The 57,425-nt window shown below is 50.9% G+C and carries 55 protein-coding genes (1 of these 55 cut by a window edge); 5 read left to right on the forward strand and 50 right to left on the reverse strand.

The window, feature by feature from the left end; genetic code table 11:
• The 18 genes from lspA to DG046_RS09800 form a co-directional block, all read right to left on the reverse strand.
• A protein-coding gene (lspA, locus tag DG046_RS04930) for a signal peptidase II (RefSeq protein WP_108831443.1) crosses the window boundary here: on the reverse strand, positions 1-345 show its 5' portion. Its footprint begins 120 nt before the window's first position; the window shows 345 of its 465 coding nt (coding positions 1-345); its start codon is at positions 343-345; its stop codon lies beyond the left edge, outside the window.
• Between the two features lie 7 nt (positions 346-352).
• Positions 353-1,129, reverse strand: a complete 777-nt coding sequence (locus DG046_RS04935; RefSeq protein ID WP_108831444.1) for a YlmH family RNA-binding protein — start codon at positions 1,127-1,129, stop codon at positions 353-355.
• Positions 1,123-1,593 (reverse strand): cell division protein SepF, encoded by a 471-nt coding sequence (locus DG046_RS04940; RefSeq protein WP_108831445.1) that lies wholly within the window; start codon positions 1,591-1,593, stop codon positions 1,123-1,125. Before DG046_RS04940 ends, DG046_RS04935 begins: the two co-directional genes overlap by 7 nt.
• 10 nt (positions 1,594-1,603) lie before the next feature.
• Positions 1,604-2,293 (reverse strand): YggS family pyridoxal phosphate-dependent enzyme, encoded by a 690-nt coding sequence (locus tag DG046_RS04945; RefSeq protein ID WP_108831446.1) that lies wholly within the window; start codon positions 2,291-2,293, stop codon positions 1,604-1,606.
• A 15-nt stretch (positions 2,294-2,308) separates the two neighbouring features.
• Entirely contained in the window at positions 2,309-3,601 is a 1,293-nt protein-coding gene (locus tag DG046_RS04950; RefSeq protein WP_108831447.1) for a biotin/lipoyl attachment domain-containing protein, read from the reverse strand.
• Positions 3,598-4,602: an NAD(P)H-dependent glycerol-3-phosphate dehydrogenase gene (locus DG046_RS04955; RefSeq protein ID WP_108831448.1), complete on the reverse strand. Its 1,005-nt coding sequence runs from the start codon at positions 4,600-4,602 to the stop codon at positions 3,598-3,600. Before DG046_RS04955 ends, DG046_RS04950 begins: the two co-directional genes overlap by 4 nt.
• Before the next feature lie 4 nt (positions 4,603-4,606).
• The gene (gene plsY, locus DG046_RS04960) at positions 4,607-5,191 is read right to left on the reverse strand and encodes a glycerol-3-phosphate 1-O-acyltransferase PlsY (protein WP_108831449.1); all 585 of its coding nucleotides are present in this window, start codon (positions 5,189-5,191) and stop codon (positions 4,607-4,609) included.
• Complete coding sequence (der, locus tag DG046_RS04965) at positions 5,188-6,495, reverse strand: ribosome biogenesis GTPase Der (RefSeq protein ID WP_108831450.1); 1,308 nt, start codon at positions 6,493-6,495, stop codon at positions 5,188-5,190. The genes plsY and der overlap by 4 nt, the downstream gene beginning before the upstream one ends.
• The gene (locus DG046_RS04970) at positions 6,488-7,831 is read right to left on the reverse strand and encodes a DUF512 domain-containing protein (protein WP_108831451.1); all 1,344 of its coding nucleotides are present in this window, start codon (positions 7,829-7,831) and stop codon (positions 6,488-6,490) included. Before DG046_RS04970 ends, der begins: the two co-directional genes overlap by 8 nt.
• A 51-nt stretch (positions 7,832-7,882) precedes the next feature.
• Entirely contained in the window at positions 7,883-9,115 is a 1,233-nt protein-coding gene (locus tag DG046_RS04975) for a serine hydroxymethyltransferase (RefSeq protein ID WP_108831452.1), read from the reverse strand.
• Positions 9,116-9,134: 19 nt separating this feature from the next.
• On the reverse strand, positions 9,135-9,713 hold the full coding sequence (locus DG046_RS04980; RefSeq protein ID WP_159082067.1) for a DUF6648 family protein: 579 nt from the start codon (positions 9,711-9,713) through the stop codon (positions 9,135-9,137).
• Between the two features lie 95 nt (positions 9,714-9,808).
• Complete coding sequence (locus DG046_RS04985; protein ID WP_108831454.1) at positions 9,809-10,234, reverse strand: hypothetical protein; 426 nt, start codon at positions 10,232-10,234, stop codon at positions 9,809-9,811.
• A gap of 16 nt (positions 10,235-10,250) precedes the next feature.
• Positions 10,251-11,195: a tRNA modification radical SAM protein MnmL/YtqA gene (gene mnmL, locus DG046_RS04990; RefSeq protein ID WP_108831455.1), complete on the reverse strand. Its 945-nt coding sequence runs from the start codon at positions 11,193-11,195 to the stop codon at positions 10,251-10,253.
• Positions 11,164-11,481, reverse strand: coding sequence for a DUF1292 domain-containing protein (locus DG046_RS04995; RefSeq protein WP_108831456.1), 318 nt, complete (start codon positions 11,479-11,481; stop codon positions 11,164-11,166). The genes mnmL and DG046_RS04995 overlap by 32 nt, the downstream gene beginning before the upstream one ends.
• 2 nt (positions 11,482-11,483) lie before the next feature.
• Positions 11,484-12,923 carry an aminoacyl-histidine dipeptidase gene (locus DG046_RS05000; RefSeq protein WP_108831457.1) on the reverse strand — a complete coding sequence of 480 codons (1,440 nt, stop codon included), beginning with the start codon at positions 12,921-12,923 and terminating at the stop codon, positions 11,484-11,486.
• A gap of 52 nt (positions 12,924-12,975) precedes the next feature.
• On the reverse strand, positions 12,976-13,470 hold the full coding sequence (gene msrA, locus DG046_RS05005; RefSeq protein ID WP_108831458.1) for a peptide-methionine (S)-S-oxide reductase MsrA: 495 nt from the start codon (positions 13,468-13,470) through the stop codon (positions 12,976-12,978).
• A gap of 8 nt (positions 13,471-13,478) precedes the next feature.
• A complete protein-coding gene (locus DG046_RS05010) occupies positions 13,479-14,816 on the reverse strand; it encodes a GTP pyrophosphokinase (RefSeq protein ID WP_108831459.1) in 1,338 nt (445 codons plus the stop codon).
• A 143-nt stretch (positions 14,817-14,959) separates the two neighbouring features.
• Positions 14,960-15,709, reverse strand: coding sequence for a peptidylprolyl isomerase (locus DG046_RS09800; RefSeq protein WP_234411460.1), 750 nt, complete (start codon positions 15,707-15,709; stop codon positions 14,960-14,962).
• Positions 15,710-16,013: 304 nt separating this feature from the next.
• Here DG046_RS09800 and glmS point away from each other — a divergent pair, with 304 nt between their 5' ends.
• On the forward strand, positions 16,014-17,834 hold the full coding sequence (glmS, locus tag DG046_RS05020; RefSeq protein ID WP_108831460.1) for a glutamine--fructose-6-phosphate transaminase (isomerizing): 1,821 nt from the start codon (positions 16,014-16,016) through the stop codon (positions 17,832-17,834).
• An 86-nt stretch (positions 17,835-17,920) separates the two neighbouring features.
• Here the strand turns inward: glmS and DG046_RS05025 are convergent, their stop codons facing one another.
• The 15 genes from DG046_RS05025 to DG046_RS09940 form a co-directional block, all read right to left on the reverse strand.
• Complete coding sequence (locus DG046_RS05025) at positions 17,921-20,404, reverse strand: ABC transporter permease (protein WP_108831461.1); 2,484 nt, start codon at positions 20,402-20,404, stop codon at positions 17,921-17,923.
• On the reverse strand, positions 20,405-21,076 hold the full coding sequence (locus tag DG046_RS05030; RefSeq protein ID WP_108831462.1) for an ABC transporter ATP-binding protein: 672 nt from the start codon (positions 21,074-21,076) through the stop codon (positions 20,405-20,407).
• Positions 21,077-21,149: 73 nt separating this feature from the next.
• Positions 21,150-22,115, reverse strand: a complete 966-nt coding sequence (locus DG046_RS05035) for a sensor histidine kinase (RefSeq protein WP_108831463.1) — start codon at positions 22,113-22,115, stop codon at positions 21,150-21,152.
• The gene (locus DG046_RS05040) at positions 22,108-22,770 is read right to left on the reverse strand and encodes a response regulator transcription factor (protein WP_108831464.1); all 663 of its coding nucleotides are present in this window, start codon (positions 22,768-22,770) and stop codon (positions 22,108-22,110) included. Before DG046_RS05040 ends, DG046_RS05035 begins: the two co-directional genes overlap by 8 nt.
• A 13-nt stretch (positions 22,771-22,783) precedes the next feature.
• Positions 22,784-24,256 carry a cobyric acid synthase gene (locus tag DG046_RS05045; protein ID WP_199909586.1) on the reverse strand — a complete coding sequence of 491 codons (1,473 nt, stop codon included), beginning with the start codon at positions 24,254-24,256 and terminating at the stop codon, positions 22,784-22,786.
• Complete coding sequence (locus DG046_RS05050; RefSeq protein WP_108831466.1) at positions 24,244-25,566, reverse strand: cobyrinate a,c-diamide synthase; 1,323 nt, start codon at positions 25,564-25,566, stop codon at positions 24,244-24,246. The genes DG046_RS05045 and DG046_RS05050 overlap by 13 nt, the downstream gene beginning before the upstream one ends.
• A complete protein-coding gene (gene sfsA, locus DG046_RS05055; RefSeq protein ID WP_108831467.1) occupies positions 25,563-26,762 on the reverse strand; it encodes a DNA/RNA nuclease SfsA in 1,200 nt (399 codons plus the stop codon). The genes DG046_RS05050 and sfsA overlap by 4 nt, the downstream gene beginning before the upstream one ends.
• Positions 26,759-27,370: a DedA family protein gene (locus tag DG046_RS05060; RefSeq protein WP_108831468.1), complete on the reverse strand. Its 612-nt coding sequence runs from the start codon at positions 27,368-27,370 to the stop codon at positions 26,759-26,761. The genes sfsA and DG046_RS05060 overlap by 4 nt, the downstream gene beginning before the upstream one ends.
• A 15-nt stretch (positions 27,371-27,385) precedes the next feature.
• A complete protein-coding gene (gene gatB, locus DG046_RS05065; RefSeq protein WP_108831469.1) occupies positions 27,386-28,813 on the reverse strand; it encodes an Asp-tRNA(Asn)/Glu-tRNA(Gln) amidotransferase subunit GatB in 1,428 nt (475 codons plus the stop codon).
• A complete protein-coding gene (gene gatA / locus DG046_RS05070) occupies positions 28,813-30,243 on the reverse strand; it encodes an Asp-tRNA(Asn)/Glu-tRNA(Gln) amidotransferase subunit GatA (RefSeq protein ID WP_108831470.1) in 1,431 nt (476 codons plus the stop codon). Before gatA ends, gatB begins: the two co-directional genes overlap by 1 nt.
• A gap of 9 nt (positions 30,244-30,252) precedes the next feature.
• Positions 30,253-30,531, reverse strand: coding sequence for an Asp-tRNA(Asn)/Glu-tRNA(Gln) amidotransferase subunit GatC (gene gatC, locus DG046_RS05075; RefSeq protein WP_108831471.1), 279 nt, complete (start codon positions 30,529-30,531; stop codon positions 30,253-30,255).
• Positions 30,528-32,471, reverse strand: a complete 1,944-nt coding sequence (ligA, locus tag DG046_RS05080; RefSeq protein ID WP_108831472.1) for an NAD-dependent DNA ligase LigA — start codon at positions 32,469-32,471, stop codon at positions 30,528-30,530. Before ligA ends, gatC begins: the two co-directional genes overlap by 4 nt.
• 1 nt (position 32,472) lies before the next feature.
• Complete coding sequence (locus DG046_RS05085; RefSeq protein WP_306419035.1) at positions 32,473-34,635, reverse strand: ATP-dependent helicase; 2,163 nt, start codon at positions 34,633-34,635, stop codon at positions 32,473-32,475.
• Complete coding sequence (locus DG046_RS05090; protein ID WP_108831473.1) at positions 34,616-35,338, reverse strand: tRNA threonylcarbamoyladenosine dehydratase; 723 nt, start codon at positions 35,336-35,338, stop codon at positions 34,616-34,618. The genes DG046_RS05085 and DG046_RS05090 overlap by 20 nt, the downstream gene beginning before the upstream one ends.
• A gap of 87 nt (positions 35,339-35,425) precedes the next feature.
• Positions 35,426-37,420 carry an S-layer homology domain-containing protein gene (locus tag DG046_RS09940; protein WP_108831474.1) on the reverse strand — a complete coding sequence of 665 codons (1,995 nt, stop codon included), beginning with the start codon at positions 37,418-37,420 and terminating at the stop codon, positions 35,426-35,428.
• 155 nt (positions 37,421-37,575) lie between these two features.
• Between DG046_RS09940 and DG046_RS05100 the strand changes: the two genes are divergently transcribed.
• Genes DG046_RS05100 through DG046_RS05115 form a run of 4 tightly spaced genes read left to right on the forward strand, consistent with a single transcriptional unit; the run spans position 37,576 to position 40,911 of the window.
• Positions 37,576-38,193: a precorrin-2 dehydrogenase/sirohydrochlorin ferrochelatase family protein gene (locus tag DG046_RS05100; protein WP_159082068.1), complete on the forward strand. Its 618-nt coding sequence runs from the start codon at positions 37,576-37,578 to the stop codon at positions 38,191-38,193.
• Positions 38,162-39,043: a hydroxymethylbilane synthase gene (hemC, locus tag DG046_RS05105; RefSeq protein ID WP_159082069.1), complete on the forward strand. Its 882-nt coding sequence runs from the start codon at positions 38,162-38,164 to the stop codon at positions 39,041-39,043. The genes DG046_RS05100 and hemC overlap by 32 nt, the downstream gene beginning before the upstream one ends.
• The gene (gene cobA, locus DG046_RS05110) at positions 39,036-40,511 is read left to right on the forward strand and encodes a uroporphyrinogen-III C-methyltransferase (protein WP_108831477.1); all 1,476 of its coding nucleotides are present in this window, start codon (positions 39,036-39,038) and stop codon (positions 40,509-40,511) included. Before hemC ends, cobA begins: the two co-directional genes overlap by 8 nt.
• 55 nt (positions 40,512-40,566) lie before the next feature.
• Positions 40,567-40,911, forward strand: a complete 345-nt coding sequence (locus DG046_RS05115) for a DUF6483 family protein (protein ID WP_108831478.1) — start codon at positions 40,567-40,569, stop codon at positions 40,909-40,911.
• A 155-nt stretch (positions 40,912-41,066) separates the two neighbouring features.
• Here the strand turns inward: DG046_RS05115 and ppsA are convergent, their stop codons facing one another.
• The 17 genes from ppsA to DG046_RS05200 form a co-directional block, all read right to left on the reverse strand.
• Entirely contained in the window at positions 41,067-43,460 is a 2,394-nt protein-coding gene (ppsA, locus tag DG046_RS05120; protein WP_108831479.1) for a phosphoenolpyruvate synthase, read from the reverse strand.
• A 49-nt stretch (positions 43,461-43,509) separates the two neighbouring features.
• Positions 43,510-44,043, reverse strand: a complete 534-nt coding sequence (locus DG046_RS05125; protein WP_108831480.1) for a class IV adenylate cyclase — start codon at positions 44,041-44,043, stop codon at positions 43,510-43,512.
• 1 nt (position 44,044) lies between these two features.
• Positions 44,045-44,746 (reverse strand): metallophosphoesterase, encoded by a 702-nt coding sequence (locus DG046_RS05130; RefSeq protein ID WP_108831481.1) that lies wholly within the window; start codon positions 44,744-44,746, stop codon positions 44,045-44,047.
• On the reverse strand, positions 44,743-46,509 hold the full coding sequence (locus DG046_RS05135) for an ATP-binding protein (RefSeq protein WP_108831482.1): 1,767 nt from the start codon (positions 46,507-46,509) through the stop codon (positions 44,743-44,745). The genes DG046_RS05130 and DG046_RS05135 overlap by 4 nt, the downstream gene beginning before the upstream one ends.
• Complete coding sequence (locus DG046_RS05140) at positions 46,499-47,551, reverse strand: metallophosphoesterase family protein (protein WP_108831483.1); 1,053 nt, start codon at positions 47,549-47,551, stop codon at positions 46,499-46,501. The genes DG046_RS05135 and DG046_RS05140 overlap by 11 nt, the downstream gene beginning before the upstream one ends.
• Positions 47,551-48,099: an isochorismatase family protein gene (locus DG046_RS05145; RefSeq protein ID WP_108831484.1), complete on the reverse strand. Its 549-nt coding sequence runs from the start codon at positions 48,097-48,099 to the stop codon at positions 47,551-47,553. The genes DG046_RS05140 and DG046_RS05145 overlap by 1 nt, the downstream gene beginning before the upstream one ends.
• A gap of 1 nt (position 48,100) precedes the next feature.
• A complete protein-coding gene (locus DG046_RS05150) occupies positions 48,101-49,006 on the reverse strand; it encodes a PfkB family carbohydrate kinase (protein WP_108831485.1) in 906 nt (301 codons plus the stop codon).
• Positions 49,003-50,682, reverse strand: coding sequence for a phospho-sugar mutase (locus DG046_RS05155; protein WP_108831486.1), 1,680 nt, complete (start codon positions 50,680-50,682; stop codon positions 49,003-49,005). The genes DG046_RS05150 and DG046_RS05155 overlap by 4 nt, the downstream gene beginning before the upstream one ends.
• Before the next feature lies 1 nt (position 50,683).
• The gene (gene ybaK, locus DG046_RS05160) at positions 50,684-51,157 is read right to left on the reverse strand and encodes a Cys-tRNA(Pro) deacylase (RefSeq protein ID WP_108831487.1); all 474 of its coding nucleotides are present in this window, start codon (positions 51,155-51,157) and stop codon (positions 50,684-50,686) included.
• A gap of 193 nt (positions 51,158-51,350) precedes the next feature.
• The gene (locus tag DG046_RS05165; RefSeq protein WP_108831488.1) at positions 51,351-52,376 is read right to left on the reverse strand and encodes a DUF2871 family protein; all 1,026 of its coding nucleotides are present in this window, start codon (positions 52,374-52,376) and stop codon (positions 51,351-51,353) included.
• Positions 52,363-52,920, reverse strand: a complete 558-nt coding sequence (locus DG046_RS05170; RefSeq protein WP_108831489.1) for a TetR/AcrR family transcriptional regulator — start codon at positions 52,918-52,920, stop codon at positions 52,363-52,365. The genes DG046_RS05165 and DG046_RS05170 overlap by 14 nt, the downstream gene beginning before the upstream one ends.
• A gap of 131 nt (positions 52,921-53,051) precedes the next feature.
• Positions 53,052-53,942, reverse strand: coding sequence for a hypothetical protein (locus tag DG046_RS05175; RefSeq protein ID WP_108831490.1), 891 nt, complete (start codon positions 53,940-53,942; stop codon positions 53,052-53,054).
• A 364-nt stretch (positions 53,943-54,306) separates the two neighbouring features.
• Positions 54,307-54,969, reverse strand: coding sequence for a recombinase family protein (locus DG046_RS05180; RefSeq protein ID WP_108831491.1), 663 nt, complete (start codon positions 54,967-54,969; stop codon positions 54,307-54,309).
• Between the two features lie 551 nt (positions 54,970-55,520).
• Complete coding sequence (locus DG046_RS05185; protein ID WP_108831492.1) at positions 55,521-55,805, reverse strand: virulence associated protein VapD; 285 nt, start codon at positions 55,803-55,805, stop codon at positions 55,521-55,523.
• Entirely contained in the window at positions 55,806-55,982 is a 177-nt protein-coding gene (locus DG046_RS05190; RefSeq protein ID WP_108831493.1) for an antitoxin HicB, read from the reverse strand.
• A gap of 1 nt (position 55,983) precedes the next feature.
• Positions 55,984-56,370 (reverse strand): hypothetical protein, encoded by a 387-nt coding sequence (locus DG046_RS05195; RefSeq protein ID WP_108831494.1) that lies wholly within the window; start codon positions 56,368-56,370, stop codon positions 55,984-55,986.
• Positions 56,363-56,566, reverse strand: a complete 204-nt coding sequence (locus tag DG046_RS05200) for a hypothetical protein (protein ID WP_108831495.1) — start codon at positions 56,564-56,566, stop codon at positions 56,363-56,365. The genes DG046_RS05195 and DG046_RS05200 overlap by 8 nt, the downstream gene beginning before the upstream one ends.
• Positions 56,567-57,425: the final 859 nt, after the last annotated feature.

The raw sequence follows: 57,425 nt of genomic DNA on the forward strand, positions 1-57,425 counted from the left end.
GAAGGACAAAAAGTCCACGACGAAGTTGAGGCGGAGCCGGTCGATAAAGTTTCCCACGGCACCTGCGAGAATCAAAACCAAGGCCACCCGCATGGGGCCTTTCACTTCATCCCGCTTTCTGTAAATGCCGTAGAGTAAAACGCCGATGACTGCGATGGTAATCACGATAAAAAGGGGCCGGCCTTCCTGCAAAATGCCGAAGGCGGCGCCGCGATTTTCCACGTAGAGCAGGCGAAAAAAGCCCGGGATAATCTCCACTTCCCCGCCGCCTGCCAAGTGGCCCAAGACCGCGAGTTTGGAAAGCTGATCCAAGGCGATCAGTAAAAGAATAATTAATGTAACCATAGCGCTCCTATCTGCTGTTTAAGGTTCCGTACTGAAAGCGCACTTTCCCCTTCTTCGTCTCATAGAGGGGCTCGAAAATTTTTATGCGCCCGAATCCCCGCACGGAAATCAGATCCCCGGGGTCGACGGTGTCGTGGGTCTTCTCCGCCCGCTTAAAGTTAACTTTCACCAAGCCCTTGGCCACGAGGCCCTTCACTTCGTCTCGCGACTTGTGGGTCACGGCCCGCACCACGGCATCCAGGCGCATGGACGACACCACGGCCGCGGACTTAATCCAGTCCTCTTCGATTTCAGGCACGGAGGCCGTCGGAATCTCTTTCAGGCTTATGGGCGCAGAGCCGACTTTTCTGAAATTCACGGCGATAAAATTCGCGATCTCTTTTTTCACGAAGACATAGGCCCCCTCGTCGGTGGGGGCGATGTCGCCGATTTTATCCCGCTCGATGCCCATGCCCAACAGGGAGCCGAGAATTTGTCGGTGATCGAAGTCGCCGCCTTCCAGATAAAAGGCCGCGACAAATTCCTCTTCCGCGGGAAAGGGCTTATAGACCGGGATCTTCCGCTCCCAATTTCCCGCCGGCTCAAAAGACGTCTCCACATCCGGGAAATGACCGGCCCAGGAAGCCACCAGGCTCTGTTCGTAGGGATCTAAAAAATCACCGGCTGTCGCCCTGTAATTTCTCGAGCTGATTTCAGGCAGATCGAGAACGTGGCGCAACCGAGTGATTTTTTCAGGCTCTCTTATGTGGCGAAGGAGTTCATCCTTCCGAAGGCTCTTTACCAAGGAAAGATGCCCGAGTTTTGTAATTCTTCTTTTAAGCCGTCGATGGCGATGTTCGCCGGCGCGAGAATAAAGATGTCTTTGTTCACCTTTTGGATCTTGCCTTCGATAGCGTAAAGGGCGCCGTTGACGAAGTCAAAAATTTCCCGCTTCACGTCTAAATCCAGTTGTTCGAAATTTAAGACGACGGCCTTGTTTTCCTTTAAGTCGTCGACGATCTTCGGCGATTCGTCGTAGCTCAAGGGTTCATGCACCGTAATGACCATGGCGGCTTTCGTTTGAATGCTCAACACATTGCCGCTGTCTTTTCTGCGTGGAGCCACGGGTTTTTGCGAATGGGTCGTGGTGATGGGTTCCACTTCCGTCGTTTGAAACGCGTCGTCTTCCGCGTAATCGTATTCGTCGTCGTATTCGTAATCTTCACCGAAACCGAACGCCCTTTTTAACTTGTTACCAAAATCTGCCATAATTTCCTCCTTAATAATGCCGTGCACCGAAAATGCGACTGCCTACGCGTACCATATTTGCGCCTTCTTCAATGGCGATGTGAAAGTCTTGGCTCATGCCCATGGACAAGTGAGTCATGTCGACACCTTCGTAATGGCGTCCGGCGATGTCTTCTTTTAAGGCCACCATTTTCCGAAACAGCTTCCTTAAATAAGCCTCGTCATCCACATTGGGCGCGACGGTCATTAAGCCGTCGACTTTCAGATGGGAGTAATCGAGGATGGATTCCAGAAAAGGCAGGACCTGATCGTAGGCCAGGCCGCCTTTGGAGGCTTCATCGCCGATATTTACTTCCAACAGACAATGGACGACGTGATCCGTTTCGCATCCTCGTTTTTGAATTTCTTTCGCCAAGGACGGCCTGTCCAGTGAATGGATCAAAACCACATCATTGTAGATATATTTTACCTTATTTGACTGCAAGTTTCCAATCATATGATAACGAACACGGGAACCGAGGGCATCTATTTTTTGCGTCAGTTCCTGCACCTTGTTTTCGCCGATATCCGTGACGCCGCATTTCAATGCTTCCTCGATGACATCCACGCCGTGGGTTTTCGTCACGGCGATCAATTGCACCGGCTCGCCGGTTAAACTGTGGCGTCTCGCTTCTTCGATTTCTTCTCGCACCCGCTTGAGTTCGTCGCCAATCGTCGACATACGCACCTCCTGTGATCAATACACTATTTTATCCTTGCGGACCTTCTTCGGCTCCACGATAATTTCGTTGGTGGGACGCAAAGTGGTCACTTTTTTGCCTTTTTTATTTTTTATCATGCCTTTGTCGTCACCCATGCTGATGTAAGCGGCTTTGTCGCGAATCGACAATACCTCCACGGGCACAAAGGTGACGAAGCGGCGCACGGCATCGACGTAGACGCCTTTTTCGCCGTGTTTTCCTTTGACGATGGCCGTGGTGGGAATCTTCAGAGCCGGGGATTCGCTTTTTATAATGGTGGTCTTTTGCTTCCGAGGTCGATAGACTTCCTGCAATTTATCTTGCAGGCTTAAAATCACCACCGGCGAATGGTCGTCGCCTACCACGGATTCCACCCGCGCTTCGGTGACGACTTTTCCGATTCTCACCGTCACCATTTTTCCCATTTCGTCTTTTACCAATCGCGCGTCCTCCACAGGCAAGGCGATTTTATAGGCCGTGTCGCTGATGGTGCGGAAGAATGCCCGGCCTTCTTTTACCTGATTTTCGCCACGGGTCAAAGGCTCGATGCTCACCCCGCTCAAATAGGCTGCGGTAAATGTGTCGTCGTCATTTTCCAGGGAAAGCTCTTTCTTAAAATCGTCGAAGGTGTAGCTGACGACCCCCGATGAAGGGGCCACATAATCGGCGCTGGTAGAGGCGATGCGGCGGGTGAGCCGATCTTTTTTCTCCTCCAGCTCCGGAATGGAAAGCTTCAACAACTCGTTGAGCTCCGACACATTCACCGTATGTTTCGTGCTTAAATCCAAGGTGTTGATGGACGAAATCAGTTTTTCGTAATCCTCGTCGCGAATGAAGCGCTGAATGTTTCGAATGACGTTTTCGTCTTCTTCGTTGATCCTGTCCTTGGATTTTTCCGAGGTGCGGTCGTTTTTAAAGTCGATGGCCGCCTGAATTCGAATGAGCTGGTCCTTCACCTTGGAATTGTCGTTCATGACATTAATATCCGCCACGCGAAAGCCCTTGGGCACCTTCTTTCCTTCCCGCACATTGTAAACGGCGGTGCCGCTCGCCTTTGTGAAGATCGTCTCTTCGTCGAAAAGCAGGTAGCCGTCGCCGCGGACCACGTCGCGAAAACACACCTCTTGGGGCTGCTCCGTTTTAGGCGCACAAACCAGGCGGTAGTAAAGGGAGTAGCCACCACCTGCTAAAATCAGCAACAGAAGGATAACAAGAAGAAGCCGCCTGCGCTTTTTCTTCCGGTTCTGCCGTCGTCGAATTTTTTTTCGAACGTTCGAACTTTGAGTCATAGTAAAAATATCTTCTCGTTTTCGTGTTTATTGGGCCGCTGCATGAGATCCGACACGGCCTGCCCGGGATCGGCGCCGCGGTACAAGACGTCGTAGAGTTTTTCGGTAATGGGCATTTCGATGCCAAGCTCCCGAGAGAGTTCGTAGCATGCCTTCGTGGTTTTATACCCTTCCACCACCATGCCCACTTTCTCGATGGCGGCATCGGGATCCGTCCCCTTGCCGATGAGGTTGCCGAAGCGCCAATTGCGGCTGTGGACGCTGGTGCATGTGACGATTAAATCGCCGATCCCGGAAAGGCCTTGAAAGGTAATTGGCTTCGCGCCCAAGGCAATGCCTAAACGCTGAATTTCCGTAAGGCCCCGGGTCATCAAGGCGGCCTTGGCATTGTCGCCGTAGCCCAGGCCGTCGGAAAGGCCGGCACCGAGGGCGATAATGTTTTTTAATGCGCCTCCGATTTCTACGCCGATCATATCATCTTGAACATAGACGCGGAAGCTGTCGTAAGTAAATAAGTCTTGGGCCCACAGGGCGTGTTTTTCGTCTTCGGCGCAGACCAAAACGGTGGTGGGCATGAATTTCGCCACCTCTTCCGCATGGGAAGGCCCGGATAAGACGATGTAGGGCGAATCGGGCAGGATTTCTTTGGCCACTTGAGAGAGGCGCAGATGGCTTCCCTGCTCCAGTCCCTTGGCCAGATTAATGACCGGGGCTTTCGATCCGGAGCGTGCCACGGCTTCCATGGTGGAGCGCACCGCCCCTGTGGGCACGGCCAAGACGATGCCATCTGCTCCTTCGATGGTTTCTTCCACAGAAAGGTGCACCTGAATCGACGGATCGAAGGTGAAATCCTCTAAATAGCCGGGATTGTCCCCCACCGATTGAATCCGCGCGTATTGTTTTTCGTTGCGTGTGTACATATGCACCTCGTGGCCGATGCGGGCCAGGAGATTGGCAATGGCGCTGCCCCAACTGCCGCAACCTAAAATTCCGATCTTCACCGAATCAACCTCCGATCTTGTTTTCTCTGCCTTCTTTCAAGCGAATCAAATTGTCTTTATGGCGAATAAAGCCCAACAACCACACGGCGAGAATCGCCCAGCGATTGTAGCCGATGCTTCCGTATTTTATAAGCATGGCCGCACTGCTCAGGCTGAGAAAGGTCAGGGACCCGACGCTCACGTATTTGGTGACCTTCGCTGCGATGACGCCGGCGATGGCCGCGACGCCTCCCCACAATGGCTGAAGCGTCGTATAGGAGCCGAAGGTTGTGGCGATGCCTTTGCCGCCGCGAAAACCTAAGTAAAAGGGAAAGTCGTGGCCTAAAACGACGAAGAGGGCGGCGAAGAGCCGTATGGATTCGTCCAGCATGGGCGCGAGTAAAGCCATGGCCACCACGCCTTTTAATACGTCGATGGCGAAAGTGGTGTAGCCCAGCTTCTTCCCCATGACCCGCACGGCATTGGTGGTGCCGGCATTGCCGCTTCCCTCGTCGCGAATGTCTTTGTGGAAAAACGCGCGACTTAAAATATAGGCGCCTGAAACAGAGCCCACCAAGTAGCAGGCAAAAAGTACGAGGAGCGTCTTCATCGATTCCTCAACTCCATAATAATGGGCACGCCGTCGAAGCGATAGGCCGCGCGAATTTGATTTTCCAAATAGCGCAAATAGGTGAAGTGGAAAAGTTCCTTGTCGTTGACGGACAGCACGATTTTCGGCGGTCTGGCCGAGACTTGGCTCGCGTAGTAAAGCTTCCCGCGCTTGCCCTTATCCGAAGGGGGCTGATTCATTAAGACGGCCCGGTTCATAATGTCGTTTAAGACCCCGGTTTGAATCCTGAGGGAGTAATTGTTGTTGACCACGTGAATCATGTTCAACAATTTTTCCACGCGAGAACCTGTCAGGGCCGAGATGAAAATCATGGGCGCGTAGTTTAAAAAGGGCAGCTCCATGCGAATGGCCTCTTCGAATTGCTTCATGGTGCGGGTTTCTTTTTCGATGGCATCCCACTTGTTCACGGCGATAATCATGGCCTTGTTGTTGTCGTGGGCGTAGCCTGCGATCTTCGAATCCTGCTCGCTGACGCCTTCCGTGGCGTCGATTAAAAGCACGCAAACGTCGGCCAACTCGATGCTTCTTAAAGTACGCACCACGGAGTAGCGTTCCACTTTTTCGTTGATTTTTTTGCGCTTTCGAAGGCCCGCCGTGTCGATGAGCACGTAGTCCGTGTCCTCGTATTCGAAGAAAGAGTGAATGGAATCCCGAGTCGTGCCGGGAATGTTCGTCACGATGGAGCGCTCTTCCCCTAAAATGCGGTTCACCAAAGAAGATTTGCCCGCATTGGGCTTTCCGATAAAGGCCACTTTAATTTCGTCGCGGAAATCATCCTCTTCCACCTTTGGAAAGGAGGCCACCGTGGCATCCAGCAAATCGCCGATGCCCCGGGACTGCTCTGCGCTGATTGTGTAGGGCTCGCCTAAACCAAGCTCGTAGAAGTCGTAGCGATGGTCTTCCGATTCCTTGGCGTCCATTTTATTGACGACGAGAAGGGCTTCTTTTCCGCTCTTTCGAATGTAGGCGGCCACTTCGCGGTCCACGGTGGTCAGGCCTTCCTTGCCATCGACGACAAATAAAATAATCTGCGCATTTTCCACAGCCACTTCCGCCTGGGCCATGATTTCAGGCATAAAGGTCTCGTCGCTGGAGGGGTCCAGCCCGCCCGTGTCGATTAAAGTAAATTCATGATCGAGCCACGTAGCCTTCGCATAGATTCTGTCTCGCGTCACGCCCGGCGTATCCTCGGTAATGGATATTTTCGAGCGCGTCAGCACATTAAATAAGGTACTCTTCCCCACATTGGGGCGACCTAATATACAGACGACCGGTCTATTCAACAGGACGCACCTCCAAACATTTTTCTAAAAATTCCGCACCGTTGTTGCTTACGGTGATAATCTTCGCACCTAATTCTTTTTCCAAAGCATCCACTGTTACATCGTCTAATGTAATGGCGCGGTCGCTTCGAAACATTGACATAGGTAACATTATAGCATCGTGGATTTTACCTTTCAATTGACGGACCACGTCCTCCGCCGTCAAGAGCCCCGCCACTTTTACCGTGTCGCCGAAAAATTCGTTTTTTATGGTAACCACGTCGCATTGAATGCCGGGGAATTTTTCGTGAATCATATGGTCCAATTCTTCAAAAAGAGGCGCCGCATACTCTCCCGTGGCCAAAGTGATTTTGGAACGATGGGCCCCTTCCGCCCGATCCAGGGCTTCTTTAAATTCTTCGTAGAAGGAGCGCATGAGGCCCACGCCGTTTTCGTACTGCGGGTAGCCGTCGTAGAAATCCGCCTCGGGCAGATCCTTTTCGGCGATGAGGTAAAACTCATCGGAAGCGTAGACCCAGTGGCGGCCACAGATTTTCCGCATGTCTTTTGCAAATGCCTCGGCAATGGCGATCACTTCCCGCGCCTGATCCTTCGTGTAGGGAGAAAGCTTCGGCAAATTCTCACGATACTTAGAAAGACCCACGGGCACCATGGCCACGGAGGCCACTTGAGGCATGAGAGATGTCAAGTCCCTCAAGGTGCGCTTCAGTTCCTCCCCGTCGTTCACGCCGGGGAGCAGCACGATTTGCGCGTTCATGACGATGCCCGCATCAGCCAGGCGCTTCATATCCTCCATTATCTTTCCCGCCGAGGGATTCTTCAACAACTCCACCCGAAGCTCGGGATTGGTCGTGTGTACCGACACATTGATGGGGCTCAGGCCGTAGGCGATCATGCGATCGAAATCTTCTTTTTTTATATTGGTAAGGGTAATGTAATTGCCCTGAAGAAAGGAGAGCCTGGAATCGTCGTCTTTAATGTAGAGGCTGTCTCGCATATTCGGCGGCATCTGGTCGATAAAGCAAAAGAGGCAGCGATTGGAGCAGGTCTTTTGCGTATCCAAAAGCGGCGTGACGAAATTCAGCCCGATGGGCTCCTCCACGTCTTTTTCAATGTCGTAGAGAATCAGTTCGCCGTCTTTCTTTTCGATGGTGAGGGTAATGTATTCGTTGGCCGATTCGTAGCGGTAGTCGATGACATCCCGCACCTCGTTGTCGTTAATGGCGATCAATCGGTCCCCCGCTTCGATTTCCAACTCTTCGCCGATGGACCCGGGATCGACAGAGCGAATGGTATTTAATGCTTTATGAACGATGTCGATTTCATAAGGGTTCATGGCGCCTCCTATGGCCGTAATAGAAAAGGACTCTTTCGAGTCCTTCCCGCTTTATTTGTACAGAGGAAATTTTTTGCAAAAAATCCGCACGCGGTCTTTTGCTTGGTCTTCCGTAATTTCTTTTTTCAAGAGATCCACCATGATTTGCGCCACATAGGCCGCGTCTTCTTCTTTCGCGCCCAAGGTCGTCATGGCCGGGGTGCCGATGCGAATGCCGCTGGTCACCATGGGCGATTCGGGATCGTAGGGGATCATGTTTTTGTTGGTGGCGAGGCCGCTGTCGTTTAACAACTTTTCAGCCTCTTTGCCCGTTAATTTCAGGGAACGAAGGTCCAAGAGCAGCAGGTGATTGTCCGTACCGCCGGAAACCAAGTCCACGCCTTGATCCAGGAACACTTTTTCCATGGCCTTGGCGTTGTCGATGATTTGCTTGCAGTACACCTTGAAATCCGGTTGCGCCGCTTCGTGGAAGGCCACGGCTTTTGCCGCGATCACGTGTTCCAAAGGACCGCCTTGCAGTCCGGGGAACACGGCCTTGTCGATGGTTTTGTGCAATTCTTCCGTGCAGAGAATGGCGCCGCCTCTGGGGCCCCTGAGGGTCTTGTGTGTGGTGGTGGTTACCACGTCGGCGTAGGGCACGGGATTTTCGTGATAACCCGTGGCCACGAGGCCGGCGATGTGGGCCATGTCCACCATAAAGTAGGCGCCGCTCGCCTTTACGACCTCCGCCATGCGCTTAAAGTCGATCTTTCTCGGATAGGCCGACGCGCCGCCGATGACGAGCTTCGGTTTGTATTTCTTCACCGCTGCTTCAAAGGCGTCGTAGTCGATGCGTCCCGTCTTTTCATCGACGCCGTAATCCACGATGTCGAAGTATTTTCCCGAGATATTCACCGGGCTTCCGTGAGATAAGTGGCCGCCCTGACTTAAGTTCATGCCCAAGATCCGATCGCCGGGCTTTAAGAGACCCAGGTACACGGCCATATTGGCATTGGCGCCGCTGTGGGGCTGAACATTGGCGTGATCGGCACCGTAGAGGGCTTTAAAGCGATCGATGGCCAATTGTTCCACCTCGTCCACCACTTGGCAGCCGCCGTAGTAGCGGGCGCCGGGCAGGCCTTCGGCGTATTTATTGGTGAGCGGAGAACCCATGGCCTCCATGACGGCGTAAGAGACAAAGTTTTCCGAGGCGATGAGCTCGATGTGACTTTGTTGCCGTTCGGTTTCCTTTTGTACCAGCGAATAGATCTCAAGATCCGTCTTTTCTAAGTGCTTGTAATCCAATCCTTGCCCCTTTCTCGGTTTAATACCTGTCGTTAATGTAGGTGTCGATTTTGGAGCGCTTCTTTTCTTCCATGAAAACGCCCCGATCGACTAAGGCTTCATAAACCCGTTTGGACGTGGAATGCAAAATATACTCCGGATACTCGATAAAGACGATTTCAAAGAGACGGTCTTGCAATTTCTTGCCGTCACAGTGAACGAAGTAGCCGTAGACATTTTTGTAATCGACAAAATCCAAAATTTCCAAGATCGTGTCGTCCTTTTTTCCGTAATACTTTTCAGCCAAAGAAAGGGAGCGGCAATACTCGCGATTGCTCTTCTGCATCCGCTTCACGCGCCGAGCCTCCATGCGGTAGCTTTTGGCCAAGGCGTTGTAGTATTGGTAATTAAAGATCCCCTTCTCCAGCCGATCGATGAGAAAAAAGGGGCGCACATTGCTGCTGTGCATGTCCTTTAAATTCGTCTGCAAAAATTCCTTTTTGTTTAAATCGCCGCGCTCGTAGGCGCGAATCAAGGCGCTGCGCCTTTCCATAAAGTGCTGAAACCACTTGTCGCAAATCGGCTCCATGGTTACGAGGTCGTCATCATAAGAATGCATTGATCAGTACCGGCAACACCATAGCTAAGCATAAAATTACGGCCACGATTCGGATAAATGTCTTGTTCGATTTCATTCCAATCCCCTGTCAGTCGTTAGCCTTCCAAAGATACTTCTTGTGCGTATTCTTTTAATTCTTCCGGGAAGTCCGCTTCCACGTAATTGACGTTAATGTAGATTTGACGGTTTTCCATGCCTAACGCTTCCAGGCGATTGGCCAAATCTTTCAAGTCTTCGATGGAGAGGTCCATGACCTTGTACATGCCGTCGACGTAAACTTTTTCCAAGTCGTAGTCCATGGCGAACATGCCGCTTAAGAAGCCGTAGAATTCGTCTAAATTGGTGAGATTGTATTCCGTGGCATTGATTAAGCGCACATTGTAATCCAAGCTGAAAATGTGGTCGTCGTCGACTTCAACAAAAGCGATGTTGCCGTTGCCGCCTTCGTGGTCTTCATTGGCGTGGTCGATTAACCATTTCGTTTTTCCTGCACCTTTTGCTCCTAAGATATAACGAATCATTGTAATCATCCTTTCTCTATTTCCTATACAAATGACCTTGCGGCCGATTTTCCTCGATCATTCGCCGTACGATTTCGTCGCGAATGTAGTACCAGCTTCTGTTCCAATTGGCGAACAGCACGTCTTTTTCCGGCGCACGTCCCAAGAGACGGCCGATAACCGTCTCCGGAGGCAGATGCTCCAGAAATAAGATCACCCGCTCCATAAACTCTTCCATGGGAAGGGGCACGAAGGTGCCGGCGGTGTACATGTCGGCGAGCTTCGTGTGCTTCGCCACGTAAAGGTTGTGTATCTTCACCTCGTCGGCGCCGACGCGGGCCAAGAGCTCGGCGCCTCGAAGCACGTCGTCTCGGCTGTCCCAAGGCAGGTCCAAAATCATGTGGACCGCAAGCCTCAGGCCTTTTTCCTTGATCCGCTTCGACGCGTCGATAAATTCGTCGATGCCGTGGCCGCGATTGATCGCATCCAGTGTCTTTTCGTTGGCCGATTGCAGGCCCAATTCAAAGGTGACGACCTTATCCGGAAAAATTTCCTTCGCCACCGATAAATAGTCGTCGTCCACGCAGTCGGGCCGCGTGGATACGGAGACGCCGACGATGTCTTCTTCCGCCACCGCCTCTAAATTTTCCTTAAAGTCAGCCAGTGGAAGGTAGGTGCCCGTAAAATTTTGAAAATACGGGATAAAGCCTTGGGCCTTGTACCGCGCCTTCATTCGCGCCTTGTTTTCTCGAAACTGTTCCCGTACGCTTCCTTGAATCCATTCGAAGCTGCCTCCCTCTTCACCGCAGAAGATGCAACCGCCCACCCCGGCGGTGCCGTCGCGATTGGGACAGCTGCCCTTCAGGTGGATGGGCACCTTGTACACTTTCATGCCGAAAGCATCCTTGGCGTAGGCGCTGAAGCTTCGATAGGGAAATGGCTCCGTAATGTTATTCTCCTTGATCTTCCACGTCTTCCGCATAGAGACTTTCGAATTCGTCGGCGACGCGGTTGAAATAGTCTTCATCTTCGATAAAGATCAATTCCAATTCTTCGTCTTCCAATTCGGTGTATTCGTAAATCAGAACGGAGGCGTCTTCGTCCACTTCGTCGCCCTTTAAAGGCAATAAAGCGATGTAGTCTTTTTCTTCAAAGGGGAAAATGCCGATGACGGCGCAGTCCAATTCGCTGTCATCTTCCAATGTCAGCGTAATGACGTCCATTTCCTCGTGTTCGTGTTCGTGTTCGTGATCGTGTTCGTGGCTCATATTTATCCTTTCATTTTTAAAAGTTCAATAAGGTAATCGAAGACCCGATTGGTCGATGCGATGGACAAGTTTTCGCCGGGGGCGTGGACGCCGTCCATGTCAGGGCCAATGGAAATCATGTCCATCTTGCCGATGGAATCTTGCAGAATGCCGCATTCCAGGCCGGCGTGAATCATTTCCACCGTGGCATCTTTGCCGGTCATGTCTTTCCATAATTTCACGGCTTTGTCCCGAAGAGGCGATTCTTCCGCGTATTCCCAAGGGGCGTAGGCGGAAAGTTCTCGGAAGGTGCCGCCGCTTAATTCGCCGGCGATGCGGTTTTTCAGGGCGATTTCATGAATCTTGCTTTCCACATCGCTTCGGATTTGCATGGTAAAGACGATTTTTTCATCGTCACTTGCGGCGACGCCGACGTTGGTGGAGGATTCCACCAAGCCTTCGATTTTCTTGCTGAAGGTGTTGACGCCGTTGGGTGCGACGAGAAGGTAATTGATGACGCCGTCGGCCACCTCCTGAGCGAGGACTTTGTCGGCGGAGGCGGCTTCGATTTTAAGCGCGCCCTTGGGATCCGTGGCGACAAATTCCCTGAAGATCGTGTCGGCGGATGCCTTCAGTGCCGCCTTGACGGCTTCGACGTCTTTTGCGTCGACGCCGATAAGGGCTTCGGCATCTCTCGGAATGGCGTTGGGCTTCGAACCGCCGGAGAAATCAGCCAGTTCGAAATCGTAGTCGTAGGAGACTTCTCTTAAGATCCGCGCCAGCAGGAGAATGGGATTGCCCCGCTCGTCGTCGATGTCCGAGCCGGAGTGGCCGCCGCGGAAGCCGCCGAGATCGACGGCGAGGAACGTATCCTTTTCGGGCGCCTTAAATTCTTTTTCGAAGATAATTTCGGACACCATGCCGCCGGCACAACCGACGGTTATAATGCCTTCTTCTTCCGAGTCGATGTTGATTAATGTGCGGCCTTCAAAATACTTGCCGTCGATGGTGTGGGCGCCGGCCATGGACGTTTCTTCCTCGACGGTAACCAAGCATTCCAGCGCCGGGTGTTCGTAGTCGCCGTCTAAGATGGCGAGCATCATGGCCACGGCGATGCCGTCGTCGGCGCCGAGGGTGGTGTTCTTCGCGATGATTCGATCGCCTTCCACCACGGCTTCGATGGGATCATTTGAAAAGTCGTGTTCGTAGCCTTTTACCGCTTCGCAGACCATATCCATGTGGCCCTGCAAAATCACGGTGGGCTCGTTTTCGTAGCCTTTCGATGCGGGCTTTTTAATAACGATGTTTTTCCATTTATCTTGAATGACCTCGAGATCGCGATCCTTGGCCCATTGAACCAGGAAGTCGCTGATTTTTTCTTCTTCTTTGCTGCACCGGGGAATGTCCGTAATGGCGGCAAAGAAGTTTAGAACCGGTGAATCGCCGGTTAAACCTTTTATCATCCTATCACCTCTTCTTTATACTACATATTACACGAAACGCGCCGCTTCGTCATTACTTTTCGCTTTTATTCGGTAAAGGAATATGGCAATAGCCGCCGGGATTTTTCACTAAATACCGTTGGTGGTATTCCTCGGCTTCAGTGAAGTTTTCAAGAGGCGCCACCTCCACCCAAATCTTGCGCGTCGATTGGCTTTGACGCTTCTGTTTATCCGCTTCGTAGAAATCCTTCAGGGCCTCGTCCCCGGGCCGGTAATAGAGCCCTGTACGGTACTGGCGCCCCACGTCGTTGCCTTGGCGGAAATAACTGTATGGGTCAATGATTTTATAAAATAAATCCACGATTTGTTCCCGGGATATGACCTCGGGATCGAATTCGATAATCACGCCTTCCGCCGCCTTGCTCTTACCGTAGCAAAGATCTTCGTAGGTGGGGTTCGGAATGTCGGAATTAATGTAGCCCACCACGGTGGCGGTGATTCCATCGGTGCGCCGAAAGTATTCTTCCACGCCCCAAAAACAACCGCCGGCCAAAATAATTTCTGCCATGGTACCTCCTAATAGTTTAACATGCGCTCGATGCGCCCTTTATTATTCTGAAAATCTTCGTAGGACCGAATGTTTCTGAATACCTGAGAAATGGAATGGGTGCTCAAGCCGTAGTAACTGCTGATCATGTGGTTCATGGAGGGATCTTTTTCCACCATGGAGGCGTAGCAGTTTAAAATAAAGTCGATGACCGCCTCGTACTCTTCCTCGGAAAAGCCGCTGCTGTCCACTTCCCTTTTTATGGTCTCGATTAACAAACTTTCCAAATAGCGGAAAAATTCTTCGAAGTCGATCCTGGGCTCCGACTGCTCGATTTCGGCGATGATCTTAAAAAACAGATTCCAACCGAACTCCCGCTGCATGACGGCGTATACCGCCTTGCCCACACGCTCGGTAAAGGCCGTGGTAAAGGTTGGCCGCCGATCGAATTCTACGCCCTCGGCCACTTTAAAGCCCTTTTGGTCGATGTGGTTGATTCGGTTCAACAGGCGAATGAAATTTTCCCCCTCGTCGTAATCCAACAGAGCCTGGCATTTGTAGTCCAAATATTCCACGATAATGTCCGAGGTCTCGTTAAAGTCCACGACAAAACCAAGCTCCTTGCGAATGGTGCCCACGAAAATATCGTGAATGATTTTCGACAATAGGCTTTTCAGCTGCCTGTGATTGCTCTTCACCGCCGAGGAATCCATGTCGTTGACATGTTCGTATAGGATGCGCAACTGGCGGTCGATCATGGACAGATTGTCCTTGATTGAATGCATAATGTCCCGGAAAAATTCTTCCGTGAGCATGTAGTTGTAATTTTTATATAAGACCTTGTGGTCGATTTCCCCCCAGAATACATTGACCAGGGACTTGATCTGCAATTCGAAATTGAGCTTTTCGTCGCCCTTTTGAATGATTCCGTCGATTTTATAAATACCGAAGCCGTTTTTTTGAATCATAGGCTGGGCCGTTTCCATATCCAGAAAAATGTGTTTGTGGGTCGGCGATCGGTAGTAGCCGCCTCCCACGGGAATGTAAAACAGGTCTTTAATGGCCCGATAAATGGCCACCTCATCGTCGGTAAAACGACATTCGATCCGAAGCCCGATAATATCCTGCATGTGCCGGAGCATTTCCGCAGCGTCGTCGTAGCGCATATAGAGGCTGTTTCGAATAATTTTTTCTCTTAGAGAATTTGCCGATTTGATTCGTGAATTGACCGCGAGAAAACTGTCGTTGTCTTTAAATTCCATTTCAAAAAAGTTTTCAAGCTCCCGCTCGAGCTCCGCTATAAACTCGTATTTATTGTTCAACAGCTCGATGGAGCGGTCAATAAAGTTGAATAAATCCAGTTCCATATCTTCCCCCTGACATAGAACCAGTATATCACAGAATCGTGCAGGAAAACGATCCTTCTCCCCGATTAAAAAAGCGGCCCATACGCACGAAAACCGCTTGATTTCAATGTTTGTAAATAAAAAAGCGGCCGGAGCCGCTCATTTTATTTGTATTCGACTTTGTATTTCTTTTCGAGTTCAGCCACTTTTTCCAAGTAGCGTTCTTGTTGTTTTTGGCGCGTGAGTTCCATTTGGATTTCGCCGCGCACTTCGTCGAAGCTCTTTTCTCCTTCCGGATTGCCTTCGATGCGCTTAATGACGTGGTAGCCGAACTGGGTCTTTACGGGATCGGAAATTTCGCCGTCTTTCATGTCAAAGACCTTTTCATCGAATTCGGGCACCATTTGGCCGCGGCCGAAGGTACCTAAGTCCCCGCCGTTTTGATTGGAGGGGCAGGAAGAATGTTCTTTCGCCAATTCGCCGAAGTCTGCGCCGTCGCGGGCTTGCTTGGCAAGGTCGGCGGCCTTTTCTTCTTCGTCGACTAAAATGTGTGCGGCGTGAACGGATTCCGGTTTCTTGAAGAAGCGCTTGTTTTCTTCGTAGAATTTCTTCATGTCTTCTTCCGACACTTCCACGCCTTCGATGGTCTTGCTGAAGTTGTAGGATTTTAAAAGGGACTTTTTCGTGTCGGCAAAGACCTTTTTAAATTCTTCGTCTTCGTCCATCTTCTTGTCCATGGCATCCATAAGCAAGAGCTCTTGGCGCACCAATTCGTCTAAGATGTGCTTTTTGCCTTCGTCCCCTTGGAATTGAATGGCCATTTGGGGATTCATGCTCTTTAAATAGGCATCCACATCGGATTCGTGAATGTCAACATTGCCGATGGACGCCAATACTTTATTTTCTTCTGTCATTAATTTACCTCCTAATAAGTGTGGCTGTTTGCCTTTCACTGCTCTTTATCATAACAATCCCCTGTGTTTCCGTCAAGATTGTACCTATTCTCTAAATTGCGAAAGCTATGGTATAATGAAATACGTACGCAATTTATTTAAACGGGAGAAGATACTAAGCGCCAGCACCATTTAGGTGGACGAGGAATGAAGTGATCGAATTTTCGGCGGATGCTTCATAGGTCTGCAACCTGAGTATTGTACAAAACCCGGAGCAATCTTGGCACAAAATCAATACGGCAGCTCCCGAGATTAGGAGGATATTATGTGTGGAATTGTTGCCTTTAACGGCAAGGAAAATGCTGAAGAACGCATTCTTCAGGGACTTGAAAAATTAGAATACCGCGGCTACGACAGCGCCGGCATCGCCATGATCGACCATGGCCTCTTGAAAGTAACGAAGGCCGCCGGCCGCCTGGACGCACTGGAAGAAAAACTTCGCAAACATCCCCTCGAGGGCTACAACGGCATCGGCCATACTCGCTGGGCCACTCACGGCGTTCCCAGCGAAATGAACGCCCATCCCCACGTGTCCAGCGACCACAAGGTGGCCGTGGTGCACAACGGCATTATCGAAAACTTCCAGGCCATTAAAAACCGCCTTATGGAAGAAGGCTTCACCTTCTACTCCGAAACGGATACGGAAGTGGTTGCCAATTTAATCGCATCGAAACTTCACGGGGATTTGAAATCCGCCGTGGAAGAAGCTACGAAAGAACTGCGCGGCACCTTCAGCCTGGCCGTTCTCTCCTCCGACGATCCGGAAACCTTAATCGTCACCCGCAGAGAATCGCCTTTGATTTTAGGCATCGCCGACGACGGCATTTTCGCCGCATCGGACATCCCCGCCCTCTTGGCCTACACGCGGGATGTGATTTATTTAGACAACGACGATCTCGTAGTCATCGAAGGCGGTAAATACACCATCTACAACCACGGCGAAATCGTGGATAAAGAAGTAAAGACCGTGGAATGGAGCATGGAAAGCGCCGGCAAAGAAGGTTTTGATCACTACATGATGAAAGAAATCTTCGAACAGCCCAAGGCCATTCGCGACTGTTTGCTCCGCAAAGTCAACGACGGCTTCGTGAGCTTCGGCGATCAATCCTTTACGAAAGATGAAATCGAAAACTTCGACCACGTCTTTATGACGGCCTGCGGCACGGCCTTCCACGCCTCCCAAGTGGGCAAGCGCGCCTTGGAAGATGCCATGCAAAAAGAAATTACGGCGGAAATCGCATCGGAATTCCGCTACAATATGCCCTTCTTAAACGAAAACAGCCTGCTCATCGTCGTGAGCCAATCCGGCGAAACCGGCGACACCTTGGCCGTGCTCCGGGAAGCAAAGCAACGGGGCGCGAAGGTCCTCGCCATTACCAATGTGTTGGGCTCCAGTATCGACCGTGAAAGCGACAAAGTCATTTACTGCGACGCCGGCCCCGAAATTTCCGTGGCCAGCACCAAGGCCTACTCCACGCAGCTCTTGAGCCTCTATCTCCTGGCCCTGGACTTCGGCTACAAGCTGGGCACCTACGACGAAGAAGCGGTGAAGGTTGCCATCGAAGAGCTCTCCGGCGTTCCGGAAAAAATCGAATCCATTTTAGAGCATGTGGATGATTTGGATCCCATTGCAAAGCGCCTCTCCTCTCACCCGGCCATCTTCTATCTGGGACGCGGCATCGATTACCTGAGCGCGAAAGAAGGCGCCTTGAAGCTCAAGGAAATTTCCTACATTCACGCCCAATCCATGCCCGCCGGCGAATTAAAACACGGCAGCATCGCCCTCGTGGAAGAGGGACTTCCCATCGTCACCATTATCACCCAATCCCTTCTCGTGGAAAAAAGCATTTCCAACATTAAAGAGGTGAAAGCCAGAGGGGCCTACAACATCGTCATCACCGACGACGTCAGCGCCCACATCGACGAAGTGGCCGACGATCTGATTCGCATCCCCGCCATCTCCGATCTCTACGCCCCCATCCTCGCCGTCCTGCCCCAACAAATCCTCGCCTACAAAGTGAGCGTCCTCTTAGGCAACGACGTGGACAAGCCGAGAAACCTGGCGAAATCCGTAACCGTCGAATAAAAATAACGAATCGGCACAAGGCTTCTTGTGCCGATTTTTTCATGGAAAAAGGACTTCCCAAGGCGGAAGTCCTTTTTGAGTGCAATTCAATTTAAGTCTTCAACGAATACTTGCTCCAAACCCTTTTTTATAGAAAGACTGATCCCGATTCCCATGACGACGAAGACAAAGACAATGGGCAGATAGTTCGTCGTGAGGAAAAGATGTTTTGCGGCGAAAGTAATGGCGAATTTACTCCTCGCCGATCGCCCCAAGATGACCACGGGAAGCAAGATGGCGTAAAGGGCAAGTAGGCGAACAAAGAGCGTACCGCCTTCTCTGTAAACCATGGATTTCATTTGCCTTTTCGTCATGCCCGCCGTCATAAGCAGTTCAAAATCCCTCTTCCTCGCCCGTAAATTGCCGATAAAGCTATTGTAAGCATTGGTCAAAGCAATGAGGAGGAGGATCCCTTGAATGCCTCCGTTCAGTACGCGCACATTCCTCTCTGCCTCATTATCCAAGGCCCGACTCATGGCTTGAGTCAAGGTGGAGTGGTCGGTCTTCGGAATATAGGAGGCGATGACTTTCTCAAAATCTTCGGACACTTTGTCCACGTTTTTGTCCGCGCGCATTTTAATATTGTAACAACTAACCGGATCTGCGGGATCGTGTCCTTCCTTTTCAAAAAAGGCTTCCATGGTGGACTGTCGCGTAAACAGGGAGACTTCTTGGGCCGTCATGGGCTCGATGGCGAAGGGCATCTCGTCGATCACGCCGCCGATGCCGACGGCCATCACCTTGCCCTCCGCGGCGTAGCGCAAATTCACCGCACCGCTTCCGTCGGTGACGGGAATGTATTTCCGAAAGGCATAGGGGCTTCCGTCGTCGGCGGCGGTTTTATTTAAGAGCAAATACGACGTATCGCTATCGTATCCATTCGCCTCCAAAAGCTTTTCGTAATCCTCGTCGCTAAGCCCATACATCCTGGCATACAATTCCTTTGACTTCTTACCGTCTTTTAACGCCTTTTTCATGGGTTCCGAAAAGAACGCTCCGTTGTCTCCGACAAAGCACTTAAAGTTTTGCTTGCGATATAAATGCCATTCATCCGCTCCTTTTAGAGCCTTTAGATCCTCAATCATTTTGGGATCCATGGATCCCGGGGTAAAGATTACCGATGAAAAAGAATAGGGGCTGCGGAATTTATCGTAGGTCTCAGTGAGCCCGGAGTAGGCACCGGACACCATGACCACGGTGAGAATGACGGCCGAAAGCGCCGTGGACAAAAGGATCGTGCGGTAGGTTCTCATGTAAGAAAGGTAATAATCTTTGGCCAAAGTCTTTTCGACTTTTCCCCTTACTTTCGACGGACCCAGTCGCCCGTCCTTTTCCGATAGACCGTTTAATCCCTCGATAATATTTAATTTCCCGCAACGCTTCGCCGGCACCATGGCGGATAGATAAACCGCCGCCGCTGCCAGTATTAAAATAGCCAAAACCACATAGGGTGAAAGGCTCACAGGTTGAAAATCCGGCGCCTTAATTCGCTCGCTTAATATGTCGGACATAGCATAAATGCTCTTGGCATTGTTGCGCCACATTAAATACAAGAGTCCGTTGGCCACGCCATAGGACAGAGCCGTGCCCAGCAAAATCGGCCCCCTCGCCAAAAGAAAAGCGCGCCTGCGAATCATTTTCTTTACTTGTTTCTCCGTCATGCCCACACTTTTTAACAGGGCGATCTCCCGCTGATCCCGACTGTTCCACACGTTAAAAGCGCCGTAAATAATAAAGGCAAATAAGAGTACCAACAGACTCATGGGAATATACATTTCCAGTGCACGAGATAGCACATTTTTCGGCGGAATAATTCCATTGGGATAGATCAATTTATAATTCAAGAGACGGGTGTTGTAACCCAATCGCCCCTGACTTTCCGCCGTCTTCGGATCGATGCTTCGCTTCTGTAAAATCTCCCGCGTCAGGGTGTAGGTATCCCGTGGATTTTTGTACCATATATAGGCCTCTACGCCACTCGAACCGTCATAAAGTGCGTCTTTTGACGCATCTCCCAAGCGGCCGATCAGATAATACTCATCAAACGATATTTCGGGGCTCTCGTAAACGCCTACGATCCGATAAGTCTTCCCTTCCGCCTCGAAAGTGCTGTTCAGATGCAGATCCCGGTTGCTTTTCAAAAACGAATCGGGCACCAACAATTCGTCTTCTCTTTCCGGTCGCCTTCCCTCGACGGGTTCGAAGCTTTTTAATTGATTGAAATAATCCTCTCGTTCGTAAATCACGGCGTTACGGTCCGTTTTTACAATGCGATCGAAGGCAATTTTTTCGATGGCCGGATTCTTTTTTAGCTCATCGTAAAAAGAGGCGTCGACCTCGGCAATGGACGCGTGGTAATCGCCTGAATCGGCGATGGCAAAATCAACTTCCGCTTTTCTTAAAGAGGTAGTGATGAAGAGAATGGTTCCCAGCAGGATCACGGCAAGCAGTATGCTTGTTTTTACCGCCAAGGCGTCTTTTTTTCCGGCGTTGACCACGGAGGCAGCTAATTCACCAATTATTTTCATCATCTACACCTCCGAAGGGAAGAGTTTTCCATCGATCATGCGAAAAACTTTTTGGCAGCTGTTGGCCACCTTTTCATCGTGGGTCACGATGGCCATGGTGGAGCCGGTGCGCTCGTTGACCAATCGGAAAAGGGCAGTGATTTCTTCGGAATTTCGCCGATCCAAGTTTCCCGTGGGCTCATCCGCTAAAATCAGGGCGGGTCTCGTGATTAAGCTTCGGGCAATGGCCACCCGCTGCTGCTCGCCGCCGGAAAGTTGTTTCGGATAGCGGTCCAATTTATCTTCGATCCCGAGAATCGAAATAATCTCTTTAAAATAAGCTTCATCTTCCTTTCTTCCGTCGAGAAGCAAGGGGAGCAAGATATTTTTCCGCGCCGTAATATTCGGGATCAGATTAAAAAATTGGTAAATGACCCCGATGTTTCGTCGGCGGAAAATGGTCATTTCCTCGTTACTAAGGGTGGTAATGTTTTTATCTTGAATATAAATTTCGCCGCCGGTGGGCCTGTCGATGCCCGCCAAAAGGTGGAGTAAGGTGGATTTTCCCGATCCGCTGTCGCCGATGATTGCCACCAAGTCTCCTTTTTCCAACTGGAAATTCACGCCGTCAAGAGCGCGGACTTCCACCGACCGACCGTAGGTTTTCGTTAGATTCACTGTTTTTACAATATGCATAGGGTTCCTCCTTTTCTGAGCCTACGATATCAAGTGAAAGTGACCGGTCGGTGACCGAGTACCGATGCCTCGTCTATTCGTAAAAGCGCAACTCAAATCGATTTGATTCCTTGCCTTTTGTATAGAGGAGATCGCCGCCTTGTCTTTTCATAATCGCCCTTGCCATGGGAAGGCCGATTCCAAAGCCGGGTGTGTTGGGATCTTTTTTATAAAAGCGCCGAAATGCTTGTTCCAAGGTGTCCCGATCCATGCCTTCGTCGAAATCTTCGACGACAATGGATTTGTAGACATTGGTTTCTAGGAAAGTCATGGCGATGCCTCTTTCTTTGGACGCTTCCATGCCGTTCTTCGCCAGATTAAACAGGGCTTCGTAGGTCCATTTCTTATCGCAATAGAGAGCCACTGATTCGCCATAAATAGTGCAAGGGATCTTTTCTCTCCCGAAGGCACTTTCCAATCCTTCCGCCACGGATGTCGCCAGCTCCATACCGTCGACCGCTTCTTTTTTCATGGCCACCACGTCACTGTCCACCGCCGCCAATTTCAGTAGCGCATCGGAAAGGCCCAATAGGCGCTCCATGGATCGGCCCATACGTTCAAGGGCCTCTTTGTCCGATGCATCGTCGATGAGATCCAGCATAAGCAAGGTGCCTGTAATTGGCGTCTTGATTTGATGGGCGATATCTTCCGTATATTCCTTCAGTTGAACGCGACGCCTCTCAGCCTCTTGAGCGATGCGCTTATTTTCTGATGTCATCTTCACGATTTCATCTCTCAGCTTAGAAAAATCGTCTTCTTCGGCCTCATCGACTCGCGACTCCGGATCCGAACTATGTAGGAGGCGGATCATGTCGTCAACCTTCTCTTCGATCTCTAAGTAACCCTTCCCTTCAAAGCGATCGATGGCAAAGTAAAGCCCTGCGTTAATCATAAAAAATAGCGCGACGGTCAACCAATCGAAGCGGGGAAAGAAAGCGACTACAACCATGGAAAGGACGAGATTCAGCGATAGGATCAATAGGGTCTGTCTCTTAGTCATCGCCATCCTCCCAAAAATAGCCCATGCCCCGCACAGTTTTTATAAAATGGCCGTAAGGTCCCAGTTTCTTGCGAAGACGCTTCACGGCGACGGTGAGTGTATTATCGTTAACTTCGTCGCCAAAGCCCCACACCTCGTCGATTAATTGGCTTCGCAACAATTGTCTGCCCCGATGTGCCAATAGCATGGCCAGCAGATCAAATTCCTGTCTATTTAAGTCCACTGCATCGCCCCGCAAGATCGCCGTCTTCGATTGCCTGTCTAAGATCAGCTCTTTAAATTCCAACAACTCTTCTCCCGATCCGAGGCGCTTAAAAAGATTGTCAATTCGCGCCTTCAGTACGGGAAGGGAAAATGGCTTCGCCACGTACTCATCGGCCCCTTGAGACAGTCCCTTCACGACATAGTCTTCGTCGCCTTTTACCGTCAACATGAGAATGGGCAGTTTAGAAAAGGAACGGACCCAATTTAAGAAATCGAAACCTGATCCGTCGGGAAGATTTACATCGAGAATGAGCAGATCGGCGGAGCGTATTTGCTCTTCGCCCACATCGCCCAAGCGACTCGCCGCCACCACATCCATGTCGTACCGAGCCAGATACGTTTTCACGCCGTAGACGATGGTCTCGTCGTCTTCGATCATCAGAATCTTCAATGGTCGCCTCCCTTTACAACAGACCTGAAATTTCGTCCAGCCTCTTCATATCCAGGGCCTCTTCAACTACCGCGGCCAGTTTTTCTATCTGGCTGTCTTTAAAGGCGGCGTAGTCCATCGCTTCTTTCTGCAGCAGATTTTTTTCTTTCTTAAGCGCGGCCACGATCTCTTCGGCGATGTGAGGGGCGTCGAAAAAGCCGTGAATGTAGGTGCCGTAGAGTCTTCCCTCTTTAACGATGCCGCCGGATTCCGTCAGTTCTTCTATTTCGCCGGTCTCTTTTATCTCGCTTTGTCCCATATGAATTTCGTAGCCCGCCACTTTTGTTCCGCTAAGATTTTTCAGCAGGCCTTCGGAAGGGGCAATCGTCGTTTCCACGCGGCATTGTTTTTTTTCTTTTGAAAAGACGGTGTCCATGGGAAAGAGCTTGAGCCCCTCCATGGTGCCGCCGCTTTCCACTCCCTCCGGATCGGAAAGGATGTCTCCCATCATTTGAAAGCCGCCGCAAATTGAAAAGACGGCTCCGTCTCTCTCCGCGTGGCGCAGAACGCGGGCATAGATCCCCGTTTCCTTCAGCCATTTTAAGTCGGTCATGGTGTTTTTGGTCCCCGGGATGATCAAGAGATCCGGCTCGCCGAATTCCTCCACCCGTGTAATGGCGCGAACGGAAACATCGGCCATCATTTGAAAAGGAGCCACGTCGGTGACATTGGAGATGTGGGGCAGGCGTATGACGGCGATGTCCACGGCTCCGCGATCCGTCTCGTGAAATTCCATGGCCAGGGAATCTTCCGCTTCCAAGCGCACGTCGGCATAGGGCACGACGCCGAGGACGGGAACGCCGGTGCGCTCTTCCAATATTTTAAGGCCCGGCTCTAATATGGACACGTCGCCGCGGAAGCGGTTCACGACGATGCCCTTGAGCCTTCCTCGCTCGTCGTCATCGAAAAGCTCCCATGTCCCCACGACGGAGGCGAACATGCCGCCTCGATCGATGTCGGCGATGAGAATTGCGGGAATGTCCGCCGCCTTGGCAAAGCCCATGTTTACCATGTCCACGCTCTTTAGATTGATCTCCGATGCGCTCCCCGCCCCTTCGCACAGGACAAAGTCAAATTCATCGGCCAAGGATTCGTAGGCCGCCAGGGCCTTGGGAAATAGCTTCTTCTTTTCGGCGTAGTAGGCGCGGGTCTCGAGATTTTTGTAGACGCGGCCATTTACGATAACCTGGCTCACCCCCGGCGCCGTAGGCTTTAAGAGAATCGGATTCATGCGCACGTCGGCGGGTATCCGCGCCGCCTCCGCCTGCACGATTTGTGCCCGCCCGATTTCCGATCCGTCGTCGGTGATGCCGCTGTTCAGCGCCATGTTCTGTGCCTTAAAGGGCGCCACACGGTAGCCTCTGTTGGCGTAAATGCGAAGGAGCGCCGCCACCATGGCGCTCTTTCCCGCGTTGGACGCCGTTCCCAATACCATTAACCCTGCCACGGTGTCGCCTCCTTTAATGCTTGCAGTAAATTTTCTCTCAGTCTCTCGTCGCCGCTTAAGTGAAGTTGCGGGTAACCTGCATAAACATTTTTCCCGTAATGCGCCGTGCGTCTCTTTCCCCAGCCGCTCGGCTTTTGAATCAGAAGTTCGTCCCCCTCCTCATCGGCGGCGCTGTAATGAAATTCGTGGACTGGCGCCGACCGGCCGGCCTTTAATAAGAGGCCGTCTTCCTCCGCCGTGATCACTTGATAGCCGAAATGTTGCAGGCGATCGGTCATTTTCGCCTCGCCGGGAAAGAACCCGAAGGCTTCGCTGCCGTCGATTTTTTCGAGAAGGCTCATAAAGCCGCCGCCCTCGGCAACGATAACGCCGTCCTTTTCCGCGAAAGTTTTTAAATCCCGAGCAAGGGCTTTATTTTTTCCGAGGGCTTTTTTGTGAAGCTCCGGATAGCCGCCGCCCAGGTAGACGCCGCAGATTCCTTTGGGCAGAGAATCCGCGAGGGGCGAGAAGGGAATCCATTCCACGCCGCGCTCGGAAAGATCCACGAGGACGTCTTCGTAATAAAAGAAAAAGGCCTCGTCCTTTGCAATGGCCACGGGAATTTTTTCCCGCGAAGGATTCATCGCCATTTCTCGGCCCACGGACCTCGTTTCACAGGCGGCGAGGAGCTTATCTAAATCCACGTAATTTTCCACGCTATCCGCCCATTTATCTGCGAAGACGCGAAAGTTTTCGATCTCCTCCGGTCGATGCAGGCCCAAATGGCGCTCGGGCAAATCCCGATCCAAGTCGGGAATGCAGCCGAAAAGGGGAAGCCCCGTAGCTTCCTCGATGATCTTTTCGTAGTAGGATGCCATGGCGGGCTTTGTGTGATTTAAGATCACGCCTGAAATGGTGTTTTCCCCGTAATTTAAAAATCCTTGAAGCTCCGCGCCGAGGCTCGCGCCCTTGCCCCGCCCCGAAGCGATGAAAATCGTCGGCGTCTTCGTGAAATTCGCCATCTCCGCCGCCGAGCACTTCGTCGTGGTGGCCATGCCGTCGTAATAGCCCATGGCCCCTTCCGTGACGATGACGTCCTTTTTCTCCAACCGGGCCATAAGGTGAAGAATGTAATCGTCGTCCATCAAATGGCGATCCAGGTTCACGCCGTAAGCTCCGAGAGCTCGGTGATACATAGGATCGATGTAATCGGGACCGATCTTCGCCGATGCCAGCGTCATCCCGCGGCGAATCAGGGCGCCGATGATTCCCATGGTAATGGAGGTCTTCCCCGCGCCGGAATGTCCGGCGGATAATAGCATGCGCTTCATCGAATCACCTGCTCGTAGGCCACCCGCTCCGTGCCGTCGGCCACGGTAATGACGCCGCAGTAGGTAAAGCCCGCGGACTCGATTAGGCCCCGCATGCGGAAATTATCGGCGTGGGTGTCGATGCGAATGGCGGGAATGCCTTTAAACTTTGCATAGGCGAAAATCCGATCCATCATGCGGCGGCTCATGCCCTCGCCCTTTCGTTTGTCGTCCACGACAAATTGATGGACGGTGAGGTAGTCGCCATCCGTGAGCCAGTTGCCGTCGATAACATCGTAAGTAGGATCCGCCCCTTCTTTTAGCACGGCCATGCCGACGACGGTATCGTCTTTAAAAAAGTAGCAACAACCGGCTTTGATGTTTTCCAAAAGATCTTCCGGCGCAGGATCCTTTCCCTGCCATTGATCCACGCCGTCGGTCTTCAATGCGGCCCGTGCCCCGTCGATCATCTTCATGACGGGAGGCAAATCTTCTTCTCTTGCCTTCACGAGGGCGAGAGGCATTTTTCTGAAGTAGGGCACGGCTTTATCCATAGCCATTTCCGCCCCGTCGACGACCGTGTCCGCGACGAAAATATGAAGCCCCTTCGCTTCCGCCTCCCTCAGTGCCTGAGTGAAATCGGGATCCGTCTCTTCGTTAGGCGTAAAGCCCCAAATGCCTTTCATCTGCACGACGAATAGCACGCCGCAGCACTTTCCTTCCGCAGCCATGTCGCCGAGTTCGCGAATGTGCTTCGCGCCGCGCACCGTGGGCGCGTCGGGAAATTTCGCCAGGCCGTCTTCTTCCAAGGTGACGCCCTTCACTTCCAAAAAGCCCTCGCCCTCTGTGCCCTTGAGGTAAAAGTCGAAGCGACTGTCGCCGCGCTTCACCTCCCGTTCGTAGGATATGATTTTACCGAAGCCCTTTAGATAAGGCGCACCGTCGAAGTATTCCGCAGCCAATTGATTGGGGGCCTGGGAGTCGATGTTTATGGAATTTTCCCCCTTGTAAACCGTGACCAGGCTATAAGGGGTCTTTCGTTTTTTCGCAGGATCAGCCCCCTCGAGGAGCACTTTCGCGCCGGGGACGAAAAGCTCCCGGCATCGCCCGGTATTGGGCACGTGAACCCGAATCCCTTTGCCGTTTTTTTCTACCATAGCAATAAAGCGATTTTCCCTGTTAAGAAAAACCGCTTCTTCCATACGTTTATATTTCATTCTGCGTCCCTTTGTTTAAAATGCCAAATCAAATAAGCTACGGCCAGCACGGCCAGCAGAGCCACGATGACGTATTTATAGTAATCCAAATAGGTGAGGATCACATGCCAATTTTCGCCGGTTTTGTAGCCGAGAAAAGTGAGCACGCAGTTCCATACGAAGGAACCCGCCGCCGTAAGTAAGGAAAACACGGAAAGCCGCATGGATACCATGCCGGCGGGAATGGAAATCAGGCTACGAACCACGGGCACGCAGCGGCCCACGAGGACGAGAGCCTTGCCCTTGTGCTCGAACGTGTTTACCACGCCCATAATTTCCTTTTTCTTAAAGCCCAACCTTCCCATCCAACCATGCTCGGCGGAGTCGTAAATTTTTTCCGTGGGAACCAGGCGCCCGATTCCGTAGAGAATGTAGGCACCCAAAAGGGATCCCGCCGTGGCCGCCAAGGTGGTGGGAAGAAAGGCGAGATTGCCCCGTCCGACGAAGAAGCCGCCGAGGAGCAAAATCACTTCCGATGGAATGGGCGGAAACACATTTTCAATAAAAATCAATGCGAAGACGGCCAAGTACCCGTAATTTGTAATGGCCGAAGTGATCACACGTTCCACTGTGTATGCCCTTTCCTATTGATTAAGAAGCTTCACGAGCATTTCGTTGGCCATTTGAGGATTGGCCTTGCCGCGGCTTTTCTTCATCACTTGACCGACGAGGAAGCCCACGACGCGGTCTTTGCCCGCCTTGTATTGTTCCACTGACTCGGGATTTTCCGCCAATACTTCCTTCACCATGGCTTCGATTTCAGACGCGTCGCCGATTTGTACGAGGCCCTCTTCCTCGATGATTGCCTTGGGCTTCTTGCCTTCCTCGCACATTTTGCGGAAGACTTTCTTCCCGGCATTGTTGTTGATCTTGCCGGATTTAATTTGTTCGAGAAGGTAGGCGAAATCTTTTCCTTCGAAGGGAACATTCATTTCCCCCTCGTCGGAGACTTCCACGCGGCGCAGAAATTCCGTCATAAACCAATTGGAAAGCATGTCGTAGTCCGTAAAGTGCTTCGCCACTTCTTCATAGAAGTCGGCGACTTTTTTCGAACCGCAAATAACTTTCGCGTCGTATTCTTTCAGACCGTAGGTGTCCATAAAGCGGGCAATCTTCACATCGGGAAGCTCCGCCATGCCCGCGCGCACCTTTTCGATCCATTCGTCGTCGATAAACAGCGGGCCCAGATCCCCTTCCGGCGCGAAGCGATAGTCGCTGGCCGTGTACTTCACACGCATAACCACGGTTTTGTTTTCCGCGTCGTCCCAGCGGCGGGTGGCGCGAAGTTCCGTCTCGCCCTTTTCCATGAGCTCGATTTGACGGGCCACTTCGTAGTCGATGGCCTTTTCAACGGCGCGGAAGGAGTTCAGATTCTTCACTTCGGAAATGGCGCTTCGCTCCCCGGTTTCCGTGTTCTTAATATTGACATTCACGTCGCAGCGCAGGGAGCCTTCTTCCATTTTCACGTCGCTGACTTCCAAATAGCGCAGGGTGTTTCTCAGTTTTTCCAAGAACAGACGCGCTTCCAAACCCGATGCCATGTCCGGATCGGAGACGATTTCTACCAAGGGCACGCCGCAACGGTTGTAGTCCATGAGGGTGGTGCCGTTTTCCGTGTGGAGGCTCTTACCCGTGTCTTCTTCCAATTGAATTTGATGGATGCCGATTTTCTTCGGTCCGTCATCGGTTTCGATTTCAATGTAACCGTCGTTGGCTACGGCCTCGTCCGTTTGGGTAATTTGATAGCCCTTGGTTAAGTCGGGATAGAAGTAATTCTTTCTGGAAAAAGTGGACTTGTGGTTGATGCGCATGTGAAATGCCGTAGCGATTTCAATGGCGCGCTCCACGGCGCCCTTGTTTAACACGGGGGTGGCCCCGGGAAGGCCCAAACATACCGGACAGGTGCAGGTGTTGGGCTCTCTGCCGTAGGCATTTTCACAGCCGCAGAAGGCTTTGGTCTTTGTGGATAATTCGACGTGGATTTCCAATCCCACAATTGTCTTGTAACCCATTAGATATTTCCCTCCAATTCTTTCGCCGTGGCAATGGCTTGATTGTCGTGGCTCTTCTTCGGAATAATTTGAATCCCTACGGGAAGACCGTCTTTCGTCGATGCGGGCACGCTGATGCCGCCGGTACCGATGAGATTGACGGGGACGGTAAATAAATCCAGCATGTAGATCTGTACCGGCGTCATGTTTTTGTCGATAGGCAGTGCCACCGTCGGCGAGGTGGGACAGAGGATCACGTCGTGGGTTTCGAATACTTCGTTGAATTCACTCATCATGCAGTGACGCATTTCCAGAGATTGCTCGAAGTATTCCTTGGAGTGATCCATGCTCATAATGTAGGAGCCGATCATAATCCGGCGCTTCACTTCATCGCCGAAGCCTTCGCTGCGGGTTTTGATGTATAGCTCGTCGATATTGTCGTAATCATCGGCGATAAAGCCGTATAAAATGCCGTCGAAGCGGCTCATGTTCGGCGCGATTTCGCCGTTGACCAAAATATGGTACACGGCGATGGCCAGATCCAAGCTCTCGATGTGGACGTATTCCACTTCAGCGCCCTGATCCCGCATAAAGTCCACGGTGCGTTGGAAGGCGTCTCTCACGGGCTCTTCCACTTCGAAGGTCTTGAAGGTGTCGGGAATGGCGACCTTTAATTGGCTTAAAGGTTTCGCCGCTTTTACGGCTTCGGCGTTCAGGGAATCGTTGCCGATGCAAGTGGCGTCGCGCAGGTCGGAGCCTTCCAGAATTTCCAGGACGTATTCTACATCGTCGACGGTGTGGGCCAAGACGCCCACTTGATCGAAGGTGTTGGCCATGGAAGACACGCCGTAGCGGGAAATGCTTCCGTGGGAGGGCTTCATGCCCACGACGCCGCAGAAGGACGCCGGTTGACGCACGGATCCGCCGGTGTCGGTTCCCAAGCTGATGGAGCAGAAGTTTGCCGCCACAGCCGCCGCGCTTCCGCCGGAGGAGCCGCCGGAGACGCGGGTTCTGTCCACGGGATTTTTCGTGGTGCCGAAATAGGATGTCTTCGTGGAGGAGCCCATGGCAAATTCATCTAAATTGACCTTGCCGATAATAATGGCATCCGCCGCCTTTAACTTCGTGGTAACCACGGCGTCGTAGGGGGAGATGAAATCGGCGAGCATTTTCGATGCACAGGTCATGCGCACGTCTTTCACGGCGATATTGTCTTTTATGGTGACGACCATGCCGGCCATTTTGCCGAGCTCTTCGCCTCTTTCTCGCTTTTCGTCCAATTCTTTCGCCTTTTCAAGGGCGATTTCGTCGGTGAGGGTAATAAAGACATTTAAATCCTCTTCGTCCCGCTTGATATTTTCTAAATAGGCTTCGACCAATTCCGTGCAAGTAATTTTTCCGTCGAGGAAAAGTTGTCTGGTTTCCAAGCCGCTTAATTGGGTCAGATTCATGAGGCCTCCTTATTCCACAAATTTAATGATTTCGAAGTAGCCGTACTTCACGGCCACGGCATTGCCTGTGGCATCTTCCCGGTCCAGAGACGGGCGAATTTCATCCTCCCGCAGGCGATTGGGCAAGACGTTCGTATGGAAGGTGGGCGAACAGTGCACTTTCGCCTGTTTGATCGTATCCATCAAATCCATGGTGTCGGAAAATTCTTTTTCCATGGCTTCCAATTCTTCGTCGGTGAAGTATAGTTTGGATATTTCCGCAATATGTCTGATTTCGTCTTTTTTCATAGGAGGTCTCCCCACTTTCTGTTAAAGGCTTCTTCCGATAAGACGGGTACGCCTAATTTCTCCGCTTTTTCCGCTTTCGATCCCGCCGCATCGCCTGCGAGAACGAGATCGGTATTTTTCGATACGGATCCGGTTACCTTCGCGCCTTCCGCTTCCAGTGCCGCTTTCACTTCGCTTCTCGGCCTGGACAAGGTGCCCGTTAGCACCACGGTCATGCCGTCGAGGACGCCGGATTTTTTCGATTGCTCGTAGATCAGCTCGATCCCCGCATCCATTAAGTCGTGGACGTAGCCGCCGATAACGGGATCGATGAAGAAGAGGCGAATCTCTCTCGCCGTCTCCGGGCCGATCTCTTCGATGGTCACAAGCTCCGCTTCTTCGGCCTTTGCCAGGGCGTCGAAATCGGCGAAGTGATCCGCCAGATCCCCGGCGGTTTTAATGCCCACCTGGCCGATGCCCAAGGCGTAGATAAAGCGCTTAAAGCTGATTTTTTTCGATCCCTCGATGGCGTTTAATAGATTGTCCGCCTTTTTTTCGCCGAAGCCCTCGAGGGTCGTGAGCTCTTCCCGCTTCAGTGCGTAAATATCGGGAATCTCGTGCAAAAGACCTGCGGCGATTAATTTTGCCGCCGTCTTTTCGCTGAGCCCCGTAATGTCCATGGCGTCGCGAGAGGCGAAGTGATCGATTCGCGCCACCAATTGGGGCTCACAACCGATGGTGTTCGGGCAGAAGCTGTGCACGCCTTTTTGCACCAGCTCCGTGGCGCAGGCGGGACATTTGGTGATCATCTCTATTCTATCACCTTCTTCGCCGATTCCCTCTAAAATTTCGGGAATGACGTCATTGCTTCGCCTTAAAAACACCTCGCCGCCGATGCGCACATTTTTTCTCAGAATGTCGTCGTAATTATTTAATGTGGCCCGCTGAATGGTGACGCCGTCGATGTCCACAGGCGCCAGAATGGCCGTGGGTGTCACCTTCCCCGTGCGGCCCACATTCCATTCCACGTCGAGAAGTTTCGTAACCACTTCCTTCGCCTCGAATTTGTAGGCGATGGCCCAGCGGGGAAATTTCACCGTGTAGCCCAGGGATTCGCGCTTGGTGACGTTGTTGATTTTGAGGACGATGCCGTCGATCATGACGTCCAACCGGTCGCGGGTGTTTTCCACTTCGTGGATGTAGTCTAAAATGGCGTGAAAATCCTCGCAACGGCGGGTCATGGGATGGACGAGAAAGCCCTGTTCTTTTAAAAAAGTCTTCACGTCTTCGTCCGTTTTGAAAACCATGCCCTCGGCATCGGTTAAATTGTATAAGTAGGCCGTGAGCCTGCGCCGCCTTGTTTCCTTGGGATCGAGATTTCTCAAGGCGCCGGCGGCACCGTTTCTCGGATTTTTTAAGGGCTCCGCCGCCGTTTCGTTGTATTTTTTAAGACTCTTGTAGGGCATTAGCCCTTCGCCCTGCACCACCAAATGGCCCTTAAAGGGAATGCTTAAGGGCACGGTGGAGATGGTGACCACCTGCTCCGTAATCACTTCGCCCACGGTGCCGTTGCCCCGGGTGACGGCGCGGGTGAGCTTGCCGTCGTCGTAGGTCAGGGAAATGGTGAGCCCGTCGAATTTCAGTTCCGCCATATAGCCCTTGTCGTCGGCGCCGGCCGCGCGCATGCGATCGCACCAGGCCTTGAGGCGCTCGTAGCTTTGGGCCTTGTCCAGGGAATAGAGGGGCTTTTCGTGGGTAAACTTTTCAAAGCCTTCCAAGAGATCCCCGCCGACGCGACGAGTGGGCGAATCGCTCGCCACTTCCCCCGTCTCCTTCTCCATGGCCACGAGCTCGTCGTAGAGGGCGTCGTAGGTTTTGTCGTCCACCAAAGGCGCGTCCAAGGTGTAGTAGGCGTGGGCCCAGGTATTTAATTGGTCGATGATCCCTCGCATCTTCTCCATCTTATTCCTTCTTTCGAATGGGCGCCACCTTCAGGTTCAGAGTCTTCAGCCCCTTGCCCTCAAAGGAAATGATGCCTTCGTCGCCTTTTAACTGCACGAGCATCCCCTCGCCCCACTTTTTGTGAACGATCGTGTCGCCGACGCTTAATTCGGGAAGCGGCTGAGATTTTTTCACCGGCTTCGTCTCCGGCGCAACCGCCCCGGTATAAATGTCGTGGCGACTCTTTAAATCCTTCTTCCGCGGTTCTTCTTCGTGGACGGTAATGTTGTCTTTGATCTCTTCCACGAAGCGACTTCGCATGGCGCTGTTGCGCTTGCCGTAGAGGGTGCGGGACTTGGCCGAGGAGAGAAAGAGCTTCTCTTCCGCCCGGGTCACCGCCACGTACATGAGCCTGCGCTCCTCTTCCATGCTCTCCTCGTCGTCGTAGCTTCGCGATGTGGGGAACAGTCGCTCTTCCAGCCCCACCACGAAAACCACGGGAAATTCCAGACCCTTTGCGCCGTGAATGGTCATGAGCTTTACGGCGTGGGATTCGTCGTCCAATTCATTTTTATCGGAGATCAAACTGAGGTTACCCAGGTAATCGGTTAGGCTCATATCCGGATTGGATTCTTCGAATTCCGCCGCTGCGGAGATAAATTCCTCCACATTTTCCAGGCGGGTGCGGGATTCCACCGTGTCCTCCCGCTTCAGCTCGTCGGCATAGCCGCTTTCAAATAAAATCGCTTCCACCAACTCCGCCAGACTAAGCTCCGCCGCCTTGTTTTGCAGAAGGTGGATCAAGTTCACAAATTCGCGAATGTTTTTCTGTGCGCGAATTTTGAGTTCCGGATAGGACTCCAGCTCTTCCATAAGGGCGAAGAGGCTCATGCCCCGCTCGGCTGAAAAGGCGCGGAGCTTTTCTAAAGTCGTATCACCTATACCCCTTTTCGGCACGTTCACGATGCGGCTGATATTGATGTCGTCTTTCGGATTGTTTACCGCCGCCAAATAGGCGATAACATCCTTGATTTCCCTGCGGTCGTAAAAGCGCAGGCCGCCCACGACGCGGTAGGGAATCCCCTCGCGCATAAGGGCCTCCTCAAAGCCCCGGGACTGGGCGTTGGTGCGATACAAAATCGCCATCTCCCCGTAGGCCGTGCCCTTGTAATTTAAGTGCTGCATCTTTTGCACCACGGCCAATTCCTCTTCGGAGCTGTGGTAAAATTCCCGGTAGACCACGGGATCGCCGCCGCTTTTCGCCGTCCACAAATTCTTTTCTTTCAATTTGGGATTGTTGGCGATAAGGGCGTTGGCGCAGTCCAAAATCGGCGTGGTGGAACGGTAGTTTTGCTCCAGCAAAATGGTCTTCGCGCCGGGAAAATCCTTCTCGAAGGAAAGAATATTGCCGATGTCCGCGCCCCGCCAGCGATAGATGGATTGATCGTTGTCGCCGACGACGGTAAGGTTTTTCGCCTTGGCCGAGAGCATTTTGACCAGTAAGTATTGAATGTGGTTCGTGTCCTGGTATTCGTCCACGAAAATGTATTCGAATTTCTGTTGGTAATAGGCCAAAACATCCGCCTTCAACTGAAAGAGCTCCACGGTCTTTACCAAAAGATCGTCGAAATCCAGGGCGTTGTTTTCCCGCTTCTTCTTTTCGTAGAGGCGGTAGACCTCCGCCGTTTGCCGACCGTAGAAATCGCCGAAATTCTCCTTCATGGCGCTGTCCGCGTCGGTGCCTTCGTTTTTCCACGTGGAAATTTGGCTCAAGAGGCCGTAGGGCTTAAACATTTCCTTGCTGATGTTTAATTCCTTCATGCACTCCTTAATAAGGGTCTTTTGATCGGCACTGTCGTAAATGGCGAAGTTTTTGTCGTAGCCCAGGTAATGAATGTCGCCGCGAAGAATGCGCACGCACATGGAGTGAAAGGTGCTGATCCACATGCCTTCCACGGTGCGGCCCAATTGTTTGGCCACCCGCTCCTTCATTTCCTTCGCCGCCTTGTTCGTAAAGGTAATGGCGAGAATGCGGTAGGGAGAGACGCCCATCTCTTCGATCAAATAGGCGATTTTTCCCGTGACCACGCGGGTCTTGCCGCTGCCGGCTCCGGCGAGCACCAAGAGAGGCCCCTCTGTGTGGAGTATGGCTTCTTTCTGACGATCATTGTAATTTTCTAACAAGACTATCCTCTTTCTCACTTTGAACTAAATCTCGGATCACTTTCGACGCCGCAATCAGCCCCGCCGCGGAAGGCACAAAGGAAATACTGGCCGGCGAACGTTCTTCAATGCCCTCGACCTTTTTAGGCTCTTCCGTGGAATAGACCACGGGAATGTCGCCGAGGCCCCGCTTCTTCACTTCTCGGCGCATGACCCGCGCCAGGGGGCAGACTTTCGTTTCTGAAAGCATGGCGAGCTCGAGGGCCTCCGGATGCAGTTTATTCCCCGCGCCCATGGCCGATAGGACGGGCACGCCACAGGCCTTGGCCTTTTCGATAATTAAAAGCTTCGCCGTCACCTGATCCACGGCATCCACCACGTAGTCGTAATCGCTGAAGTCGATTTCCTCGGCGGTGGCTTCGTTAAACATCATGGGATAGGTGCGCACCTCCGTTTCCGGCACGATGGATGCGATGCGCGCCTTCATCACATCCACTTTCAGCTCGCCTACGGTTTCTGTCGTGGCGATGATCTGGCGATTGATATTCGTCACGTCCACCTTATCGTAATCCACGATGTCCAATCGGCCGACGCCGGCCCGCGCCAAGGCTTCGATGCAAAAGCCGCCGACGCCGCCGACGCCGAAAACGGCGACACAACTTTTCTGCAGATGATCCACGGCATCCGAGCCGATCAACCAACGCGTTCGCAAAAACGGATCCATAACTACCTCCCATACTAACACCTCATTATATCAAAAAAGACCCTATGGAGACAAACCATAGGGTCTTTTGTATGAGTGGAAAGGTACTTACTTTTTATCGCTGTATACGGGGAGGATAGTATTTCCACCCTTTACGCGAATATTAGTGATTGTTTTCCTTTCCACTTTATTTCCATTGTCATAAATATCATAGACAACCTTTAACGACATCGTGCCTCTCATCTTGTCAAATTCGTCAATTTCTACAAGACCTTTGAATTTATTGTCCGCGAAGTCCGTTGCTCCGTCTTCCAAGGTAAACTCGTATTCGCCGTAAGTTTTTCCGGCAGAAGCGATGACGGGACCGCCATTCCAAGTGAAGCCCTCGTTGACTCGCTTCACCTCTTTAACATTGACGGTTTTGTCTTCTTTGATCAATTCTGCCTTAACTGTAACTGCGACGACATTTTCGCCCTTGACTTCTAGTTCCAAGTAAACTTTCTTACCCATCAACTTTCCTGTTAACTGGTAAGCATCGATCGGAGAGGCTTTCTCATCATTCAATCCCTTGAAGTTGATTTCCTTAGCCAACAACTTGGTTTCTTTCTTACCATCCTGTTTTTGAATTTCGATGGTGCCGTTACCGAAGGTATTGTTGCTGACATTCACCAAATAACCCTCTAACTTACCTTCCGTAACGCCGGCTTCTTTAATTTGCAGATAATGTGTGGACAAGGTGAGGGGATAGCCTTTGTTTAATCCCTTGGTCACTTCAGATAATTTCGCAGCTGCATCGCCCTTCGCTGTAAAGGAGATTTCCTTTTTATTTGCAAGCTTTAATACCAAGGTAGAGGTTTCGCCGTAACCGTTGTAGGTATAGCTGACAAATTCGCCGTCCACCGTGCCATTATTGGGGATAACTTCCAATTCCTTCACTACGCCGTCTTGGGCCTTGAAGGCGACCATATCTCTCGAGCTGAGGGATTTTAAGTCAAACTTCTTGCCGAAGCTGGTGATCGATGCGTCCTTATCCAATTTAAAGGTTTCGGTCTTTTCCGCCTTAAAGCTTTCGTCGATGGGCGCGTCTTTTTTCGTGGAGTAAGCGATTTTGATTTCATCGAATTTCGCGCTTTCCACCATCCCGACGCCGTTTAACTCGGTGCTGACCACTTCAACGGATACCGCTTGATAGGGAGCGATGCTGCCGCTTTGGGGAAAGGCTTTTACTTTTACCTTGCTGCCTGCATTTAGGTCTTCGGCCTTGGCGCTCTTGCCGTTAATGGTAATGACGGTGTCCTTCGAGAGAACGAAAGCCTGCGTCTTTCCGTCTTTGTCTTTAATGGTCAGGGCGGGAACGTCGTTGTTTTTAACAATGGCCACGACTTCCCCTTCAAAGGATTTGACGGATTTGTATTCGTAGCTCATGTCCGTAATCTTCGCCATTTGGTCTCTTTGCAGAGGCAGGTTCCCCTTAAATTCAGCGCCGGTACCGAATGCATTGAAGATGCCCGCATCGATCATGGATGCCAAGAGGCCCTTTACATCCACGTCGCCGATGAGCTCTTTCGACGTTTTGCCGATGGAGTCGATGTCGGTGACTTTAATATTGGACGTGTCTTTCTTCGGTTCAATGCGCAGGGCTTTGGCGTAGTAAACCAAGGCCAGTTCACGACTGGGGAATTGATCGGCGTTTCGTACATTGTTAATGTAATTCAGTTTGTATGCCGCTTTTAAATTGCCTTCGGTGATGACATTGTTTTGAAGGGCGATGCAAACCGCGGGCTTTGCCCAATTCGGTACTTTGTAAGCATCGGCGATGTAGCCGTACGTTGCGATGGCCGAGGTCATTTCAGTACTCGTTGGATTTTGAACGCCTTTAAGGAGTTCCAGAATTTCCAAATAGCTGACATTACGCAACGGCTTAAAGGTGCCGTCGTCGTAGCCTTTAATGATTCTCAAATCACTTAATTTCGAAATATAGCTGTATGCCCAGTGACCTACGCCGACGTCTTTAAAGTTTGCAGCTTGTGCCGCAAAAGGCGTCGTCAATAATGCGCCTGCCAAGGCCAGAGTGGCCACTGCTTTTGCTTTGTTTTTCTTCATAGTTTCCTCCTAGAATTCTTATAAAAAATCCTACCTGTCCCTATTATAACATGGCAATTGCGCCTCGCTGTTACGTTTTTATTTCATCTCGGCGGGCGTTTACCCTCTCCTTTGTTATAATAGAGAGAGTATGCATTGATCAATTAGGAGGGCTTATGCGATATTTTCCTCTCATGGTAGACACGCAAGATAAAAAAGTGCTCGTCGTCGGCGGCGGGAAGGCGGCGGCCATAAAGATTCAGGGGCTCATCGACTCCTCTTTTTTCTTTTACTGTTTATCTCCCGCCTTTTGCGACGATCTTATCGCCTTGGCGGAGGAACATCCGGAGCGGATTTTTCTGAAGGAGAAAAGGGTCGACGGTGATTTTCGCTTTTTCGCCTACGACTATTTCATCGTCGCCACAGATGACGAGGCCTTAAACAACGTCCTTCTTCGCCGGGCCAAGGCGGCTTCGGTGCCGGTTCTTTCCGCCTCGGATCCCGCATCGTCGGATTTTCACATGGCCTCGGTGGTCCGCCGCGGCCCCCTCGCGGTGAGCATTTCCACTGCCAATCCCACGGTGAGCAAGCACGTGAAGGCGGATATGGAGGAATTTCTTTCGCGCTACGACGAAGAAAAGCTTTTTGAAATGAACCGCATACGAAGGCTCTTGGTGGAGCGAAAGAGCGCGCACATTTCGGAAATTATGGAAGAATTATGGAACGATGAAAAAATCAGTAAAAATTACGGGGAGTTATTCGATGAAACTGAAAGTGGGAACGAGAGGCAGTAATCTGGCGAAGATTCAGGCCATGGCGGTGGTGAATATCCTTAAGGAGGCGGGTATCGACGCGGAGCTCGAGATCATTTCTACAAAAGGCGACCGCGTCCAAGACCTTCCCATCCACAAGGTGGGAAAAAACGGCGTCTTCGTCGGCGAGTTGGAAGGCGCCCTTCGGGAGGGGGCGGTGGATATTGCCGTGCACTCATTAAAAGACATGCCATCAAAAATCGCCCCGAGATTTACCTTGGCCCCGCCGCCTGCTGCCCCGGCGGACGTGGATGTGTTCGTGGGAAATGGCGACAATTTCAGGGAAGAGGACTTGGCCACCATGGTGGTCGCTACGGGAAGCAATCGGCGCATCGCCCAACTGAAGCACTTTTATCCCAGCGTAAAGATCGTGCCCATTCGCGGCAATGTAGAGACTCGCATCAATAAAGTGGAAAGCGGCTTGGCAGACGGCACCCTTCTCGCCTACGCCGGCCTTTTACGGGCGGGGCTTGCCCACAAAGCGACGGCGGTCTTGGATCCCACGCGCTTTATCCCATCTCCCTCTCAGGGCCTTTTGGGCATCGAGCTCGCCAAAGATCGACGGGATCTATTAGATGTATTTACCCAAGCCTCCGATCCCCGCGCCGCTTTTCGCATGAAGGTGGAGCGCGCCTTTCAACGGGCCTTGAGTGCCTCCTGCGCCTCGCCAATCGGCATTCACGTCGAGGAGAAGGACGGCGGCATCCTTCTTCACGGCTGCTTCGCAGAAACCGCCGAGGATCCATTGATCTATGCCACGGTGGCCACGACGGCGGAAAATGCCATGGACGATGTCTTTGAATTGGTGAGGAAGGTGAAGGGCCATGAGTAAGTATCCCGTGATTCTTGCCGGGGCGGGCATCGGCGGCCGCGACAACATCACCCTCGCCCTTTATAAAGCCCTCGCTCGCGCCGATGTTATCGTCTACGACCGCCTCATGGATCCGACGATTTTGGATTTCGCCCCCCACGCGGAAAAGATCTATGTCGGAAAAGCCGCCGAGAAACACACTATGGCCCAGGAAGATATTCAGGCGCTTCTCGAAAACTATTACCGCGCCGGCAAGCGGGCGATTCGCCTAAAGGGCGGCGATCCCTACGTCTTCGGCCGCGGCGGCGAGGAGGCTTTCTATCTTTCCGAGCGGTCCATTCCCTTTCGCGTGATTTCGGGGATCACCTCCGGCGTCGCAGTTCCCGCCATGGCTGGCATTCCCGTCACCCAGCGGAATGTGGCTACCTCCGTGTCCTTTATTACGGGCCACCGCGCCAAGGGCGAAAATGATTTTTCCCCTTACGCAGCCGTGCCCGGAACCCTGGTCTTTTACATGGGGCTGGGAAATTCTCAAAAAATCGCGAAGGATCTTTTGGCGGGAGAAAAAGATCCGAAGACGCCCTTCGCCGTGCTGAAGGCATCCGACGACGGCGAGATAACATCCTTTTACAGCAGCCTGGAAAAAGTCGCCGCCTCCGGCCTGCCCGAGCATATCACGAGCCCTGGCCTCATCGTCGTGGGCGACGTGGTGGATCTTCACGAGGATTTAATGCCGCTCAATCACTTGCCCCTGTCCGGGCGAAAAATTATTTTAACCGGGGAAGATCAGCACGCCATGGCCGATGACCTGCGGGATGCGGGGGCACATGTATTCTTACGTCCCATGATCGAAACCGAAGCCGTGAATCAGGTGCAGTTTGAAAAAGATCTCGCGGATTTTTCCTACGACGCCCTGGTCTTTACGTCGAAAAACGCCGTGGATTTCTTCTTCGATGCCTTCCTTCAAAGCCGCGACATTCGAGATCTCGCAGGCACTTCCATTTACGTCGTCGGTGAAAAAACGGCCCGGGCCCTCGCCCGCTACGGCCTCCGTGCCGACGGCCATCCGGATATTTACGACGGTCGCCATTTATCGGAATTTTTAAAAAGCCGCGTGGATGCATCCCATCGCATCTACTACCCCCACGCCCAGGGGAGTGATCCCTATTTAGAAGATACGCTTCGAAAAATCGCCCGCACTACGGACCGCGTCATCTACAGCAGCGTGGCGCCCGCAAACATCCGCCCCCTTCCCGAGGCCTACGATGCAGTCGCCTTTTTATCTCCTTCCGCCGTGAAGAACTTCATCGCCGCCTACGGCCTCTCTTCCATGCCCGCGTGCGCCTTCGCCATCGGCGAGACGACGAAGAGAAGCCTTGTCAAAGCAGGCGTAAAAAAGGAAAATATAGTGACGGGAGAAAAAGCGACGCAGGAATCTCTCTGCGACGCGGTGATCGAAAAGCTTTCGCGACGGGAAGCGGACCTCTGAAAATAAATCTGCGGGTTATTCACCATGCAGGTGTTTGAAATAAAGGGAGCACATTATGATAAAAAACGACTTTCTCATGCAGCAAATCAAGGAGCTGATCCAATTTCTCTTGGGCCTGGCCTATCCCATGGGCTTCGGCGACGAGGAAAAAAACAAAACGCAGGCTTCGGCCATTTCACAAAAACTCTATGCCCTCGCCCTTGAAGGCAAGTACGGCGAAGCGGAAGACGCCCTCTTCGATGCCTTCGACGAAGGCGAGGCGGATCTGGCTACGGGCATCCTCTTCTACGAATCCCTGCTTCGCGTCGACGAAAAAGAATTGCGAAAAGGCGATTTTTCCCTGAAAGAAATCGAAACCGGCCTTCGCGACTACGCGAAACTCTTTCACGTGGATCTGTAAATTAAATCTTTTAAAAATTTCATTCCGATAAATTTCATTCAATGAGTAAAGTTCGAGCACCCACTCGAGCTTTTTTTATTTGCCTTTTTATTCGAGGACCTGTTTCTTTGCACCAAAAAATCCGCCTTCGAGAGACGGATTTTTCAGAAATGTTGTTATTTTTGTTCTCTTAGTTTGCGCAGAATCATTTTTTGTTCTACACCGGCGACTAAACGACGGGTGTAGTCGACGGTATCCGGGTTAACGGACATGGAGGTAATGCCGCATTCTACGAGGAATTCTGCAAATTCAGGGTATTGGCTCGGGCCTTGGCCGCAGATGGAGCAGGTAATGCCTTCTTTGTTGGCTGCATCGACCAAGATCTTAATGGCGCGCTTCACTGCTTCGTTGCGTTCGTCGAAGTAACCCATGCGGTTCAAGATGCCGCTGTCCCTATCGGCACCCATGGTGAGCTGCGTCAAGTCGTTGGAGCCGATGGAGAAGCCGTCGACCAATTTCGCAAATTCTTCGGCTTGGAAGACCACGGAGGGCACTTCCGCCATAATCCAGATCTTGAAGTTCTTGGATTGTTTCAGGCCTTCTTCCGCCATAATTTCTTTGACGGTAACCAATTCTTCCGGCGTACGGACGAAGGGCAACATGGCGACCACATTGTCCAGACCGAAGTCTTCGCGCACTTTGCGCATGGCCTTACATTCCAGACGGAAGCCTTTTTCGTATTCCGGCGAAATGTAGCGGCTGACGCCACGCCATCCGATCATGGGGTTTTCTTCGTGGGGTTCCACTTCGTCGCCGCCCTTGAGACCGCGGAATTCGTTGGTACGGAAGTCGCTCATACGAACGACAACTTGTCTCGGGTAAATGGCCCCGGCAACTTCGGCGATGCCTTCGGCCAATTGGTCGATGAGAATGTCGCCTTGGTCGGTTTTTGCCAGGTACATGGGGTGTGCGCCGATTTTATTGGTGAAAATAAATTCCGTGCGCATGAGGCCGATGCCGTCGAAGGGCAAGTTCTTGTATTTTTCGATGAGAGCCGGTTCGCCCAGGTTCATGTAAATCTTCGTTGCCGTGGTGGGCGCGACGATTTTGCGAAGTTCTTCGGCGGAAATGCCCAGGCCTGCGCCTGTGCTTTCGGCGCCTTCATCGCTCTTCTTTTCTTTGTCTTTCAATACATCGCCTTCGTAAACGACGCCGCGGGTGGCATCGACGGTGATGAATTGGCCTTCTTCCAAAACAGACGTGGCATTGTTGCTGCCGACGACGCAGGGAATACCTAATTCCCGGCTGACGATGGCGGCGTGACAGGTTCTGCCCCCTTCGTCGGTGACGACGGCGGCGGCGGTACGCATAGCCGGTACCATGTCCGGATTGGTCATGGCCGTGACGAGGATGTCCCCTTCTTTGACCAAGTTGATTTCGCTGACGTCTTTGATCTTCTTCACTTTGCCGCGTCCGATGCCCGGCGATGCAGCCAAGCCGCGAACCAGGGGATTTAATTTTTCAGGTGCTTGATTCATGCCTTCCTCTTTCGGATTGTCCGATGCGCTCGGGGCATCGCCCAGTGTGGTAATGGGTCGGGATTGTAAAATGTAGAGACCCTTGGTGTCTCTGTCCATGCCCCATTCGATGTCTTGCACGCTGCCGTAGAGGCTTTCGATTTTCAGCCCTGCGTCGATTAAGGTGTTCAACTCTTCTTTCGTCAGGCATTCTTCCTTGACGGCGCCGGCGCCTAAAATATCTTCCACATCGGCTTCGTGGGTACCGATGCCCGAATCGTTTTGTACGACGATTTTCTTCTTGTCGGCGATGACTTTTTCAAGAATCGACTTGTCACTTTTCTTGATGACGTATTCGTCGGGGGTGACGGTGCCGCTGACGACGGCTTCGCCTAAGCCGTAGCTGGCGTTAATCATCATTTCGTCGCGACTGTTGTTAATGGGGTTGGCCGTAAACATAACGCCGGATTTTTCGGAATTGACCATTTTTTGTACGACGACGGCCAAGGATACGGCGAAGTGGTCGTATTTTTGTTTTTCTCTGTAGTAAATGGCCCGGGGCGTCCACAAGGATGCCCAACATTTCCGTACGTGTTGTACTAATTCTTCTTCCCCTGCAATGTGCAGATAGGTATCTTGTTGGCCGGCGAAGGATGCGTCGGGCAAGTCTTCCGCCGTAGCCGAGGAACGAACGGCCACTTGGGGATCTCTCAAGTCGATGGAACGACTGAATTCCTTATAAGCTAAAATGATTTCTTCTTCCAGAGCCGGATCGATTTCGCCCTGTTCGATGTTTCTGCGAATGTCGTTGGATGCTGCTGTAAGCATGTCCACGTCGTCCACGTCTAAATCTTGCATTAAAAAACGGACTTTTTCATCGAGGCCGGCGTATTCGATAAAGGCGTCGTAGCCTTTCGATGTGACGCAGAATCCCGGGGGTACGTCCAGACCGAAATTGGTCATTTCACCGAGATTGGCTCCCTTGCCGCCGACGATGTCCACGTCGTCTTTGCGGATTTCATGAAAAAAACGAATGTACTTAAAACCTGTCATAGAATTCCTCCTCGGCATTTATTATAGCATACTCGCCATATATGTTGTACTATTTATTCCGAGATTTTTTTAACTCGGCGATGGATTTCGTGCTCACCTGCCTTCGGTCGATGTTTAAGGCCTCGATCACCGCCTCGATGGCATCTCTGTCCGGGCCTTCGATTTCCATATAGGGTTCGGGGAAACTTTCGGGATCCCACAGGTCCAGATCCAGTCGGCAATTTTTATAGGCATAACTGATGCGATGCTTCTTTGCCACCTCCACCTCGTCGTAGCCCAAAAGGGCAAAGATGGCGAGCATCTCTTCCGCACTGTCGATATGCACCGTGTGCTCGTCGTAGGCCCGAACGCCCGCTTCCGTCTTTTTTTCTTTAAAGGTGCACTGAATCTCCTCTTCGCCGCCTCTTTTAATCCGACGAATGCGCAGGTAGCCCCGCTCGGCGGGGATGGGCCAAGACGTCGAGTCGATGAGGTAATTGGTCTGATGCTCCTCGCCGATTTTTACGGCGCCTTTCCGAATCAGTTTTTCTGCCATGGCCTTTAAATCCACGTGAAGTATTTTTACTTCGATTTCTCGCTCCATCTTACACCTCGATCTTTCGCGGCTCGAAATCGATGTAATCCGACGAGACGCAGTAGTAGCGGACGCCGTTGATTTCTCCTTCAACGATAAATTTGTGGCCGAAGCTATGCAGATGGCCGTAGATGCAGATGTTGATGCCCGCGGCGCTCAAAAGATCGGCGAAGTCGTTGGGTTCGCCCTTTGCGTTAAAGGGCGGGTAGTGCAAAAGGGCGATTCGCTTGTCGATCGCCAAATCTTTCGCCTTCTTCTCCATATCGTCGATACTGAGCTGCAGGCGATTCAACTCCCGCTTATAGATTTTCTCGTCCTGCTCGTCGAATCCCGTGGCGTCGATGTCGGTCCAGCCGCGGCTGCCGCAAAAGGCCACGTTTCCGTCTACGGCGCCGGTGTTGTGTAAAAACTCCACGGTCTTTAAATCCAAGCCATTTAATTTGTTCATGGAAGACCACCAGTAATCGTGATTGCCCTTAATTAGGAATTTTTTTCCGGGCAGAGCGTCGATGCGTCGAAGGTCCGCTTCCCCCTCTTCCAGTTTCAGGGCCCATGAAATGTCGCCGACGACCAAGACCCGATCGTCTTCGGCGACGGAATTTTCCCAGGAGGAGAAAATTTTCTCCTCGTGATTTTCCCATTTCTTTCCGAATACATCCATGGGCTTTTCTTTTTTATGATCCAAATGCAGATCGCCAATCGCCCAGATCAATCGGTACTCCTTTCTCTTTTCGGCGTGGTAAATTCAATCACCTGCCGGTTCAGTTTTTGTAATACATCTTTCAGTCGCCCTTTTCTCTCTTCGTCCAAGTAGACGAAGCCGTCGTCGAAGACCATGGGGATGGAAGGATCCATCTTTTCCACGGCAGCCAGCCGCAGGGAAAGAACCAAGAGATCCGCCGTGGATCTGCTCAGTTGTGTTTCTTTCAGCCAGCGGCCGTCTGATTTTTGAAGGACGAATCCGTCGCCTGAGAGGGCGATTTTTTTGTAGCGCCCGTTGGAAAGATCCTCCATGTAGCGGGACCCGTCCTCTAAAACGGCCCGATTGAAATCGTCTCTTCCCGCGTCGTCCAGCTCCCTGAGGATGCTTTCGCAGGCTTCAACAAGCGCCAGCTTTTTACTCAGCGCTTCGCCGCGGGCGCGCTCGTCTTCGTAGGCCTTTGTCGTCTGTTGCATTTTTCTCTCAAGGGCATCTTTTTCTTCCCGGCGCGCATCGGCTTGGCCCACTTGCCGCTGCAACGCTTCTATTCTTTCGTCGATGCCTGTTTCGAGAGGCGCCTTCTCCAGTTCCCGCGCGCGCCGTTTCATGGCCTCGACGAGATTTTCCATGGTAATATCCTCTTCCACCAAGGCGTCAAACCAATTGAAGCGGGCATTCTTCTTTTCGAGGAGTTGATCCCGTTCGTAAAAGGCCCGATGGTAGCGCTGAATGTTTTTTAAGGTCAGCCGCCGCAAGATAAAGAAGATCAGGGCGACCACAAATGCCACTCCCCCTGCAAGAGCAGACAGGGAAGCCAAATCCGCGCGGTCCCTCGTCATGAAAAAAACAGCGAAGGCCGCTGCCAAAAAGGCCGCGATGCCGGCGAGCTTGTAGTAAACGCCTCTTGAAAGGCCCTTGCCCCGCTTTCTTTCGTAGCGCTCGATCTTCGCCTCGTTTTCATCCAAGGCCCGGTCCCAGGCTTCCACTTCTTCCGTGGCGACGGCCAGCTGGGGCAGGAGCACGGCTTTGTCCCGCGCCTGCTTTTGCCGCCCTTTCAAGACGCGAAGTTCTTCGAGAAGGGCCTCGCGCTCCGTCTCGTCCTCATTTAAATGCCTGGACTTCGCCCGGTAATCGGCCAAAGTCGCCTCCATTCCCTTGAGTCGCTCCCGATTGTCTCCAATGGGGGATTTCTTCGCCCGTTCCGTGCCCAGGGCTTTTTTCTCCTTTGCCAAATAGTCGAAGGCTCCTTCTACATCCAAGGCAGTGCTGTTTGAGCGCAGAAAATTTTTCATTTCTTGAATGCGCTTAAAAATTGCCTCCGATCCCGCGGACTGCAAATCGTCCATAGCAAAGAAGCGCAGGAAATCTCCTTGGGAAAGCTGCCAAAACAGCGCCCCGGGCTGAGCGATGCCGGAGAAGATGTAGAGGGCTTCCGAATCCGCGAGGAGCCGATTGGCCGCCACGTCGTAAATTTTCAGCGATTCCTTTTCCTTGATGAAGTTGCGCTCGATGACGTAGTGCTTGCCCCCTACCTCAAGTTCCATGGCGGCGGAAAAATCCCGCCCATCCAAGGGAAAGTAATCCTCGTAAGCCGAAGTGTAAAGTTTGCGCGTGGGGCTGTCTTTGGAAAAGCCGTATAAAATCGCCTGAATGCAGGCCGCCGTCGTGGTTTTTCCCGATTCATTGGGGCCGGGAAGGCATTGATAGCCCTCTTTAAAAGAAACCGTCGTGTCGTGAAAGCAGCCGAAGTCCCGCATATAGAGTTTATGAATCATAGTCTTCCCCCAAAAGGGCGCGTAAACCTAAGTCACACAAGGCCAGTCGCGTCTCTTCGTCGCCGTCATAGGTCTTCGCCCGCGCCAAAAAGGCGCCGAGAAGATCGCCTTCGTGTTCCCTTTCCATGCGCTCGATAATCTTCGGCAGATCCCTTTCCCAGTGAAGTTCGTAGAGAAGGCCCTTCTCGTCGAAAAGCCTCCGAAGCTCCCTCTCCAATATGCCGCTGTACGCGCCGGCGAGGTAAAAGCTGTAAATGAAATCCCCGGATCGCACCAGTGCCTTGGCATCGGCCACGATGGCTTCGTCATCCGATGCGTCCCTTCGCAGGTAATTTTTCTGCTTCAGGCTGCGCTCCGCCACGGGCACGTAGCGCGTGGTGAGTACCTCGTCGAGCTCGCCTAATACCACGCCCAAATTGCCTCGGTCCGTATGGTCCAAAGGCTCCGGCGTGCCGCACATCTGCAACTTGTTCTCGTACATGGTCGGCTTATGCACATGGCCCAAGGCCACGTAGTCGAAGGCGTGGAGGAGATTCGCGTCTACGGGAAAATACCCGTCGCCGCCGCTCCAGTTGCCGTGATGGAGAAGGACACGGTGAAGGCCCTCGTCGCCGGCCTCGCCGTCAAACTGCAGGATTTTATTGTAGCTCGCCCGGGTCCAACTGGTGCCGTAAAAGACCACGCCCCGCGAGGAATCTTCGTAGCGGTCCATGGTTTCGTTGGAAAACAATCGCACATTTTCCGGCAAACGGGCCGCCACATCGTCGTAGAGCTTGTAATCGTGATTGCCCAATAGAAACAAGGTGGTGAAAGGCGCGTGATCCAAGCAGGCCAAGACGTAATCCACCTCGGCGGCAGTCACCTTGTCCTGTTCAAAGATGTCGCCGACGAGAAAAAGATAGTCCACCTGCTCCTGAATCCCCAGCTTTAAAATGCGCTCAAAGGTGCGAAAGCGATCCTTCCTGCCGATGGCGCGATCTTCTTCTCGTTCGTAGGGAAAACTTCGTCCTAAATGCAGATCCGCAGTGTGCAGAAAGCGCATTACTTGATTAATTTTTGTACCGCTTTAAATTCGTCGGTACCGGAGACGCTGTTCAGATCGAAGAGAATGGTTTCCGTGGAGCGAACGGATGCGCCCATTTGCCGCATTTCTTCGAGGGCATAAAGGGCGTTTTCCTTCACTCTGGATCCCACGGCGTCGTGGGCGACGTAAACGTCGATGCCCTTGGCGATTAAATCGCGCACAGTCATGAGCACGCAAATATGGGTTTCGATGCCGCAAACCACCACTTGTTCCGGTTTCTTTTTCTCGATGTAGGCGGCGATTTCCTCATCCAACATGCAGGAGAAGGCCTTTTTGTCGAAATCTTCGCCACCGGAGACTTTGCCGCGAATGGCGTCGTTGAATTCGCCGAGTCCCCGTTTGTATTGGGTGGTGAAGACGGCGGGAATGTTCATGATTCCGGCCCCTTCGGCCAAGACGCCGGCATATTTCTTCACCTTATCAATATCGTGAATGGCGGAAGCCAGGGAATCCTGAATATCTATAAATAAAAATAATACCTTATCTCGATCCAAGCAATAATTCATTTTAAACCTCCATTTGTTGTACATCTATTTTATTCATGCGTCCTTTTAAATCGGCGAAATCCGCGTCGCCTTCGGTGGACGCCGCCCCGTGGGCCAGCTTCAACACCGTGGGAGCGTCGTATTTTCGCACGATGCCGGCGGCCAGTGCCGCGGCGGCGTAGTGGGCGTCGAAGGCCCCGCCCTTTTCTTCGTTTTTCGCAAAATAATAGCTTCCCCGGGCGCAGAGTATGGAGCCGCGCTCGCTTCCCGTCACGAGAATCAGGGGGATCTCGCCGCCGTAAAGCGCATCCAGGGCCGAGACGATCTCACCTAAAAAGTGAATGGGCTTGTTCAGCTTCGCCGCCAAGACGTCTCGTTCTACGACGAGGCCGAAAGGCTTCGCTTCCTTCACTTCCTCCACATCGTCCTCTTCATTGGCGATGATGATCACGGGCTTCGACAGTCTGCGGGCATAGCGAACCAGGGGCAACTTCATTTCGTCGGCTCCGTCATCATCCGACGATTCGGCGAGAACCACCGCATCCGATGCCGCCGCTTCGTTTAAAAAACGGTCGTAGAAATCCACCATGTCTTCCCGCGTGAGCCGCGGCGCTTTGGTTTCGATGGTGGTCTTTCGATTTTTTTCCTCTAAAATCAGGCGTTCCACGGTTTCGTCGCGAATCGTCTTCGCCACGACGGGGATGCCTTCGGCTTCCATGAGCTTTTTATAGCGCTCCCCGGCGTCGCCGCCGAGAAATGCCATAAGCCGCGCATCTTCGTTAATGCTTCGCGCGAGCCGCGCCATGTGGGCGCCGTATCCGGCCGGTGTGGTCTGCTTTTCTGTCGCGCGGGCGCGCGCACCTTTCGGAAAACTTTCGCCTTTCAAGCGCTGCTCTAAGAGAGGATTGGTGTCGACTAAGAGAATCATTTCAGATCAAATCGACGGAGTACGGCAGACTCGATCCATTCGATTTTTTCCTTCGCTTTTTCTTCGTCTTTGTCATTGGTGTAAATATACAGCTTGATCTTCGGCTCCGTGCCGGAAGGCCGCACAAAGAAGCGGCTGCCGTCGTCCAGATGGTATTCCAGCACATTGCTCGTGCCGATGCCTTCCACGCCTTCGGCGTAGTCCACGACTTTTTCGACCTTCAGACTTTCGATGGATGAAATGGGATTTTTCCGCAAATCCACCATGATGCCCTGAATCAAGGCCTGACCTTCCTGCCCTTCTTTTACGACGGAAAGAAGTTTCTCGCCTTGGTAGCCGTAGGCTTTGAAGATTTCCCCAAGGACCTCCGGCAGGCGCTTATCCACGCTCAGGTAGTAGGCCGCCATTTCCGCCACCATCATGGAAGTGACCACGGCGTCTTTGTCGCGAACGTGATCGCCGTAGACGTAGCCGATGCTTTCTTCGTAGCCGAATAAAAATTCATAGGCGCGTGTATCGTCCCACTCGTTGGCCAGGGCGCAGATGTTTTTAAAGCCCGTCAAGGCGTCGAACATGGCGACGCCGTAGTGTTCACAGATTCTGCGGCCGATGTCCCCGGTGACGATGCTCTTAACCACGGCGCCGTTTGACGGCAAATCGCCTTTCGCTTCCCGTCGGGACAAGATGTATTCCAAGAGAAGGGCCCCGGTCTGATTGCCCGTAAAGGGAATAAATTCCCCGGAGTCGTCCTTTGCCACCAAGGCCACGCGGTCGCAATCCGGATCCGTGGCGATCAAAATATCCGCATCCACTTCTTTTCCCAGAGCCAATGCCTTTTCGAAGGCCTTGAAATCTTCCGGATTAGGGTAACCCACGGATTTAAAGGTGCTGTCCGGCTCCGTTTGCTCCTCGACCAAGTGAATGTTGTCGAAGCCCCGTGCCTTGAACACCCGGCGAACGGGCAAATTCCCCGTGCCGTTTAGGGGCGTGTAGACGATGGAAATATCTTTCTTGATGTCGTCTTCCACGGCTTTTGCCAAGGTGAGGGCGTAGTATTTTTCTTCCAAGGCTTCGTCGATGACGTGGATAAAGCCCTCGTCTTTGTATTCGTCGAAGGATTTTTCCGGCCATACGCTGTAATCGAATTTGGCGATCTCCCGCGAAATTTCATCGGCGATGTCGTCGCGAATTTGGGAGCCTTGCTTCCAATAGACCTTGTAGCCGTTGTATTCCTTCGGGTTGTGGCTGGCCGTCACCACAATGCCCGCCTGCGTCCCAAGCTCCCTTACGGCAAAGGACAGCATGGGCGTGGGGCGAATCCCCGAAAATATATGCACTTGAATGCCGCAGGAGGCCAGCATGGACGCGGCAACTTCCATAAAGCGCTCGCTCCTGTCCCGCACGTCCCAAGCGATGGCGACGCCGCGGTCCATGGCCTTTTGTCCCCGCTTTTCGATGACGCCGGCCAGCCCCCGCGTAGCGCGGGCGATGACCTGTTCGTTCATGCGATTGGTGCCCGGGCCGATCTTCCCCCGAAGGCCCGCCGTTCCGAAGGCCAGTTCTTGGTAAAAACTGTCTTTCATTTCCTCGTCGGTCATTTTCAAAAGCTTTTCCCGGTCGTCGTCACAGAGGGTCTCGAGTTTTCTCCATTGATAAAATCCATCGTGAATCATCATTTCAACCTTCTTTCGTAATATCTGCAAACTCGGCACGCGTTAGCTCGCCTAATTCCTCGGGGTTCACGCGCATTTGCAGGCCCTTTTTCCCGGCGCTTACGTAAATCGCGTCGTACAATATGGCGGTTTCGTGAATGTAGGTGGGAAACAATTTCTTCATCCCCACGGGAGAGCAACCGCCGCGCACATAGCCTGTAAGGGGCAAGAGATCTTTTACGTGAAGCATCTCGATTTTTTTCTCGCCGCACACTTTGGCCGCCTTTTTTAAATCCAATTCCTCGGCCACGGGAATGACGAAGACGAAATGTTCCTTGTCTTTTCCCTCGGTGATTAATGTCTTAAATACAGCCTCAACGGGCAAATGATTTAACTCAGCGATTTTTACGCCGTCTACCTCGGCATCTGCGTCGTATTCAAAGGTTTCGTAAGGGATACCTTCGGCATCCAAATGCCTGAGCGCATTCGTCTTTTTCATAAAAAACACCTCATGAAATTTATACCCGATTTTCACAAATCTACAGTCGCCGCGTTCAATCCGTTCTCTTCGATTCCGAGTTTTATTATAGCATGGAAAAAAGCGGACACGGCGAAGGATTCGTTTTCAGCTGTTTTGCCCAAAGAGAAAATGCCCACAAAAAAATCGACACAATTTCTTGTGCCGATTCGCCTTATGCTTCGATTGCTTTCAGCCCAGATGCGGCCGCCCAAATGAGGGCCACGGTGAGCAAAATGTGTCCCACGCCCGAGACAGCCACCATGCCGATTCGCGCGAAGGCGCCGAAGGTGTAGCTGTCGATGAGTCCGTGAAGAAACATGGAGCTGAATGAAAAGAACATGCCGAAGTTGTAAAGGGTGAGCAGCTTTTTCAGGCGGGCATTTTCAAAGGCCCGGTCCCGAAGAAGCAGATAGGCTAAGGTTAAGAGGACGAACCCTAATACGATTAAGTGGACGTGCAGGAAGGCCATTTTCGTGACCACGGGATAGATCTTGCCGATTTCCCGATAAAAAGCGCCGGCGAAAATTCCGAAGAACAAATAGGCCAGGGCAAATTGCAGCAGATCGTCTCTGTTAAACTCGCCTTTTAAATTGCCGTAGAGCTTCCACACGATAAGGACGTACATCACTGTCTTCGGCATCATTAACATGCCGATGGTGGGCATGGTTTCTTTAAACAAAACCACGGGAACGTAGAAGAGGAAGCTGAAGAATACGTAGAGGTAAAGCTTCCCGAAGTTTGTGTTTCCCCGTTGGTTAAAAAGAAGCACGATATCCACCAGGCCCATGATCACGAAGGGAATGTTTGAGATCAGGTCCATGGTTTGGGATTGGTTGAAGGATAAAATCACCGTTACGACGCGAACGAGAAAAAGCGCCGGCATGGCCAGGTCCAAGGTGCGATTGGACGCCTTCATCTCCCGCCGAATGTAGTAATAAAACAAGAGATAAAATAATGACATGGTCATGGCCGAAACCCGCGTGCCGATAAAAAGGCCCGATGCGTTCACTGCAAACCCGTTGGCTTCCACATTGGCGACGATTCTGGGAATCAGGTGGAAGGCATCTCCTAAGCCCAGCAGCATGGCCATGGCCCCGACGAGACCGGTGTTTTCCTTTCTTAAAAGCAAGAGGCGAATGCCGATAAATATGACGAAAATTAAATACATGCTGTCGAAAAACAGCTCAAATTCTTTCATCCCCGATACCTCCCAACAAATACTGGATGTACTGCGACGACGTTTCTTTAAATTCTTCCTTCGAATAATCTTCCGTCATACTGTCCTTGATCAATTCGTGGAAAACCGCCATCATGTATAAAATTAAATTGGCTTCACTCTTGCCGTAGTGCGCTTTTATAAAAGCCTTTCCGTGGGAAAGGGACGTCTTTTCGAATGCCAAAAACTGTGGCCGATACAAATTTCTTAAATTGTGATCGTAAAGGGCTTCCAGTAAAAAATCCTGATAGGCCCAAAGGGTGGCTTCCGGATCGTGATGGTTCTTTTCAAGCAAATCAAAGAACACATGGTGCACCTGCCCCGTGGCTTCTTTCAGCACGGTGAAATAACAATCGTCCAGATCGTCGAAATACTGGTAAAACGACCCGCGGGCAATGCCCAGCGCCTTTACAATATTCGTTACATTTATGGATTTCACCGGCGTCTCTTCAAAAAATTTCTGCAGCTCTTTCAGCAGTCGCTCTTTTTTCGACGCCTCTAAATTTTCAAATGTCGCTCTCGCCATCATAACCTCCTTAATGACACCTTGTCACTTCTTATAGAATATGCTTTTCCTCTGATTTTGTCAACGATTCTAATGTTTTTCATCAATAAAAAAATGCCTCGATATGCATCGAAGCATTCAATCATGAGGCACTACTCGTCTAAATCCAAATCGTCTACATCCCCCGCATCGTAGCGATCCCAGTAATTGTCGTAATCGTCGTAGACCTCTTCCACGTCGCCGCCTCCGTCGTAGGCCTCGTCGTACAAAAGATCCTGTTCGTAGGTGGACGAATCGCGGGACTCCTTGTGCGTGAAGATGCTTCGGTCGGGCTGTGATTCGCGGCGGCGTTCCTCTTCTTCGATGATCCAATGGACGAGCCACCATTCAAAATATTCCTCTTCCATGATGCGGGCCTCTTCCTCATCCGCTTTTGCATTTAAAAAAGCTGACGTCGTCTCAGAAGGCGCATCCGACCCGTACGCTCCCATGCCTCCCCTTACGAGCGTCTCCAGGATACCGAATTTCACGCCGAAATCCGCGGTGTTCGCCGACTCTTCGGAGGTAAAGAGAGGAGAATCCACCTTTTCAAGAAAAAAATCGGCCATGCTGTTCAATACTTCTTTTAAAAGCTCCAAATTCCACAGGGAACCGTCTTCATTGTGTACGGCGCCCTTATCCATGAGCACTTCTAAATCCAGTATGGCTTGGAATTGGCTTTTTTGAATCAAATAGGGATTGGTTATGATCAGCCGTGCCAAAAAACCGGCGACCTCCGCGCCGGTGTTAGCGGTCATGACGCAGTCGTATACGTCGTAGTAAACTTTGCGCGCCGCTTCGATGACCTCGTCGAGTCCTTCATCGGAAGCATTGAGTCCCAATGACTGAATGATCCGATCCCTGTCCGTAGGAGAGGTTGCCGGCCTTTGAATGGGATCACTGTTTTTATGTACCGAAACCGAAGGACGTTTTAAATTGTAAGAAATCATCACGGCAAAAAAGGCGACGACGAGTAAAACGATAAACAAACCAGATGCGTCCATCCCATCCTCCTCACGATAAAAAAATTACTTGTCGGGAGACCATCTCAATCTCAATCCCTTTATAGCGGTCCCGCAACGGCAACTTTTCCATTTTTACGGCATAGTAATCGGCAGCGCCATCGACGGCTTTCTAAAATCATTTGCAGCAATTTTATTATTCTATGAAAGCAATAAAAAAGCAAGCTTACAAAAGTAAACTTGCTTTGGCGTACCGCAAAGGATTCGAACCAAAGGCACTTAAGATTCAATCTTTGAAGCCTCGTCAATTCTCGCTTGATCGTATAGTCCGTCGCCATTAACTTGTATTTATCTATATCTGAATTCATTTTGAACCTAAACTTAAGATACCATAAGCCTATTCAAATTACAACACTTCTTCCCCGTATTCCTTCATGATCTTATAGAAGGTGTTGCGTTTTAGCCCTACCAGTTCCATAAACCTTGTAGCGGTAATTTCTTTACTCTTCCACTTTGGATAGTTCACTTCTATAATCTCTCTTTGTTGATCTGTTAGCGTTGAATAGTTCATCTTCGGTCTACCCAACTCTACCCCTTTCGCTTTGGCAAGATCGATTCCTTCTCTTTGGCGTTGCCTTATCTTCAATCGTTCTTCTTCGGCAATAGCACCTAATACTTCTATTAGAATGTTGTTCACCATCTCCATGACCCATTGAGAAGATTGTTCGCCCTCTAAGTCTACCAGCGTGGTTGGAATGTTAAGTATCTTTACCCTTATGCCTTGTTCTTTGAAGTGTTCCAGTTCCCTTTTGATTTCTTCCTTGTTACGTCCTAAGCGGTCTAGTTCCTTAACAATAAGCGTATCGCCGGATCTCAACATGGTGTTCCGAAGTGCAGAATAGTTTTCTCGCTTGAAGTCTTTTCCGCTTGCTTTGTCAACAATCATATGACGTTCGTCAATGGAAATTCCCTTTTGATTGCAATAATCATAAATCGCTTTTACTTGCCTATCTGCATTTTGTTCTTTCGTCGATACTCTCGCATAACCGTAAGTGTAACTATCTGCCATAATAGAACCCCCTTTTGATTTGGTGATTCTATTTTAGCCGAAGTGTTTTTAAATGTCTAGTCTTTTTTATAAACATTTGTAAATTGTTTTTGCTATGTTTATAAACACTGTTTCTGTTTGTTTAGCCTTGTTTGTTTTTGTGTACTTTTATAAACAGATATTTCTAAATGGTCATGAATAGGAATCTTCCGTTTGTTCCCTCTCTATGTATCGCCGGTAAAACATTAGCAACAAAAAAAAGATGGAACGACTTTTCATTCTGCTTTTGAATCTATGATTCATGAATCATTCTCTTCGCTCTCAATCATTAGCAACAAGAAAATGATATACGGGGAAGGCTATACATTCTCTGTTCATACGCTTTATGATTTGTCGTAGTATATACTCCCCTACTTTCTTATCTAATTCATACCGTTAGCACCTCAACGAATTAGAAGGGGGGTAGTTAACTAATCTTTAAAAAGTTTTAATGGTTGCTAATATGCCCCCTAACCCCTCCCATAAAATTGGCGAAGAAAAAAGAAGGCTACCCGTTAAGATAGCCCTTTAAGTTATCCTTTTACAATCTCCGTAAAGTCTGACCAGCCTTCAACTTTAAATGCTCGTATATCCCGAACACTTTCCTTGAACCAGTTGATTTTAGATAATCTGTTAATCGCACGGTAAACGTGCGTTAAGTTTTCTCTATTTGAATGGCTAATATAGAGGTTTCCCATCGCCCACTCAAAACCAACCTCTTTCAGTTCTTGTCCTATTTCGTCATAGGCTTTATTGTATAAATCACCATACCATCTTTTTAAAACATCTATTTCTAAATCAAAAACTATGGCATACATTCACTTATCCCCTACAAATTCATCAACCGATTCACGGAACATTTCTTCTAGTTCACTAATCGTTTCACCACCATAGCCAACAATAGAATCAATCCCTTGAATTTCTCCAAAGAACATCTTATCTTCTTCGCTATACTCAATACTACCGATGTAGTCCTTATATTTCATTAACTTCATACTACACCTCTTTTTCGTCTAGCATTTCCACCGATTCAGGCTCTATGCCCATTGCTTCACAAGCTTCAAAATAAGCTTCAACTGCTTCTTTAAAATCCTCGAGCATTTCTTCTTCAGTTTCACCATAAAATACGAACGCACCATCAACAAGCAAGCGTCCACTAAATTTCCCATCAACTTTTCCATCTTTAATGACGCCAACAATTCCTTTGTACATAATTCTTCTCATACTCTTAGCCTCTTCATCTATCTTTCCCTTTGATTTTGTGCCCTTATTCGCTTCTTTTTCCGCCATCATTAAAGCTTTTATGAAATTTAGAACCCTTTCTTTTCCCTCTTTAGGTAGAATCTTATAAAGTTCATTCGCCCTTTCTATTTTTTCATTCATGGTAAAACTCCTTTAAAACGTCTTTAAAATCTCTAAATTCACCATTTTTCGAAATTTCTTCAAGATTGCTTTTTTCCTTCTCTGTTAGCAAGACCCAATCAGGATCATAAGAAATAGAAAGATCGTTTACAAGATTATATACAAGTTCTTTATCTTTATCTGAAAGTAAACTTACTTTCTTTATGAAATCATTCATATGAGCACTCCCAACTTCTTACAAATGTCGCAATACAATACTACTACCTCTTATGCCGATACTTAACTAACTATGCTTCTCTCATTTTAACATCATTGATATATTTAGCACAAATAAAAATGGATACTCTAAGTTAAGCAGTCATAAAAGGTTTATGATTAAGCTAAAAATAAATGCCTTAAGAACATATGTTCTAGTTGTTCACTTCATCTTCAATGCCTATCACTAATAGACTATTCTTCTAAATATTCACTTTCTCTATGTTATATTTTTATCAAGTGTATTCTCTATTTCTTTTTCTGTGTTACTTAACCTATACGCCTACTTCATGCTATTTGTTTGACTTAATCTTTTAAAGTTTAGCACTGAATAATTGTTAATAACTTATCAAGTGAATAGCTTCTCTATATATGGCTAAGAATAACCTCTCTTAATCTGCTATTCTTATAAAACTAATTTCTAAAATAGAAACTTAACCAGTTGAACCATCACAACTTAAGAAGCCCCAAGCCGGAAGAACCCGTCAGGATATAAGAACGAATCCATCATTCTTCTTGTCTTATCAACTCTATGATGAACCTAACTTTATCAAATCAAGACGGCGAATAGGGGCAGATAAGCCCCTATCGCCTTAATTGTGCGCTTTAGCATGAATAAACCACCAGCTATGCTGGTGGTAGGCGTAAAAAGCTTTAGCTTTAAGTAAAAAAAGAACCTCCCATGATAAAATTAGGCTCTATAATATCCGTTGGGGAGTAACCTCCTCAATGGATATTTTTGTGCAAAAAGATAGCACTTGTTTTCCCTATCACCTAAAATTAAATCACCACAAAATAATAAAGGAGGGCAAACAAGTGCA

This window comes from Aedoeadaptatus coli (assembly GCF_900343085.1).
Lineage (GTDB): Bacteria > Bacillota > Clostridia > Tissierellales > Peptoniphilaceae > Aedoeadaptatus > Aedoeadaptatus coli.

Coding starts and splice junctions, on each gene's coding strand:
- DG046_RS04940 (WP_108831445.1), bottom strand. CDS start 1,593: ATGGCAGATTTTGGTAACAAGTTAAAAAGGGCGTTCGGTTTCGGTGAA.
- DG046_RS04945 (WP_108831446.1), bottom strand. CDS start 2,293: ATGTCGACGATTGGCGACGAACTCAAGCGGGTGCGAGAAGAAATCGAA.
- DG046_RS04950 (WP_108831447.1), bottom strand. CDS start 3,601: ATGACTCAAAGTTCGAACGTTCGAAAAAAAATTCGACGACGGCAGAAC.
- plsY (WP_108831449.1), bottom strand. CDS start 5,191: ATGAAGACGCTCCTCGTACTTTTTGCCTGCTACTTGGTGGGCTCTGTT.
- DG046_RS04970 (WP_108831451.1), bottom strand. CDS start 7,831: ATGAACCCTTATGAAATCGACATCGTTCATAAAGCATTAAATACCATT.
- DG046_RS04980 (WP_159082067.1), bottom strand. CDS start 9,713: ATGCATTCTTATGATGACGACCTCGTAACCATGGAGCCGATTTGCGAC.
- DG046_RS04985 (WP_108831454.1), bottom strand. CDS start 10,234: ATGATTCGTTATATCTTAGGAGCAAAAGGTGCAGGAAAAACGAAATGG.
- mnmL (WP_108831455.1), bottom strand. CDS start 11,195: ATGCGGAAGACGTGGAAGATCAAGGAGAATAACATTACGGAGCCATTT.
- DG046_RS04995 (WP_108831456.1), bottom strand. CDS start 11,481: ATGAGCCACGAACACGATCACGAACACGAACACGAACACGAGGAAATG.
- DG046_RS05000 (WP_108831457.1), bottom strand. CDS start 12,923: ATGATAAAAGGTTTAACCGGCGATTCACCGGTTCTAAACTTCTTTGCC.
- msrA (WP_108831458.1), bottom strand. CDS start 13,470: ATGGCAGAAATTATTTTGGCCGGCGGTTGTTTTTGGGGCGTGGAAGAA.
- DG046_RS05010 (WP_108831459.1), bottom strand. CDS start 14,816: ATGGAACTGGATTTATTCAACTTTATTGACCGCTCCATCGAGCTGTTG.
- DG046_RS09800 (WP_234411460.1), bottom strand. CDS start 15,709: ATGACAGAAGAAAATAAAGTATTGGCGTCCATCGGCAATGTTGACATT.
- glmS (WP_108831460.1), top strand. CDS start 16,014: ATGTGTGGAATTGTTGCCTTTAACGGCAAGGAAAATGCTGAAGAACGC.
- DG046_RS05025 (WP_108831461.1), bottom strand. CDS start 20,404: ATGATGAAAATAATTGGTGAATTAGCTGCCTCCGTGGTCAACGCCGGA.
- DG046_RS05030 (WP_108831462.1), bottom strand. CDS start 21,076: ATGCATATTGTAAAAACAGTGAATCTAACGAAAACCTACGGTCGGTCG.
- DG046_RS05035 (WP_108831463.1), bottom strand. CDS start 22,115: ATGACTAAGAGACAGACCCTATTGATCCTATCGCTGAATCTCGTCCTT.
- DG046_RS05050 (WP_108831466.1), bottom strand. CDS start 25,566: ATGAAGCGCATGCTATTATCCGCCGGACATTCCGGCGCGGGGAAGACC.
- sfsA (WP_108831467.1), bottom strand. CDS start 26,762: ATGAAATATAAACGTATGGAAGAAGCGGTTTTTCTTAACAGGGAAAAT.
- gatB (WP_108831469.1), bottom strand. CDS start 28,813: ATGGGTTACAAGACAATTGTGGGATTGGAAATCCACGTCGAATTATCC.
- gatA (WP_108831470.1), bottom strand. CDS start 30,243: ATGAATCTGACCCAATTAAGCGGCTTGGAAACCAGACAACTTTTCCTC.
- gatC (WP_108831471.1), bottom strand. CDS start 30,531: ATGAAAAAAGACGAAATCAGACATATTGCGGAAATATCCAAACTATAC.
- ligA (WP_108831472.1), bottom strand. CDS start 32,471: ATGGAGAAGATGCGAGGGATCATCGACCAATTAAATACCTGGGCCCAC.
- DG046_RS05090 (WP_108831473.1), bottom strand. CDS start 35,338: ATGGATCCGTTTTTGCGAACGCGTTGGTTGATCGGCTCGGATGCCGTG.
- DG046_RS09940 (WP_108831474.1), bottom strand. CDS start 37,420: ATGAAGAAAAACAAAGCAAAAGCAGTGGCCACTCTGGCCTTGGCAGGC.
- DG046_RS05100 (WP_159082068.1), top strand. CDS start 37,576: ATGCGATATTTTCCTCTCATGGTAGACACGCAAGATAAAAAAGTGCTC.
- hemC (WP_159082069.1), top strand. CDS start 38,162: ATGAAACTGAAAGTGGGAACGAGAGGCAGTAATCTGGCGAAGATTCAG.
- cobA (WP_108831477.1), top strand. CDS start 39,036: ATGAGTAAGTATCCCGTGATTCTTGCCGGGGCGGGCATCGGCGGCCGC.
- DG046_RS05115 (WP_108831478.1), top strand. CDS start 40,567: ATGATAAAAAACGACTTTCTCATGCAGCAAATCAAGGAGCTGATCCAA.
- ppsA (WP_108831479.1), bottom strand. CDS start 43,460: ATGACAGGTTTTAAGTACATTCGTTTTTTTCATGAAATCCGCAAAGAC.
- DG046_RS05125 (WP_108831480.1), bottom strand. CDS start 44,043: ATGGAGCGAGAAATCGAAGTAAAAATACTTCACGTGGATTTAAAGGCC.
- DG046_RS05135 (WP_108831482.1), bottom strand. CDS start 46,509: ATGATTCATAAACTCTATATGCGGGACTTCGGCTGCTTTCACGACACG.
- DG046_RS05140 (WP_108831483.1), bottom strand. CDS start 47,551: ATGCGCTTTCTGCACACTGCGGATCTGCATTTAGGACGAAGTTTTCCC.
- DG046_RS05145 (WP_108831484.1), bottom strand. CDS start 48,099: ATGAATTATTGCTTGGATCGAGATAAGGTATTATTTTTATTTATAGAT.
- DG046_RS05150 (WP_108831485.1), bottom strand. CDS start 49,006: ATGATTCTCTTAGTCGACACCAATCCTCTCTTAGAGCAGCGCTTGAAA.
- DG046_RS05155 (WP_108831486.1), bottom strand. CDS start 50,682: ATGATGATTCACGATGGATTTTATCAATGGAGAAAACTCGAGACCCTC.
- ybaK (WP_108831487.1), bottom strand. CDS start 51,157: ATGAAAAAGACGAATGCGCTCAGGCATTTGGATGCCGAAGGTATCCCT.
- DG046_RS05165 (WP_108831488.1), bottom strand. CDS start 52,376: ATGAAAGAATTTGAGCTGTTTTTCGACAGCATGTATTTAATTTTCGTC.
- DG046_RS05170 (WP_108831489.1), bottom strand. CDS start 52,920: ATGGCGAGAGCGACATTTGAAAATTTAGAGGCGTCGAAAAAAGAGCGA.
- DG046_RS05175 (WP_108831490.1), bottom strand. CDS start 53,942: ATGGACGCATCTGGTTTGTTTATCGTTTTACTCGTCGTCGCCTTTTTT.
- DG046_RS05180 (WP_108831491.1), bottom strand. CDS start 54,969: ATGGCAGATAGTTACACTTACGGTTATGCGAGAGTATCGACGAAAGAA.
- DG046_RS05185 (WP_108831492.1), bottom strand. CDS start 55,805: ATGTATGCCATAGTTTTTGATTTAGAAATAGATGTTTTAAAAAGATGG.
- DG046_RS05190 (WP_108831493.1), bottom strand. CDS start 55,982: ATGAAGTTAATGAAATATAAGGACTACATCGGTAGTATTGAGTATAGC.
- DG046_RS05195 (WP_108831494.1), bottom strand. CDS start 56,370: ATGAATGAAAAAATAGAAAGGGCGAATGAACTTTATAAGATTCTACCT.
- DG046_RS05200 (WP_108831495.1), bottom strand. CDS start 56,566: ATGAATGATTTCATAAAGAAAGTAAGTTTACTTTCAGATAAAGATAAA.